The sequence below is a fragment of the Stenotrophomonas sp. 22LJNL06-5-1 genome (genome assembly GCF_056861455.1).
Genome location: NZ_JBSPUE010000011.1, coordinates 51,481 through 109,151, shown reverse-complemented (window position 1 = coordinate 109,151; position 57,671 = coordinate 51,481). Strand labels below are relative to the sequence as shown.

The 57,671-nt window shown below is 66.2% G+C and carries 46 protein-coding genes and 1 tRNA gene (2 of these 47 only partly in view); 16 read left to right on the top strand and 31 right to left on the bottom strand.

Annotated elements, in window-relative coordinates; all coding sequences use genetic code 11:
* Nucleotides 1–510 carry the 3' portion of a pirin family protein gene (locus tag AC13GF_RS20030; protein ID WP_197591478.1) on the top strand. Its footprint begins 192 nt before the window's first position, so the window shows 510 of its 702 coding nt (coding positions 193–702); its start codon lies beyond the left edge, outside the window; its stop codon occupies nucleotides 508–510.
* A gap of 113 nt (nucleotides 511–623) precedes the next feature.
* Here AC13GF_RS20030 and AC13GF_RS20025 read toward each other — a convergent pair whose 3' ends face one another.
* Nucleotides 624–2,828, bottom strand: coding sequence for a TonB-dependent siderophore receptor (locus tag AC13GF_RS20025; protein ID WP_483005766.1), 2,205 nt, complete (start codon nucleotides 2,826–2,828; stop codon nucleotides 624–626).
* A gap of 131 nt (nucleotides 2,829–2,959) precedes the next feature.
* Entirely contained in the window at nucleotides 2,960–3,655 is a 696-nt protein-coding gene (locus AC13GF_RS20020; protein ID WP_483005765.1) for an alpha/beta hydrolase, read from the bottom strand.
* Between the two features lie 184 nt (nucleotides 3,656–3,839).
* Here AC13GF_RS20020 and AC13GF_RS20015 point away from each other — a divergent pair, with 184 nt between their 5' ends.
* A complete protein-coding gene (locus tag AC13GF_RS20015; protein ID WP_099485100.1) occupies nucleotides 3,840–4,979 on the top strand; it encodes an MFS transporter in 1,140 nt (379 codons plus the stop codon).
* Between the two features lie 81 nt (nucleotides 4,980–5,060).
* Here the strand turns inward: AC13GF_RS20015 and AC13GF_RS20010 are convergent, their stop codons facing one another.
* The gene (locus AC13GF_RS20010) at nucleotides 5,061–6,179 is read right to left on the bottom strand and encodes an alpha/beta fold hydrolase (protein ID WP_049449596.1); all 1,119 of its coding nucleotides are present in this window, start codon (nucleotides 6,177–6,179) and stop codon (nucleotides 5,061–5,063) included.
* Nucleotides 6,180–6,362: 183 nt separating this feature from the next.
* On the opposite strand from AC13GF_RS20010, the gene AC13GF_RS20005 reads away from it, so the two are divergent.
* Both AC13GF_RS20005 and AC13GF_RS20000 read left to right on the top strand, forming a co-directional pair.
* Entirely contained in the window at nucleotides 6,363–7,709 is a 1,347-nt protein-coding gene (locus AC13GF_RS20005) for a c-type cytochrome (protein WP_483005764.1), read from the top strand.
* On the top strand, nucleotides 7,706–8,632 hold the full coding sequence (locus tag AC13GF_RS20000; protein ID WP_483005763.1) for a c-type cytochrome: 927 nt from the start codon (nucleotides 7,706–7,708) through the stop codon (nucleotides 8,630–8,632). Before AC13GF_RS20005 ends, AC13GF_RS20000 begins: the two co-directional genes overlap by 4 nt.
* 12 nt (nucleotides 8,633–8,644) lie before the next feature.
* On the opposite strand, the gene AC13GF_RS19995 is transcribed toward AC13GF_RS20000, so the two are convergent.
* Complete coding sequence (locus AC13GF_RS19995; protein WP_483005762.1) at nucleotides 8,645–10,174, bottom strand: OmpA family protein; 1,530 nt, start codon at nucleotides 10,172–10,174, stop codon at nucleotides 8,645–8,647.
* A gap of 150 nt (nucleotides 10,175–10,324) precedes the next feature.
* Here AC13GF_RS19995 and AC13GF_RS19990 point away from each other — a divergent pair, with 150 nt between their 5' ends.
* Together AC13GF_RS19990 and AC13GF_RS19985 are read left to right on the top strand one after the other, a co-directional pair.
* Nucleotides 10,325–12,703 carry a TonB-dependent receptor gene (locus AC13GF_RS19990; protein WP_483005761.1) on the top strand — a complete coding sequence of 793 codons (2,379 nt, stop codon included), beginning with the start codon at nucleotides 10,325–10,327 and terminating at the stop codon, nucleotides 12,701–12,703.
* Nucleotides 12,704–12,711: 8 nt separating this feature from the next.
* Nucleotides 12,712–14,820 carry a phosphocholine-specific phospholipase C gene (locus AC13GF_RS19985; RefSeq protein ID WP_483005760.1) on the top strand — a complete coding sequence of 703 codons (2,109 nt, stop codon included), beginning with the start codon at nucleotides 12,712–12,714 and terminating at the stop codon, nucleotides 14,818–14,820.
* 57 nt (nucleotides 14,821–14,877) lie between these two features.
* Here the strand turns inward: AC13GF_RS19985 and AC13GF_RS19980 are convergent, their stop codons facing one another.
* The 4 genes from AC13GF_RS19980 to AC13GF_RS19965 form a co-directional block, all read right to left on the bottom strand.
* Entirely contained in the window at nucleotides 14,878–16,473 is a 1,596-nt protein-coding gene (locus AC13GF_RS19980; RefSeq protein WP_483005759.1) for an alkaline phosphatase D family protein, read from the bottom strand.
* Nucleotides 16,474–16,483: 10 nt separating this feature from the next.
* Nucleotides 16,484–19,417 (bottom strand): TonB-dependent receptor, encoded by a 2,934-nt coding sequence (locus AC13GF_RS19975; protein ID WP_483005758.1) that lies wholly within the window; start codon nucleotides 19,415–19,417, stop codon nucleotides 16,484–16,486.
* Nucleotides 19,418–19,558: 141 nt separating this feature from the next.
* Nucleotides 19,559–20,581, bottom strand: a complete 1,023-nt coding sequence (locus AC13GF_RS19970; protein WP_483005757.1) for a FecR family protein — start codon at nucleotides 20,579–20,581, stop codon at nucleotides 19,559–19,561.
* On the bottom strand, nucleotides 20,578–21,093 hold the full coding sequence (locus AC13GF_RS19965; protein ID WP_483005756.1) for an RNA polymerase sigma factor: 516 nt from the start codon (nucleotides 21,091–21,093) through the stop codon (nucleotides 20,578–20,580). Before AC13GF_RS19965 ends, AC13GF_RS19970 begins: the two co-directional genes overlap by 4 nt.
* Nucleotides 21,094–21,131: 38 nt before the next feature.
* Between AC13GF_RS19965 and AC13GF_RS19960 the strand changes: the two genes are divergently transcribed.
* Together AC13GF_RS19960 and aceE are read left to right on the top strand one after the other, a co-directional pair.
* Nucleotides 21,132–21,530 carry a hypothetical protein gene (locus tag AC13GF_RS19960; protein WP_483005755.1) on the top strand — a complete coding sequence of 133 codons (399 nt, stop codon included), beginning with the start codon at nucleotides 21,132–21,134 and terminating at the stop codon, nucleotides 21,528–21,530.
* 245 nt (nucleotides 21,531–21,775) lie between these two features.
* Complete coding sequence (aceE, locus tag AC13GF_RS19955; protein ID WP_483005754.1) at nucleotides 21,776–24,448, top strand: pyruvate dehydrogenase (acetyl-transferring), homodimeric type; 2,673 nt, start codon at nucleotides 21,776–21,778, stop codon at nucleotides 24,446–24,448.
* 58 nt (nucleotides 24,449–24,506) lie between these two features.
* On the opposite strand, the gene AC13GF_RS19950 is transcribed toward aceE, so the two are convergent.
* Complete coding sequence (locus tag AC13GF_RS19950; RefSeq protein WP_483005753.1) at nucleotides 24,507–24,989, bottom strand: LuxR family transcriptional regulator; 483 nt, start codon at nucleotides 24,987–24,989, stop codon at nucleotides 24,507–24,509.
* A 190-nt stretch (nucleotides 24,990–25,179) separates the two neighbouring features.
* On the opposite strand from AC13GF_RS19950, the gene AC13GF_RS19945 reads away from it, so the two are divergent.
* The 4 genes from AC13GF_RS19945 (at nucleotide 25,180) to AC13GF_RS19930 (ending at nucleotide 31,251) form a co-directional block, all read left to right on the top strand.
* Nucleotides 25,180–26,409: an MFS transporter gene (locus tag AC13GF_RS19945; protein ID WP_483005752.1), complete on the top strand. Its 1,230-nt coding sequence runs from the start codon at nucleotides 25,180–25,182 to the stop codon at nucleotides 26,407–26,409.
* Complete coding sequence (locus AC13GF_RS19940) at nucleotides 26,406–27,563, top strand: ROK family protein (RefSeq protein ID WP_483005751.1); 1,158 nt, start codon at nucleotides 26,406–26,408, stop codon at nucleotides 27,561–27,563. The genes AC13GF_RS19945 and AC13GF_RS19940 overlap by 4 nt, the downstream gene beginning before the upstream one ends.
* Before the next feature lie 86 nt (nucleotides 27,564–27,649).
* On the top strand, nucleotides 27,650–30,145 hold the full coding sequence (locus AC13GF_RS19935) for a TonB-dependent receptor (RefSeq protein ID WP_483005750.1): 2,496 nt from the start codon (nucleotides 27,650–27,652) through the stop codon (nucleotides 30,143–30,145).
* Entirely contained in the window at nucleotides 30,145–31,251 is a 1,107-nt protein-coding gene (locus tag AC13GF_RS19930; RefSeq protein WP_483005749.1) for a YdcF family protein, read from the top strand. Before AC13GF_RS19935 ends, AC13GF_RS19930 begins: the two co-directional genes overlap by 1 nt.
* A gap of 17 nt (nucleotides 31,252–31,268) precedes the next feature.
* Here the strand turns inward: AC13GF_RS19930 and fauA are convergent, their stop codons facing one another.
* Together fauA and AC13GF_RS19920 are read right to left on the bottom strand one after the other, a co-directional pair.
* Nucleotides 31,269–33,440 (bottom strand): TonB-dependent alcaligin siderophore receptor FauA, encoded by a 2,172-nt coding sequence (gene fauA, locus AC13GF_RS19925; RefSeq protein ID WP_483005748.1) that lies wholly within the window; start codon nucleotides 33,438–33,440, stop codon nucleotides 31,269–31,271.
* A 111-nt stretch (nucleotides 33,441–33,551) separates the two neighbouring features.
* On the bottom strand, nucleotides 33,552–34,487 hold the full coding sequence (locus AC13GF_RS19920; protein ID WP_483005747.1) for a helix-turn-helix transcriptional regulator: 936 nt from the start codon (nucleotides 34,485–34,487) through the stop codon (nucleotides 33,552–33,554).
* 138 nt (nucleotides 34,488–34,625) lie between these two features.
* Between AC13GF_RS19920 and AC13GF_RS19915 the strand changes: the two genes are divergently transcribed.
* Nucleotides 34,626–36,956 (top strand): TonB-dependent receptor, encoded by a 2,331-nt coding sequence (locus tag AC13GF_RS19915; protein ID WP_483005746.1) that lies wholly within the window; start codon nucleotides 34,626–34,628, stop codon nucleotides 36,954–36,956.
* 120 nt (nucleotides 36,957–37,076) lie between these two features.
* Here AC13GF_RS19915 and AC13GF_RS19910 read toward each other — a convergent pair.
* The 15 genes from AC13GF_RS19910 to rlmE form a co-directional block, all read right to left on the bottom strand.
* Nucleotides 37,077–37,169 (bottom strand) — tRNA-Ser (locus AC13GF_RS19910).
* Between the two features lie 78 nt (nucleotides 37,170–37,247).
* Nucleotides 37,248–37,451: a carbon storage regulator CsrA gene (gene csrA / locus AC13GF_RS19905; protein ID WP_004152909.1), complete on the bottom strand. Its 204-nt coding sequence runs from the start codon at nucleotides 37,449–37,451 to the stop codon at nucleotides 37,248–37,250.
* A 147-nt stretch (nucleotides 37,452–37,598) separates the two neighbouring features.
* Nucleotides 37,599–40,247, bottom strand: coding sequence for an alanine--tRNA ligase (alaS, locus tag AC13GF_RS19900; protein WP_483005745.1), 2,649 nt, complete (start codon nucleotides 40,245–40,247; stop codon nucleotides 37,599–37,601).
* Between the two features lie 109 nt (nucleotides 40,248–40,356).
* On the bottom strand, nucleotides 40,357–40,848 hold the full coding sequence (gene recX, locus AC13GF_RS19895) for a recombination regulator RecX (RefSeq protein WP_049449562.1): 492 nt from the start codon (nucleotides 40,846–40,848) through the stop codon (nucleotides 40,357–40,359).
* 110 nt (nucleotides 40,849–40,958) lie between these two features.
* Nucleotides 40,959–41,996, bottom strand: coding sequence for a recombinase RecA (recA, locus tag AC13GF_RS19890; protein WP_126929772.1), 1,038 nt, complete (start codon nucleotides 41,994–41,996; stop codon nucleotides 40,959–40,961).
* Nucleotides 41,997–42,200: 204 nt separating this feature from the next.
* Nucleotides 42,201–42,836 (bottom strand): transcriptional repressor LexA, encoded by a 636-nt coding sequence (gene lexA, locus AC13GF_RS19885; protein ID WP_005412936.1) that lies wholly within the window; start codon nucleotides 42,834–42,836, stop codon nucleotides 42,201–42,203.
* A 187-nt stretch (nucleotides 42,837–43,023) separates the two neighbouring features.
* A complete protein-coding gene (gene ubiB, locus AC13GF_RS19880) occupies nucleotides 43,024–44,706 on the bottom strand; it encodes a 2-polyprenylphenol 6-hydroxylase (protein ID WP_094000307.1) in 1,683 nt (560 codons plus the stop codon).
* Nucleotides 44,707–44,740: 34 nt separating this feature from the next.
* Nucleotides 44,741–45,235 (bottom strand): CinA family protein, encoded by a 495-nt coding sequence (locus AC13GF_RS19875; protein WP_010484249.1) that lies wholly within the window; start codon nucleotides 45,233–45,235, stop codon nucleotides 44,741–44,743.
* Between the two features lie 122 nt (nucleotides 45,236–45,357).
* On the bottom strand, nucleotides 45,358–46,668 hold the full coding sequence (gene hflX, locus AC13GF_RS19870; protein WP_032128411.1) for a ribosome rescue GTPase HflX: 1,311 nt from the start codon (nucleotides 46,666–46,668) through the stop codon (nucleotides 45,358–45,360).
* Between the two features lie 14 nt (nucleotides 46,669–46,682).
* The gene (hfq, locus tag AC13GF_RS19865; RefSeq protein WP_004152891.1) at nucleotides 46,683–46,958 is read right to left on the bottom strand and encodes an RNA chaperone Hfq; all 276 of its coding nucleotides are present in this window, start codon (nucleotides 46,956–46,958) and stop codon (nucleotides 46,683–46,685) included.
* A gap of 96 nt (nucleotides 46,959–47,054) precedes the next feature.
* Nucleotides 47,055–48,008 (bottom strand): tRNA (adenosine(37)-N6)-dimethylallyltransferase MiaA, encoded by a 954-nt coding sequence (gene miaA / locus AC13GF_RS19860; protein WP_483005744.1) that lies wholly within the window; start codon nucleotides 48,006–48,008, stop codon nucleotides 47,055–47,057.
* The gene (gene folP, locus AC13GF_RS19855; RefSeq protein WP_483005743.1) at nucleotides 48,008–48,904 is read right to left on the bottom strand and encodes a dihydropteroate synthase; all 897 of its coding nucleotides are present in this window, start codon (nucleotides 48,902–48,904) and stop codon (nucleotides 48,008–48,010) included. Before folP ends, miaA begins: the two co-directional genes overlap by 1 nt.
* A 615-nt stretch (nucleotides 48,905–49,519) precedes the next feature.
* Complete coding sequence (locus AC13GF_RS19850) at nucleotides 49,520–49,705, bottom strand: hypothetical protein (protein WP_043034328.1); 186 nt, start codon at nucleotides 49,703–49,705, stop codon at nucleotides 49,520–49,522.
* Nucleotides 49,706–49,807: 102 nt separating this feature from the next.
* Nucleotides 49,808–51,742, bottom strand: coding sequence for an ATP-dependent zinc metalloprotease FtsH (gene ftsH, locus AC13GF_RS19845; RefSeq protein ID WP_010485966.1), 1,935 nt, complete (start codon nucleotides 51,740–51,742; stop codon nucleotides 49,808–49,810).
* Nucleotides 51,743–51,811: 69 nt separating this feature from the next.
* Nucleotides 51,812–52,444: a 23S rRNA (uridine(2552)-2'-O)-methyltransferase RlmE gene (gene rlmE, locus AC13GF_RS19840; protein WP_005409014.1), complete on the bottom strand. Its 633-nt coding sequence runs from the start codon at nucleotides 52,442–52,444 to the stop codon at nucleotides 51,812–51,814.
* Between the two features lie 65 nt (nucleotides 52,445–52,509).
* Here rlmE and yhbY point away from each other — a divergent pair, with 65 nt between their 5' ends.
* Nucleotides 52,510–52,815 (top strand): ribosome assembly RNA-binding protein YhbY, encoded by a 306-nt coding sequence (yhbY, locus tag AC13GF_RS19835; RefSeq protein ID WP_004152868.1) that lies wholly within the window; start codon nucleotides 52,510–52,512, stop codon nucleotides 52,813–52,815.
* A 13-nt stretch (nucleotides 52,816–52,828) separates the two neighbouring features.
* On the top strand, nucleotides 52,829–53,203 hold the full coding sequence (locus AC13GF_RS19830; protein WP_012510659.1) for an Mth938-like domain-containing protein: 375 nt from the start codon (nucleotides 52,829–52,831) through the stop codon (nucleotides 53,201–53,203).
* Between the two features lie 171 nt (nucleotides 53,204–53,374).
* Here AC13GF_RS19830 and AC13GF_RS19825 read toward each other — a convergent pair whose 3' ends face one another.
* Genes AC13GF_RS19825 through surE form a run of 4 tightly spaced genes read right to left on the bottom strand, consistent with a single transcriptional unit; the run spans nucleotide 53,375 to nucleotide 56,243 of the window.
* Nucleotides 53,375–54,160 (bottom strand): peptidoglycan DD-metalloendopeptidase family protein, encoded by a 786-nt coding sequence (locus AC13GF_RS19825; RefSeq protein ID WP_483005742.1) that lies wholly within the window; start codon nucleotides 54,158–54,160, stop codon nucleotides 53,375–53,377.
* Nucleotides 54,157–54,771, bottom strand: a complete 615-nt coding sequence (locus AC13GF_RS19820; RefSeq protein ID WP_014036746.1) for a YqaA family protein — start codon at nucleotides 54,769–54,771, stop codon at nucleotides 54,157–54,159. The genes AC13GF_RS19825 and AC13GF_RS19820 overlap by 4 nt, the downstream gene beginning before the upstream one ends.
* Before the next feature lie 18 nt (nucleotides 54,772–54,789).
* The gene (locus AC13GF_RS19815; protein WP_010485977.1) at nucleotides 54,790–55,467 is read right to left on the bottom strand and encodes a protein-L-isoaspartate(D-aspartate) O-methyltransferase; all 678 of its coding nucleotides are present in this window, start codon (nucleotides 55,465–55,467) and stop codon (nucleotides 54,790–54,792) included.
* Nucleotides 55,464–56,243 carry a 5'/3'-nucleotidase SurE gene (gene surE / locus AC13GF_RS19810; RefSeq protein ID WP_010485979.1) on the bottom strand — a complete coding sequence of 260 codons (780 nt, stop codon included), beginning with the start codon at nucleotides 56,241–56,243 and terminating at the stop codon, nucleotides 55,464–55,466. The genes AC13GF_RS19815 and surE overlap by 4 nt, the downstream gene beginning before the upstream one ends.
* A gap of 209 nt (nucleotides 56,244–56,452) precedes the next feature.
* Between surE and AC13GF_RS19805 the strand changes: the two genes are divergently transcribed.
* Nucleotides 56,453–56,992 carry a Smr/MutS family protein gene (locus AC13GF_RS19805; RefSeq protein ID WP_088025603.1) on the top strand — a complete coding sequence of 180 codons (540 nt, stop codon included), beginning with the start codon at nucleotides 56,453–56,455 and terminating at the stop codon, nucleotides 56,990–56,992.
* 69 nt (nucleotides 56,993–57,061) lie between these two features.
* Here AC13GF_RS19805 and truD read toward each other — a convergent pair whose 3' ends face one another.
* Nucleotides 57,062–57,671 carry the 3' portion of a tRNA pseudouridine(13) synthase TruD gene (gene truD / locus AC13GF_RS19800; protein WP_483005741.1) on the bottom strand. Its footprint extends 422 nt past the window's final position, so only the last 610 of its 1,032 coding nucleotides appear in the window; the start codon falls outside the window, past its right edge; it ends in the stop codon at nucleotides 57,062–57,064.

Genomic DNA, 57,671 nt, shown 5'->3' with positions numbered 1-57,671 from the left:
ATTTCCTACGTGCTGGGCGGTGCGCTGGAGCACAAGGACTCGATGGGCACCGGTTCGGTGCTGCGCTACGGCGACGTGCAGCGCATGAGCGCCGGCAGCGGCGTCACCCACAGCGAGTTCAATCACTCCGCCGACGAGACCGTGCACTTCCTGCAGATCTGGATCTTCCCGGACACCGAGAACATCGCGCCGTCGTACGAGGAGACCCACTTCGCACCGGAGACCAAGCGCGGCCAGCTGCGCCTGATCGCTTCGCCGGACGGTGCCGACGGTTCGCTGCGCATCCATCAGGATGCCCGCATCTTCGCCACCATCCTCGACGGCGGCCAGAAGCTGCACCATGCGCTCGGCAACGGTCGTGGCGCCTATGTGCAGGTGGCCCGCGGCCAACTGCAGGTCAACGGCATCACCCTGGAAGCCGGCGATGCGCTGCAGGTCAGCGACGAAGCGCAGCTGACCCTGGAAAACGGCAACGACGCCGAAGTGCTGGTGTTCGACCTGCCGCTGTAACCACAACGCCCGCGATGCTGTAGAGCATCGCGGGCGTATGTGTAGAGCCAAGCCCATGCTCTGCTGCGGTTTGACAGCCAGCCGAGCGTGGGCTCGGCTCTACAAGACCCGCGTCAGAACTTGTAGTTCAAGGTGAGCCGTACATTGCGCGGCTCACCCCAGGTGTAGGTGCTGTACCAGTTGAAGATCGTGTAGTAACGCTTGTCGAGCAGGTTGTTGACGTTGACCGTGGCCGACAGGCGATCGTTGAACTGGTAGCGCGCCATCGCATCGAGCAACCAGTACGGCTGCGTGCGATGCACCACCTTGGCCCGCGTGGCCGGGTTGGTGATCTCGCCGAAGGTCGAATCCTGCCAGCGTGCGCCACCACCCAGCGTCAGCCCCTGCCAGGCACCACGCAGGCGGTAGCTGGTGTGCAGGCTGAACTGGTTCTCCGGTTCCAGCGTGGTCACCTTGGTGCCCGCCTGGCGGGCGATCTTGTGGGAGAACCCACCCTGCACCTGCCAGCCCTCGGCCAGCTGACCCGACATTTCAAGCTCGTAACCCTTGGTGCGCACGCCCATCAAGGCGCGGTAGGCATCCTGGCCATTAGGTGTCTTGCCGCCGGTGGGCTGGGCGAAGTTGTCCTGATCAAGCTGGAACAGCGCCGCACTGGCATTGAGGCGTCCATCGAAGAACTCAGCCTTCAGGCCAACCTCGTAGCTGCGGCCCTCCAGTGGATCCAGTGCCTTGCCCTGCTCGTCACGCTCGCCCTGCGGCTTGAAGATGGTGCTGTAGCTGGCATACACCGAGTAATGCTCGCCGAGGTCGTAGACCACGCCGGCATAGGGCACATAAACGCCGGTCTCGCGCGTGTCCGGCGAGCGGTAACTGGCCAGGCGGCTGCCGACGATCAGCTTCAACGGATCGGCCACGTCGAAGCGGCCAACCACGTACAGCCCATTCTCGCGGGTCACTTCATTGTTGTCATAGGTGCGCTGCCACTGCGGCTCGGCAATGTCACCATTCCAGGTTCTGTAGTCCGGCACGGTATCCGGGAACCCCGCCTGCGGGCCATAGCCGGTATTGGTCCAGCGCTTGCGCGAAGCACTGCCACCGACCACCAGCTCATGCTCGCGGCCGAACAGGCCGAAATGCCCGCTCACATAGAAGTCGGCGGCATTGCTGACGGTCTTGCCGACGTACTTGCCGAGCCACAGGCTGACGCCCTCGCCGGTCAACGGATCGGGATTGCCAGCGGCGGCACCGGCCAGTGCGGCGTCATAGCCGTTGACCTGGTGGTTGAGCTGCAGCTTGGCAATCCAGTCGTTGGCGAACGTGTGCTCCAACGTGGCGAAACCGGTACGCACGTACTGCCGCCAGCCGGCCCATTGCGCACCATTGTTGAACGAGCGCGGCATGCGGTTGAAGTTGCCAGCGCTGTCCAGCAGCGGAATGCCGCCCCACGTCGAACCCTTCGGGTCGCTGTCCATCACGTCGCCACCGACCGACAGCAGCGTGCGTTCGCCCAGATCGGCTTCCACCACGGCATAACCGACCTTGCTGGTGCGCTGGTAGTTGTCCAGGTTGGAGCGCTTGTCTTCCCAGGCACCCACGGCACGGCCACGCACGCGGCCATCGGCAGTCAGCGGGCCACCCACATCAAGCTCGGCGCGGTAGTCGTCCCAGCGGCCGACACCCAGTGAGGCACTGCCGGCGAAGTCCTTGCCCGGCTTCTTGCGCACCAGGTTGATGGTCGCACCCGGATCGCCCATGCCGGTCAGCAGGCCGGTCGCGCCCTTGAGCACTTCGATGCGGTCGTAGATGGCGGTGTCGCTGAGCGTGTTGCCGGCGGAGTATGCCGAATTGCGCGACATCGGAATGCCGTCGTACTGGAAGTTCTGCACGGCGAAGCCACGCGCGTAGTACTCGGTGCGTTCGCTGTCGTAGGTGACGATGCTGATGCCGGGGGTCACCCGCATCACGTCGTCGATGCCGTGCAGGCCGAAGTCATCCATCTGTGCGCGGGTGATCACGCTGATGGTCTGCGGGGTCTGCCGTGGCGTCAGCACCAGGCGGGTGGCGGTGGCGATGGTGCCGGGCGTGTAGGCGCCGCTGCCCTCGGTGATGGTGCCGAGCAGGTTGGCCGTGACCTGCACGGTCTGCAGGGTCTGCGATGCAGGCGCCTGGGAATCCTTGGCTGGATCCGTACTGGATTGCGCAGCAGCAATACCGCTGCTGCCCAGAGCAGCGATCAGCAGGCCCCGGGCCAGCGCCTGCGGCAACGCGCGGCGACGCGGCAGGGGGGACGGAGTATGGACAACAGGCACAGACAGCACGGCGGGACCTCCACGATAGGGTGGGATCCTCTGGCGGCGGCTGGAGGGAAGAGAGGGACGCGGCCGGATGGCCGCGGCGCAGGAGTGTACTCCCCTGCGCCGCAGCTGTCGTGCGGTGTGCTGGCGCGGGATCAGCCGCCGATGGCGGCGCAGGCCTCCAGGATCAGCGCGGTCACTTCCTTCGGCTGCGAAGCCAGCGAGGCATGGCTGGCATCCAGCTCCAGCAGGCGCTTGGGCTGCATCCTTGCGGCCATGGCCTTCTGGTTTTCCGGCGCGATCATGCGGTCGTGGCGGGACAGCTGGTACCAGCTCGGCGCGTGCTTCCATGCCGGGTCGCTGACCGCATCACCGAAGGTGCTGGCCAGCGGCGCCTTCTGGGTCACCGCCATCACCCGGCCCTCGTCCTCGCTCAGATCCTGGCAGAAGCTCTCATGGAACTTGTCCGCACGCAGCCACAGGTAGCCATCGCTGTCCGGTGCCAGGTTCGGCGCCGCCTCCGGCAGGTGCTGCTGGGTGATGCCACCTGGGCTCTCGCCGGCATCAGGGGCGAACGCGGCGATGTAGACCAGGCCCTTCACGTTGGGCTCGTTACCGGCCTGGCTGATTACCGCGCCTCCATAGGAGTGGCCGACCAGCAGCACCGGCCCGTCGATCTGCCGGATCATTTTCTGGGTGCGGCCTGCATCGTCGGCCAGCGACGTGAGCGGTAGTTCCACCGCCTGCACACGGTCATGGCCGTTGCGATGCAGTTCCAGGATCACCTTGGCCCAGTGTGCGGCCCCGCCCCAGAATCCATGGACGAGGAGGATGGTCGGTGTCGTGCTCATGTACGGGTCTCCGGCAGCGGCCGGCGGGATGCCGACCGTGCAGCCACTGTCCGTGGGCGACGTTAATCGCCAGTGACGCGATCGGGTCACTGCAATCGTATGCGTCGCCCGATGTCACGCATGGCACTTGCCGAGCTGGCTTGAAAACGTTTTCATGATCATCCCCTGGAGCTTCGCATCGCGCATGACGCCTTCATCCCCACGTGCCCAGCAGCACGCCACCCGCGCCGCCTTCTTCATTCCCGGATTCGCCACCGCCGCATGGGCGCCGATGGTGCCCTACGCCAAGGCCAAGGCCGGGCTGTCCGACGCCAGCCTCGGCGCCGTGCTGCTGTGCCTTGGGCTCGGCTCGCTGCTGGCGATGCCGTTGGCAGGTGCACTGACCGGGCGGCTGGGCTGCCGCCGGGTGATGGTGATCACCTGCGCGATGATGCTGTGCGCCCTGCCCTTGCTGGTGCTGGCGCCCTCGCCGGTGGCACTGGGTGCGGCGCTGTTCGTGTTCGGCGCCGGCGTCGGTGCGCTGGACTGTGCGATGAACATGCAGGCGGTCGCGGTCGAGCGCGACGCCGGGCGCGCGATGATGTCCGGCTTCCACGCCTTCTACAGCATCGGTGGCTTCGTCGGCGCCGGCTGCATGACCGGCCTGCTGATCCTGGGTACACCGCTGTGGCTGGCCGCGCTGGTTTCTGTGGCGGCACTGCTGCTGGTCGCGGTGCTGTCGGCGCCGCACTGGCGACCGCAACGGATCCTGCATGAAGGCCCACTGCTGGCGCTGCCGCACGGCGTGGTGCTGTTCATCGGCGTGCTGGCCTTCGTGGTGTTCCTCGCCGAGGGCTCGATGCTGGACTGGAGCGCGGTGTTCCTGGCCGAAGTGCGGCAGGTGCCGCGTGATCAGGCCGGCGCCGGCTTCGCGCTGTTCACCCTGGCGATGACCGCGATGCGCCTGTTCGGCGACGGCATCGTCGAGCGCCTCGGCCGAACCCGCACCCTGGTCTTCGGCGGCATCACCGCCGCAGCCGGTTTCACCTTGGCCACGCTGGTACCGTCGTTCCCGGTGGCGCTGGCGGGCTATGTGCTGGTTGGGCTGGGCTGCGCCAATATCGTGCCGGCACTGTTCTCGATGGCCGGCCAGCAGCGGGTGATGCCGGAGAGCATCGCCATCACCGCAGTGACTACGCTGGGTTACGCCGGCATCCTCGCCGGCCCGGCAGCGATCGGTGCGCTGGCACACGGCACCAGCCTCGGCTTCGCCTTCCTGTGCGTGGCCGCATTGCTGCTGGGCGTAGCCGCATCCGCGCGCTCGCTGGCACGACGAGTGGCCTGACAGAAAAAGGGGACGGAGGGGATTAAGTCGTTTCCCACACATCTGGGCTAGAAACGACTTAATCCCCTCCGTCCCCTTTTCTCAGCTGCGCGTCAGCCACTCGGCCTGGGCCGGCAGTTGCGGTGCCGGGCAGGCGCTTTGCGGATGGTGCTCGTCGCGCGCCATCCAGTCGTCGACCACTCCGGCCAGCAGGTCCAGCCGCAGCGGCAGGGTGATGTGGTCCTCGCCGCGCATTTCGATGTAGTGCGCGCGCGGGTTGGCCTGGGCCAGTTCGCGGCCTTGGCTGACCGGAATGTGCTGGTCGCCCTGCCCGTGCAGCAGCAGCACGCAGGCGCGGGTATCGGCCAGCGCGCGCGCTACATCCACGCGGTCCAGATCGACGTCGATGCGGCGGCTGGCGGCGGCGATCACCTGGTTGATGTCCTGGCCGCCGTAGCGCCAGCGCGCGTACGACGCCACCGCCTGCGCCTTCAGGCCCTCCGGCTGCAGTCCCATCAGGTGCGGGATCATCGTGCGGATCGCTACACCGGCATTGGCGAACGATTCCATCGCCACCACGCCTTCCACCTGGTCGCCGAGCTTGTCGGCGGTGAATACCGCTGTGGCGGCACCATAGGACACGCCGAACAGGTACAGCGGGCCGGTCACTTCACCACGTGCGCGCAGCTCGCCGATTACATCCACCACATCGTCGGATTCATAGGTGCCATAGCCCGACGGCCCAGTACCGGACTGTCCATGGTTGCGCAGGTCGAGCGTGACCACGCGGTAGCCGGATTCGGCCAACTGCAACGACCATGGCAGCATCGAATCACCATTCATCATCCAGCCGTGCAGCAGCACCACGGTGCCGCGCGGTGCCTGCGCGCGGAACGGCTGCGGTACTGCCAGGCTCAGGCCTGTATCCAGCGGCAGGCCGTTCTCGTGGCGCTGCGGCAGGTAGTGGTAGCGCGCGCCGTAATCGCCAGGATCGAACACACGCCAGAAGATCGGCACGCCATCGCGGCCCGGCGCGAAGCCGTGGCGATTGGGCAGTTCGGCAATGGCCGCGGCAATGCGCGGACGATCGAGCAGGGTCGATACGCCACCCGGCGCGATCAGCCGATCGGCGAGCGAGGTGGACGAGGCATTGATCGAGGACGAGCATGCAGCCAGCCACAGGCCGGCGCACGCCAGCAACAACAGCAGCAGGCGCTTCATGGGCAATCGGGGAAAAGGTGCGACAGCGTGGCAGGTTAGCGACGCGCGCGTGGGCCATCTATCGCGCGTGGATGACGGCTTGATGACAACGCAGGAACGATTCAGCTTGGTGTACAAGCTGTATCCGTTCAGTCATTGATCCGGATCAATGAATACGCCGGCGTGTTTGTCCACAGTGCCGCCATGCGCACCTCGTTCAAGCTCGCCATTGCCTTGGCCGCCACGCTGGCCGCCGCCTACGGCATCGCCCGCACCACGCCCTACTGGTTCGCACCGCGACAGACGGCGCAGGTCGACATCCACGATCCGACGCTGATCACGCAGGGACAGTACCTGTCGCGCGCGGCCGACTGCGCGGCCTGCCACACCGCACCTGGCGGCAAGCCGTTCGCCGGTGGCCTCGGCATGCAGACGCCGATGGGCACGATCTACTCGACCAACATCACGCCCGATCCGGACACCGGCATTGGCGCCTACGACTACGCCGACTTTGAACGCGCGGTACGTCGCGGCATCCGTCACGATGGGCAGCCGTTGTATCCGGCAATGCCGTACGCCTCGTACGTGATCGCCAGCGACGCCGAAATCAAGGCGCTGTACGCCTACTTCATGGGCTCGGTGCAGCCGGTGAAGCAGGACAACGCCGACAGCACGATCCCGTGGCCGGCCAACATGCGCTGGCCACTGGCCTGGTGGCAGCTGCTGTTCGCACGCCCACGCACGTTCAACCCGGATCCGTCGCTGGATGCCAGCCAACAGCGCGGCGCCGAACTGGTGGAAGGCCTGGCCCACTGCGGCGCCTGCCACACGCCACGCGGGTTGGCGTTCCAGGAAAAGGCGATGGCCGATGATGGCAGCCGCCAGTTCCTGTCCGGCTCGGTGCTGGAAGGCTGGTATGCGAAGAACCTGCGCAATGAATCGACCGGCCTGGCCAGCTGGAGCGAGGACGAGATCGTCGACTTCCTGCGCACCGGCCGCACCGATCGATCGGCAGCCTTCGGTGGCATGGCCGACGTGGTCGAGCACAGCACGCAGTACCTGTCCGACACCGATCTGCTGGCCATGGCCCGCTACCTGAAACAGCTGCCGGCGCGTGAGGGCCGCAGTGCGCAGTGGTCGCCCGGTACCGACACCACCACCGCCGCACTGCGCAGCGGTGACTACCGCGTGGCCGGTTCGCTGGCCTATGCCGAGCACTGCCAGGCCTGCCACCGTGCCGACGGGCGCGGCATGCCGCGCGTCTATCCGGCCCTGGCCGGCAACTCGATCGTGTTCGCTGACGATCCCAGTTCGCTGGTGCAGGTGACCCTGATCGGCGGCCGCACGCCGCATACCCCGCATGACCGCATGGCCTTCACCATGCCGGGCTTCGAGCAGCTGCCGAACGCGCAACTGGCACAGATCCTGACCTTCATCCGCAGCAGCTGGGGCAACCAGGCCAGCGCGGTGAGCGAGGTCGACGTGGCGCGCATGCGCCGGGTGGTGCGCGACAAGCCGGTGCACTACGTTCCGCAGGAGGCCGCACAATGAAGCGTTCGCGCACGCGTTCCCGCCTGCTGATCGGCAGTGCGATCACCCTCGTGGTGCTGGCCGGCGCCGGTACCCTCGCCTACCGTCATCTGTACCCGGACCTGGATGCCGCCGTGGCCAGCACGATCGATATCCTCGATGCGCAGGGCAAGGTGGTCGGCCACTACCATGCGCCCAGCGCCGAAGAAATCGCCGGGCTCGGCAATGCCGAATCGGTGATGCTCGGCCGCCGCATCCTCAACGAGACCGCGCGCCTGCTTCCGGACAACGTCGGCAACGATCTGAACTGCAATTCGTGCCACATGGCCGAGGGCAAGCGACCGTTCGGCAACCACTACTTCAATACCGGCGGCGGCGCCTATCCGCGTTACATGCCGCGCCCGGGCAAGGTGATCGGGCTGACCGAGCGCATCAACGGCTGCCTGCAGCGTTCGATGAACGGCAAGCCTCTGCCGAAGGACTCGCCGCAGATGCGCGCCATGCTCGACTACATGGCGTGGCTGAGCAGTCCTGTGCCGGACGGTGCAAAGGTGGCCGCCCCCAGCGAGGGCCCCATCGACAGCACGCTGACCCCGGACCCGATCCGCGGCCAGGCGCTGTACGCCGTGCAGTGCGCCGCCTGCCATGGCGACAACGGCGAAGGCCGGCGCGACGCCAGCGGTGACATCGCCTTCCCGCCGCTATGGGGCGACCACAGCTTCAACATCGGCGCCGGCATGGCGCGCCTGTACAAGGCCGCCGGCTTCGTCAAGCACAACATGCCACCGGCGGTGACCCGCGAGCCGCCACTGGGGCAGCAGGTGATGCCCGACCAGGATGCGGTGGACATCGCCAGCTACTTCATCAACCAGCCCCGGCCGGACTTCGCCAACAAGGCCAAGGACTGGCCGCGCGACCCGAAACCCAAGGACGCGCGGTACTGAGCACCCCGTGGGTCAGCGCTTGACCAGCTCGACCCGCCGGTTGCGCGACTTGCCTTCTTCGCTGCCGTTGTCGGCCACCGGCTTGTCGGCGCCGAAGCCGGCCGCCTGCAGGCGGTCGGCGGCGATGCCCTTTGCGGTGAGCGCGGCCACCACCGAGGCCGCGCGATCCTCCGACAGGCTGCGGTTGCGTGCCGCCGCACCGCTGTTGTCGGTGTGGCCTTCGATCGACAGTTTCAGCGACGGGTCGGCACGCAGCAGGTCCAGCACCTGCGCCAGCTGTGGTTCGGACGTCGGCAGGATCTGCGCCTTGTCGGTGGCGAAGTTGACCTGGATCGCCACGCGGCCGTCGCTGTCCAGCTTTTTCTTCAACGCATCGGCCGGCAGCAGCGCCGCGGTCTGGGTAAAGCCCTTGCGCTCGGCCACGACCCAGCCTGCGCTGAGATATTCCAGGCGCGCATGCACCCACACCTGGCGACCATCAGCCAGATCGACGCGGTAGACCACGGTGTCGTAGTTGTCCCAGCTGTAGCTGGCCGCGTTGCCGTAGGACGACTGCACCTGCTTCGGCACGCCCTCGGCCGCCTCGTGCGGAATGCGCCCCTCGAACACCTTGGTGCCGTTGACCTGGGCCATCATCGCCTCAAGATTGCGACGGACTTCCTGCATCGAGTACTCGTGCTCGCCCTTGTCGAAATCGGCAGCGAAGGTGCGGCCCTCAACCTGTTCGAACTGATCGCCGGTCCAGAACGGGAAGGCATCGAAATCACGCTGCTCGGGCTTGTTCCGGTCACGATAACCGGCCGGCAGGGACAGGTGCGGGAAGCTGTCCGACCACTGCGCGGTGGCTTTGAACGGCACTTCATCCACGACCGCCAGTCCAGCGCCATTGCTGTCCACTGCCAGCTGCACCCACACGGTGCGGTTGGCCTGGCGCAGCACGTAGACCGTGGTGGGCGCGTCCTGTTCACCGTTCACCGCATCGATGAAGCCACCACCGATCTCGCCTTCCAGTTGCGGGCCGTAGTAGATGTCGCGCAGCAGCGTGCCTTCAAAGATCTTGCGGCCACCGGCGGCGGTGATCACACCGTCGAAGTTGCGCTGCACTTCCAGCGCGGAAAACGCCTTGTCGGGTGCCGCTTCGCTGTCGGTCACGATGCGTGCCGACCAGCTCGGGCCCTCCACCCAATGCACACCGTCACCCATGCGGAACGGGAAGCGCGCCCACGCGCGCGGATGCGGAGCGTTCTGCGGCGCATAGCCCTGCGGCAGGCTGAAGAACGGCAATTCGCCCAGCGGGGCGTCGCTCAGCGGCACGCTGGCTGGGTCGAAGGGCACCAGCGGCACAGCCTTGCCCTCACGGTCGGTGAGTGCGGCGCCATCGGCGGCGGCTGTTGAACCGGCTGGGGCGGCGGCCGCTGCTGCGGCCTCGTCTGCCGTGGCTGGCGCAGGCGGTGCCACTCCTCCATCCGAGGGCGTCCGGTTGCATCCTGCCAGCAGCACCAGGGCTGCACCACCCAGCCAGATCGTCGATCGCTTCTGCATCGCCACCACCTCAGGTCCATTGAAGCGCCGAGCATACCCGAAGGCCGTGACCGCCCCCACAGTGCCATCGTTCCTGCGCCGGCACGTCATGCCGATGTCATTGCCGCTGCCGACACTCCGGGGTTTCCTCCCTCTGAAGGTCCGGTTTCGATGCGAACGATTGCGCGTTTTCCCCGTGTCTCGCTGCTGGCTCTGCTGATCGCCCCCGCCCTGGACGCCCTCGCAGAAGCACCGCAGGGCGATACGGGCCAAGCGCGCAGCAGCGATGCACGTACCCTCGACCAGGTACAGGTGATTGGCCAGGCCACCAGCTACGCGAAGACTTCGGTGCGCGCGGAAACGCTGAATCGGCAGACGGTGATGAGCAGCGTCAACGACGCGCTCAACGAAGTGCCGGGCGTGGTGGTCAGCGAGGCCGATGCCACCGGCTCCTCGGTGTGGGGCACGCAGATCAGCATGCGCGGGTTCGTCACCAACCGCGATACCCAGCAGATCGGTACCACCATCGACGGTCTGCCCAATGGCGGCTCAGGTTACGGCGGTGGCTCGCTGGCCAACCGCTACATCGACACCCTGGATCTGGAAACGGTGGAAGTCAGTCAGGGCACCGCTGATATCTCCTCGCGCTCGAACGAGGCCCTCGGCGGCACCCTGAACTTCCTCACCAGCGATCCGCTGCAGGACAGCCGCCTGCGTTTCGTGGTCGGCGCCGGTGACAACGAGGCACGCAAGTACTACGTGCGCTACGACACCGGCCTGCTCGGCGGCCACACCCGCGCCTGGGTCAGCGCTTCTTCCGCACGCGTGCACGACTGGATCGATGGCAGCGGCAAGACCAGCAACGACCACATCGCCGGCAAGTTCATCACCGAACTGGATCGCTGGACCCTGACCGGCTACCTGTCCTACAACGACGCCGACGAGCCGGAATACACCAGCGTCTCACCGAAGGGCTTTGCCACCAATCCGGATCGCGACAACCTGGTCGGCACCCTCACCGGCATTCCGTATCTGGACCAGAACTACCGTTCCGGCTCGCGTGCGCTGCGCGAGAATACCTTCGGTTACCTGCGTGCGGCCTTCGACGGCGGCAACGGGTTCAAGGCCTCGGTGGCCGCCTACGGGCACCGCATGGAAGGCCGTGGCGACTGGCTGCCCCCCTACCTGGCGCAGGTCAGCGATGAGGGTGCGGGCCGCCCCGAATCGGAATATCTCGGTGGCAAGACCGTGTACGGCGGCAGCAACCGTGGCCAGATCTTCTTCGTCAATCCCGATGGCAGCGCCGCGCAGCGCCTGGCCAGCTGCACCCCGCGCCTGGGCTTCACCGCCGAATATGATCCGAACTGCTACGCGGGCAACGTGCTGGGCGCGCAGTCCTACCGCCACACCCACTACGACAACGACCGCATGGGCGTGACCGCCGACGTCGAATGGCGCCAGACCTTCGGTGCGATCGACAACACCATCCGCGGCGGCCTGTGGGTGGAGAAGCTGGACCGTTCGGCGCGCCGCGACTGGCACCGCCTGCTCAACGTCGGCCAGGACATCGCCTTCGATCATCAGCCGTACTGGGTGCAGTTCGAGGACAAGTACAAGGTTGACGAGCAGATGTACTACGTCGAGGACGTGGCCCGCTTCGGACCGTTCAGTGCACGCCTGGGCGTGAAGCAGTTCTTCGTCGACCAGTCGCGTCGCCGCGTGATCGGCGCCAGCGAACACGTGACGTCCGATTCCAAGTCCGATCCGCTGCTCTCCACCGGCTTCACCTGGGCGCCGGGCGTGGAAGGCATGGAGCTGTTCGCGGGCTTCTCGCAGAACTTCGCCGCCATTCCCTCCGGCGTACTTGGCGAGACCGATCCGCAGCGCTTCCGCAATGTCGAACCGGAGACCGCCGACAACATCGAAGTGGGCATGCGCATCAGCCGCTGGCCGCTGACCGCCTCGGTGACCCTGTACAACATCAAGTTCGACAACCGTATCGTCTACCTGCCGGCCGGTTTCGTCAGCGGCATCGACTACCTGGGCGAGACCGATGGTGTCTACGAGAACTTCGGTGGCGTGGAAAGCAACGGCCTGGAAGCCGCGTTTGGCTATGGCTGGGACAACGGCTGGCGCCTCAACGCCGCCTATACCTACAACCGTTCCAAGTACCTGGGCAGTGGCGATGCCGCGCGCGATACCCAGCTGGGCATCGTCGATGGCGCCAAGGTGATCGGCCAGCCCGAACAGACCCTGGTGCTGTCGGCCGACTGGCAGGGCGAGAACTGGAACTTCGGCCTATCCGGCCGCTACCTGGGCACCCGCTACCTCGACGCCGCCAATGTCAACAAGCTGCCCTCGGCCACCGTGTTCAACGCCAACATCGGCTTCGACCTGCAGGGGCTGTCGCCGCGCCTGAAGGGCATGGGCGCCAACCTGGTGGTGAGCAACCTCACCGACAAGCGGTATCTTGCAGGGGTGGACGGCCGCGACAACGCCTTCATCGGCGCCCCGCGCACCGTCGGCATCTCCTTCCGTGTGGACCTGTGAGTGAGCCCGTGACCGATATCGGCCGACGCCGGTTGTTGCAGGCCGGCGTTGCCGCCGGCCTTTCCCCGCTGCTGCCCAGCATCGCCCGGGCCGCAGCGATCGCCCCCGCCGCGCAGACGCGCAGCCTCGAAGACCTGCAGCACATCGTGGTGTTCATGCAGGAAAACCGCTCGTTCGACCACTACTTCGGAACGCTGCCCGGGGTACGTGGTTTCGGCGACCGCTTCGTGGCCCCAGCCCCCGCGCTGCAGGCCGGTGGCCGCGCGCGCAGCCTGTGGCTGCAGCCCGATGCCAGTGGCACGCGGGCGATCGCACCGTTCCCACTGGATACCGCCGCGCACTTTGGCTACATGCGGGTGGAAGGCACGCCGCATACCTGGCCGGACGCCCAGCGTGCCTGGGACCACGGGCGCATGGGGCACTGGCCGAAGGCCAAGCAGAACCACTCGATGGGTTACTTCCAGCGCAGCGACCTGCCCTTCCAGTTCGCGCTGGCCGATGCCTTCACCCTATGCGACGCCTACCACTGCGCGATGCAGGCAGGCACCAACCCGAACCGGGTGTTCCTGTGGACCGGCCACAATGATGCACACGCGCGTGCTGGTGGCCCGGTGATCGCCAACTCGCATGACAACTTCCCCGAACATGGCGGGCATCCGGCGTCGTACCGCTGGATCAGCCATGTCGAGCGCCTGCAGAAGGCCGGCGTGTCCTGGCAGATCTACCAGGACATGGCCGACAACTTCACCGACAACCCGCTGGCCGGTTTCGAGGCATTCCGTCGGGCGTACAGCGCTGCACCCGGGCATGATCCGCAACTGCGCGCACGCGGCGTCAGCACGCGTGGCCTGGCGCAGCTGCGCCAGGACGTGATCGATGGGCGCCTGCCGCAGGTCAGTTTCATCATCGCTGACGCAGCCGGCAGTGAGCATCCCGGCCCGTCGAGCCCGGCCCAGGGCGCGGCCTATACCGCGCGCGTGCTGGATGCGCTGACTGCCGATCCGGAAGTCTGGAGCCGCACCGCGCTGTTGCTGATGTTCGACGAGAACGACGGCTTCTTCGACCACATGCCACCGCCGGCTCCTCCTTCACCGGTGGGCACTGGCTGGGCGGGTGCGTCTTCGGTCAGCACCGAGGGCGAGTACCACCGCCATCCGGCACCGGGAGACGAGAAGTACGATGCCGCCGAGCTGCGCGGCCGCCCGTATGGGCTGGGTCCGCGCGTGCCGCTGTACGTGATCTCGCCGTGGAGCCGCGGTGGCTGGGTCGATTCGCAGGTGTACGACCACACCTCGGTGATACGGCTGATCGAACGACGCTTCGGTGTGGCGGCACCGGACATCTCGCCGTGGCGCCGCGCGGTCTGCGGTGACCTGAGCAACGCCTTCGACTTCGCCCAGCGCGATACCCGTCCATTCGTTCGCGGCCTGCCCGACGTCAGCGCAGTGGCCGCACGCGCCGCTGCTTTGCCGGGGCGCACCGTGCCCGCGCTGCCCGAAGGACTGAAGCCGGCGAGACAGGAAAGCGGCGCGCGCCCGGCGCGTGCCCTGCCCTATCGGCCGCAGGCGTCGATCGCTGCGGTGGACGCCTCGGGCGTGGATCTGGCGCTGGCCTGCGAAGGTGCAGCGGCGGTGCTGCATGTCTACGACCGGCTGCGGCTGGATGCGGTGCCACGCCGCTACACGCTGCTGCCGGGCATGCCGCTGCGCGAGCGCTGGCCACTGGATACCCAGGGCCGCTATGACCTGTGGTTGCTGGGCCCGAACGGCTTCCACCGCCACTTCCAGGGGGCGGCCAAGGATCCTGCCCTGCAGGCTTCAATTGATCGCGCAGGTGGCCAACTGCGGCTGCACCTGCGCAACCTGGATGACAGCGCACAGCAGGTGCGTGTGCAGGCTGGCGCCTATGCGGGGCACATGCCGGAGCAGACGCTGGCGCTCCCGGCACGCGCGGAGACCACGTTGGCGTGGGACGCAACGCCCACCGCAGGCTGGTACGACCTGCACATCGGTGCAGGCGACAGTACCCTGCGCCTGGCCGGCCGCGCCGAGGATGGGCGCCCTGGCACCAGTGACCCGGCGATGGGCAGCGAGCCATTGCAGTTCGAGCACGATTGAGCAACCCGGCCGCTGTAGAGTCGAGCCATGCTCGACTCCACAAGGGGGCTGGGCTGATCAGGCCTCCTGCAGCCCCGGCCGGCCGTGCTCCACCGCATAGCGCTTCCAGCTCTGCACCGCGCCATTCGGCTGCATCACGGTATCCAGCGTCTTCATGTCGCCAATCCACGCATCGGGGGTGACATCGCACAGCACGTAGCCACGCTTGTCAGTGGTCGCCTTCAGATAGGGGCTGTGCGCAAGCTGGTTCCTGGCATACGCGTCCACACCCTGGCCATCGGCGCCGGAAGTGATCGACGTGGCGAGGAACTCGCTGGAGACCACACCCGAGTCACGGTGGTCCTGCACCAGATCGCTGGCATAGTGGCGATGCGCGTCGCCGCAGGCGGTCACCACGTTGCCGAAGCCCACCTTCTGGATGTGGTCAAGCAGGCGCCGGCGGCTGTCCAGATAGCCCGACCACTGGTCGTCGGACGACTGCACCACGCCGTCCTTCTCGCGCATGTAGTTGCCCAGCGCTACCTGGTGGGCGATGGTATGCCAGCGCGGTGCGGCATCGGCCAGGCCGTCGAACAGCCAGCGCTCCTGCTTCGCCCCCACAATGCTGCGCTCCGGCGATTCCACCTCCTCACGCAGCGCCATGTTCACCTGCTTGCTGCGGTATTGGCGGGTGTCCAGCAGGTGCAGGTCCATCAGCGTGCCGTAGCGTGCGCGCCGGTACATCTGCATGTGGCCATCGCGCGGGAATGCCGAGCGGCGCAGCGGCATGTTCTCGTAGTAGGCCTGGAACGCCTGCGCGCGTCGCAGCAGGAACACTTCGCTGGGCGTATCGTCCTGGTCTTCGGCGCCGGCCCAGTTGTTGTCCACTTCATGGTCGTCAAAGGTGACGAACCACGGTGCCGCCGCATGCGCAGCCTGCAGGTCGGCATCGCTCTTGTACTGGGCATAGCGGCGGCGGTAATCATCCAGCGTGTAGATCTGCGGGCCGACGTGGTTGCGCAGGTTGGTGAACGGCTGGCCGTTCATCTTCCGCAGGCCCGGCTGGCTTTCGCCTTCGTAGATGTAATCGCCATAGTGGAAGACGAAATCGAGCGGTTCCTCGGCGATGCGCTGCCACGCGGTGTAGTGGCCTTCTTCGTAGTGCTGGCAACCTGCCACCGCAAAACGCACGCGATCCACTGCGGCCGTGGCTGCGGGCAGCGTGCGGGTGCAACCGACCGCACTGGCGTGCCCGCCTACGGTGAAGCGGTACCAGTAGGGCCGTCCGGGCGCCAACCCGTCCAGCTCCACGTGCACGGCGTGGCCGAGTTCGGGATGCGCCATCGCCGAACCCTGGCGTACCACCTTGCGCATGCCCTCGTCCGCGGCCAGCTGCCATTCGACCAGCATCGGCCGGGCCGGCATGCCACCGCCGAACACCAGCGGTTCGGTCGCCAGGCGCGTCCACAGCACCATGCCATCGGCCGAGGGATCGCCCGAGGCCACGCCCAGGGTGAAGGGTGTGCTGGCAAAGCGCGGCTTGGCCAGCAGGTTGCGCGGGTTCAGCGTAGTGGCATCGGTCGGCGCGGCCAACGCGTCCGCCATGCCCATCCAGGCACCGGCGGCAGAGAGACCGGCCAGGCCCAGGAATCGCCTGCGATTGATCGTATCCACGGCTGTGCCCTCAGTTGTAGATGATGTGGAAGTAGAAGAAGCGGCCGTAGTCGTCGATCTCGGTACGGAAGCGCCCGTTCGGGCCCGTGCTGTAGGTCGGCTGGGTGTTGAACAGGTTCTTGGCTTCGTACTTCAGCGTCACGTGCTTGCTGACCTTGTGGCTGAAGCCCATGTTGAAGGTCATGTACGGGTCGTAGTACGAATCCAGCCACTGGGTATCGCCGAAGTCGACCAGCATCCGGCTGCGGTAGGTGCCGGACAGGCGCAGCTGCGCGCTCTTCCACGGCATGCGCCAGATCACCGAACCGTTGAGCGACCAGTCCGGCTGGTACAGCAGCCGGTCCAGGCGGCGCTCGGTGCCATCACTGATGCGGTAGTTGGTCTGGCCTTCCAGCCGCGTGGCGTTGAAGTACATGTCGAAACGCTGGCGGCCCCACTGCAGGTTGCGGTTGGCCATCGCGAACTCGACACCGCGCAGCTTGGACTCATCGGTGTTCATCGGCTGGGTCACCCGGTAGCGGGTATCACCCACGTTCTCGAAGGTGGTCAGGGTGTAGATGTCGTCCTTGATCACCTTGTCGAACAGCGCCACCGAGACCAGGCCGTTGTTGCCGTTGAAATACAGGTCCCACGCCAGGTCGATGTTGGTGGAACGGCGTGGCTGCAGGTCGGCATTGCCCTGCTTGATGGTGCAGAAGCCCCTGCCCTCCTCGTCATCGCCACAGCTGGTGCTGGTGGCCTGGGCGATGTTGCTCGGCGTCGGCCGGCCCAGCGTGCGGCTGGCGGAGAAGCGCAGGCGCTGGTCCTCGCTCAGCTTGAACGTCGCATTCAACGAAGGCAGCAGGTTGTTGTAGCCACCACTCGTATTGCGGAAGGCGGAGGTATAGGTAGTGCCGCCATCATCGCTGAACGGGCTGTAGGCATCGAAGCGGGTGTGGTCGTAGCGCAGGCCGCCGATCAGCAGCAGCCGGTCCCAGGCGTAGTGCGCGGATACATAGGCATTGGTGATGTCCTCCACGTACTTGTAGTCACTGGTGAAGTTGGCATTCGGATAGGCCTTGTTGTTGCTGCCCAGCGTCGGCGCCAGCTCCTCGTTCCACTTGCGGTTGTCGATCAGCGGGAAGCCCGGCACGCTGCCCAGCAGCGTCGAACCCGGGTACAGGTAATCGTTGAGCGTGGCGCTGCTCTTGTAGTAGTCGAAGTCGATGTCCTGCCAGATCTTCAGGTGGCGGTACTCGGCACCGGCGGCCAGGCCGAAGCCGCGCGCATCGGCGTCGATGTTGTAGCTGAAGTCGGCGCGCAGGTTGTCGATGCTCTCCTTGGCATCGCGCGGCGAGACATAGGCCTGCGCGGGGTTGAGCTTGAACGCCGAGCTGGTCAGCAGACTGGAATCGGAAACCGCCACCGCGTTGGGGAACCCGTGGCTGTCGTTCTCGTAGTCGACGAACAGATTGCTTGGGTAGGCGCGCACGCCCCAGTAGACCTGGTTGTTGTGGAAGGTCTCTTCGGTATGGCCGCCACGCAGGGTCAGCCGCGAACGGTCGCCCATGTCCCAGTTGAAGCTGGCGATGGCGCCACGGTTGCTGCGGTCCCAGCGGTCGTGGCGGTTCTTGATGTAGATGCTGTTGATCTGGGTCGTGCCGCTGTCATCGGTCTGGTTGCGGATCGGAAACTTGGCGTTGCCGTACAGATCAGTCTTGTTCATCGTCGAGTTCTCGTAGAACCGGTACGAGTACAGCAGCAGCGATGCGTAGAACGGATCATCCGAGGGCTTCCACTCAAGCTTGGCGGAGCCACCGAAGTTGGTGATGAAGTTGGTATAGGTGCCGGTGCTGAAGTTGCCAGGCGCACGCAGCCCGTTCCAGCCCTTGGCCTCGTCCGGACCCGTGGTACCGTCGGTGAGGTATTTGCCGGCGTCGTTGTAGTAGTAGTTCGACTCCACCCAGCGCTTGACGCTGTTGCGCGAACGCTGCTCATAGCGTGCTACCGCAACGATGCCGAACTCCTGGTCGGCGCCGAACTGGTTGGAGAACACCATCTTGGCGCTCTTGCCGAAGTGGCCCAGGGTCTCGTGGTTGCCGCCTGCGCTGCGCTCGACGTTGGTCTCGGCGGTGGAATAGATGCCTGCCACATCGGCAAACACGTACTTGCCGGACCGGTCGAAGGCACTGCGGCTGATGATGTCGATCACGCCGCCGATCGCATCCGGTGCCTGCTCCGCACTGAAGCTCTTGTAGATGTCGGTGCGGGTGCCGATGTCGCTGGGAATCAGCTGCAGGTTGTTCATGCGCTCGCCGGAGCCACTGCCACCCACGCTGGCAATCGCGATGCCATCGATGGTGGTGTAGTTGAGGTTGGCCTGCACGCCGCGCACGGTCACGTAACGTGGCTCGCCGGCATCCTCCACCGCACTCAGGCCTGGAGCGGCCATCAGGCTCTCGGCCAGGGTCTCGTCGCCATAGCTGTCCATCTCGTCGTAGACCACCGAATCCTTGATCACCGGTGAGGTCTTCTTCTGATCGATCACCTCGTGCGCGGCAATCACATTCACCGTGCCCAGGGTCGGCGCCACCACCGCCTCGGCCTCACGCGGCTTCGGCGCGGCCGGCTTCGGTTCGTTGCGTGCAGGCGCCGGATCGATGGCGATGACGTTGCCATCGACCACGGTGTAGCCCAGGCCGGTCCCTGCCAGCAGCGCGTCCAGCGCCTGCTTGACGGTGGCACCGCGCGGCACCGCGCCGGCCATGTGCACGTCTCCACTGCCCGAATACAGGAACTGCACGCCGGAACTCCGCGACAACTGCTCCAGCGCACGCGCCAACGGCTGCGCCGCGATCGGCGCCGAAACGCGGGCCTCAAGGCCATCGGCAGTGGCGGCGAAGGCCAGTGGCACACTGCAGGGAGACAGGGCGAGGATGATCGACAGGTAGAGCGTGTTGCGCATCACGGGTCCTTGGAAGAGAGAAGGCAGCAGGCGCCGCTGCGTCGCTCGGCAGCGGCTTCTCCCAAGTAAGAGCCCGCATCCACCGAAGTGGAGAACGCGGATTCGATGAATTTTTTCTGACAGTCCACGGCCACGCCGGCCTCAGCGACTGCCAACCCGCACGGTGTCGCCTTCGCGCCTCACCACGAAACGCGGGTCGCGTTCGAGGAAGGCCTGCAGCGCACCGATGCGATGCGCATCGAGACTGCCCGACAACCGTGCCGATGCCGCGCCTTCGTCCAGCACGCGCACCTGCACCTGGTTGTGCCGGTTGAAGGCAGCGGCCACCTCGTCCAGCCGCTCATCCAGGAAGGACACCTTGCGCTGCTGCCAATCCAGCAGCATCGACAACGGTACATCCAGTGACTCGACCACATGGCTGCGCGCGTCGACCTGCACCACCCGGCCTTCGCCCAGCAGCGCAAGACGCCGGGCGTCCGCACCCTGGCTCCATACCTCCACCTCGCCGGAGACCACGCCGATGCGCGTGCTCTGCAGCCGTCGCGATACATCGAACACCGTGCCGATGTCTCGGATCTCCAGGCCGTTCACCTGCACCTCGAACGGACGGCGGTCGCGGGCGATGTCGAAGGTGGCCTCACCCTGCAGCAGCTCCACCTTGCGGCTGAACCAGCCCATGCGTACCCGCAGGCGGCTGTCCGCGTTCAGCCGCACCTGGGTCTGGTCGGGCAGCACCAGGTCGCGAAGTTCACCCTGTCCGGCACTGTAAAGCTGCTCGGTTGGCGCCACCTGCGGAACCAGGCCCACGCCGAGCAGGGCGATACAGGCTGCGGCAGCCGCCACCCACCGGCGCGCACGACCGCGACGCGGCACAGTGCGCGGCGGCGCGTGCACGCTACCGAACAGCGGCACCACCTTGGCAGCGACCTGCCGCGGTGGAACCGCCGCCTCGTCAGCCAACGGCGATTGCAGCGCCTCACCGACCTGCCGGTGCAACGCGAGGGCGCGCATGTAGGCGCGCACATGCTCCGGCGAGCGCTTCATCCAGTCCAGGAACGCGAGGCGCCCGGCCTCATCCAACGCCCCCTCGCGATTGCGCAGGAACCAGTCCATGGCCTCGCAGGCGATCGTGTCGTCGGCCACGGGCAATGAATTCCGGTTCATGTGAGCTCCCTGGCGCCCAGCGCCTTCCTGCAGGCCTCCAGACCCTTGCCGATATGCTTGCGCACCATGTGCACCGACACCTGCAGCTGCTGGCTGATTCCCGGGCAGTCCAGCCCGTCGCGGTAGTGCAGCTCCATCACCCGCCGCGTGGTCGCCGGCAGTCGTGCGATGGTGCTGCGGATATCATTCCAGCGCTGCGCACGCTCGAATTCACCTTCGATGTCTTCTTCGCTTTTCAGCACTTCGGCCAGCAGGTCGACGTCTTCCAGCGGCGGCAGCGACGACCGCGCGCGCGCATGCTCGCGCGCCAGGTTGGCCGCCACGGTGAACAGGTAGGCTTCCGGGTTCTCGACCGCATCGGCATCCTCGCCGGTGCTGCGCAGCAGGCGAAGGTAGACCTCCTGCGCCAGGTCTTCGGCATCCTCGCTGGCCGAACCGCGGCGCAGGAAGAAGCCGCGCAGCAGCCGACGCCGCAACGCGTAGCTCTTCTCCCAGATCCTCACGCTGTTCACGGCCGGCCAACCACCCCGAGGCTGGAAAGCCCCGCAGGGTGACCGCCATCGATGACAGTGGCGTTTCAACGACCGGCAGGCAGCCGCTAGAATGCGGCCCCTGCAATGTCCCGGCAGCCCGCACAAGGAGTGCTCCCATCAACGCACGCACCGCCATCAACACCCTCAGCAGCCTGCTGTTCCTGCTGCTGGTCGCCCACACCACCGCCTATCAGCAGCAGATGTGGCCGCCCAGCCGGGTCATCCATGTGCATCCGGTGATCGTCGTCCTCGCCCATGCGCTAGGTGTGCTCACGCTGCTGCTGTGGATCGGCGGCCGTCGTGCACCGGAACCCGCCCAACGCCTGGCGCGCTGGTTGCCCATCGTCGCCTGGTGCCTGCTGGGCGTCGGCGTGGCGATCATCCCGGTGTTCCTGCCTGGGCTGTCCCCGGCCTGATCAGCGGCCGCGCCCAGCGCATCGGCCCATGATACGGCGCGCGGCACCAACCCTTGCTTGCCAGAGACCCAAGCCCCGCCCGCCTACCGAAGCGTGGGGGGCAGGCCTACGCTTGTCTTCTCGGTGGCCGCCACGGTCGCCCTTCGCGTCACGGCCCCCGCCGTTGCGACCCCGCTCCAGTGCTGTGCGCCCTGCCGGTGTTGTCGCCCAGGCAGAAGTCCGACCGGCGCCCTCTGGAGACAGCCATGAACCAAGCCCTCATTCCCTTCGATACCGATCCACTGGAAACCCAGGAGTGGCGTGAATCGCTGGAGGCGGTGATGCAGGCCGGCGGCCGGCCACGCGCGCACTACCTGATCGACCAGCTGAGCGATCTGGACGCCCAGCAGCACGGCGACCTGCATACCCGTGCCTGGACCGCCTACGTCAACACCATCCCGCCCGAGCGCCAGCCGGCCTACCCGGGTGACCTGGCCATCGAGCGCCGCCTGAACGCGATGATCCGCTGGAACGCGATGGTGATGGTGCTGCGTGCCGGCAAGCATTCCAACGTCGGCGGCCACATTGCCACCTACCAGTCGGCAGCGGTGATGTACGACGTCGGCTTCGATCACTTCTTCCGTGGCCGCACCGACACCTTCGACGGCGACATGATCTACATCCAGGGCCATTCGGCGCCGGGCATCTACGGCCGCGCATACGTGGAAGGCCGCATCGATCCGGCACGGATGGACAACTTCCGCCGCGAAGCCGGCCGCGAAGGCCTGTCCTCGTATCCGCACCCGCGCCTGATGCCGGAGTTCTGGCAGTTCCCCACCGTGTCGATGGGGCTGGGCCCGCTGACGGCCGCCTACCAGGCGCGCTACATGCGTTACCTGGAATACCGCGGCCTGAAAGAACACCAGGGCCGCAAGGTCTGGGCCTTCCTCGGTGATGGCGAAATGGACCAGCCCGAATCGCTGGCGGCAATTTCCCTGGCCGGCCGCGAGCGGCTGGACAACATCGTGTTCGTGGTCAACTGCAACCTGCAGCGCCTGGACGGTCCGGTGCGCGGCAACGCCAAGGTCATCCAGGAACTGGAAGGCACCTTCCGCGCGGCCGGCTGGAACGTGATCAAGCTGATCTGGGGCAGTGGCTGGGACGACCTGCTGGCCCGCGACCACAGCGGCCTGCTGCGCCAGCGCATGATGGAATGCGTGGACGGCGACTACCAGACCTTCAAGTCGCAGAGCGGCGCCTACGTGCGCGAGCATTTCTTCGGCCGCTACCCGGAGCTGCTGGAGCTGGTCGCGCACATGAGCGACGACGACATCTGGGCGCTGGCACGTGGTGGCCATGATCCGCAGAAGGTGTATGCCGCCTACCAGCAGGCGGTGAACACCAGCGGCCGGCCGACGGTGATCCTGGCCAAGACGGTCAAGGGTTTCGGCATGGGCGAAGCCGGCGAAGGCCAGAACATCAACCACCAGCTGAAAAAGATGAGCGCCGATGCGGTGCGCGCCTTCCGCGACCGCTTCAACCTGCCGGTCAGCGACGACCAGCTGGAGGAAATGCCCTATCTGCGCCCGGAACCGGGCAGCGCCGAGGCCGCCTACTTCGCCGAACGCCGCCGCATCCAGGGTGGGCAGCTGCCGGCGCGCCTGGCCAAGGTCGATCCGCTGCCGCTGCCGCCGCTGTCCATCTTCAACACCCAGCTGCAGGGCAGTGGCGATCGCGGCCAGTCCACCACCATGGGCTTCGTGCGCATCCTCACCAGCCTGCTGAAAGACCCGGAACTGGGCAAGCTGGTGATTCCGATCGTGCCCGATGAATCGCGCACCTTCGGCATGGAAGGCCTGTTCCGCCAGATCGGCATCCACTCCTACCTGGGCCAGCTGTACACCCCGCAGGATGCCGGCCAGCTGAGCTATTACAAGGAAGCCAAGGACGGCCAGATCCTGCAGGAAGGCATCAACGAATCCGGTGCGATCTGTTCATGGATCGCCGCCGGCACCGCCTACAGCAACCACGGCCTGGCGACGATTCCGTTCTACATCTTCTATTCGATGTTCGGCCTGCAGCGCGTCGGTGACCTGGCCTGGGCCGCTGCCGATGCGCGTACCCGCGGCTTCCTGCTCGGTGCCACGTCGGGCCGCACCACGCTGATGGGCGAAGGCCTGCAGCACGATGATGGCCACAGCCACGTGCTGTCGTCGGTGATTCCGAGCTGCGTGTCCTACGACCCGACCTACAACTACGAGCTGGCGGTGATCATCCATGACGGCCTGCGCCGCATGTATGTCGACCAGGAAGACATCTACTACTACATCACCGTGCTCAACGAAAACTACCCGCAGCCGGCACTGCCAGAGGGCGTGGAAGCGGGCATCCTGAAGGGTCTGTATCTGCTGCATCCAGCAGCCGCCGATGCTGCCTCGCAGCCACGCGTGCAGCTGATGGGCAGCGGCTCGATCCTGCGCGAAGTGGAAGCCGCGGCAGAACTGCTGCAGCAGGACTTCGGCGTCGCCAGCGATGTGTGGAGCGCCACCAGCCTGACCGAACTGCGCCGCGACGGCCTGGCCGCCGAACGCTGGAATCTGCTGCACCCGGCCGAGGAACCGCGCGTACCCTACGTGCAGCAGTGCCTGCAGGGCCATGAAGGTCCGGTGGTGGTGGCCACCGACTACATGAAGATCGTCGGCGACCAGATCCGTCCCTTCATCAACGACCGTCGCTTCACCGCACTCGGCACCGATGGCTTCGGCCGTTCCGACACGCGTGAGTCGCTGCGCACGTTCTTCGAAGTGGATCGCCACTTCATCGTGCTGGCAGCCCTGAAGTCGCTGGCCGACGAAGGCCGCATCGAGCGCGCGCGGATGCAGGAGGCCATCGACAAGTACGGCATCGACACCGGCAAGCGCGACCCGGCCGCGGTGTAAGGCTGCCGGTGCCATGCCCGCGGATTCCCTTCCCGTGGGCATGGCGCAGGCGGCGCCGCTACGGTATCCGCTTGAACAGGTTGGTCTGCAGGATCGGCGTACCGTCGTGACCGTAGAACGCCTTGGTCTCGGTCATCGTCGTACGGTCGGCCGCCACGGTATAGATGCGGGTGGAGGCCGGCGTACCGTGGTCCACCAGCTGCATCACCAGGGTGTTTGGCGCCGGCAGTTTCAAATTGGCCTTGTCTGCGCCATAGGTGCCGGACAAGGCCCCCGGCGTACCGTCCAGCGCCAGCGTGCCGTCGGACTTCATGGTCTTGCCGTCGTGCAGGACGATGTCCACGTGTGAACTCCAACGCCCCGCACCGGCGTCCTTGAACTCCAGCACCACGTGCTTCGGGCGCTGCGCTTCGGGAAGCGCAGACGTGGCGATATCCAGCGACCAGCGCCCCAGCAGCGGTGAGGGCGAAGCTTCCACTGCCAGCGCCGGAACGGCGGAGAGCGAAAGCGCAGACAACAACACAGCGGACAACAGTTTCATACGTTGCTCCGTTCCAGTGAAGAAAGCGCTGCGTAACGCGTGGTGGGGGCAGCAGGGCGAATGCTGCACGCCTGCGGCAGGGGGTGCAAGCCACTCGCTGAATGCCTGACCACCCGTCATGTCAGGACGATGTCACACAGGGGTAGTAGAACGATCCAGCATCTCCGGCTCTTCCCCCCAATACACGGCGTTGAACGCGCAGCCCTCGCCACGGCACCTCTATGCCGCCGGCCACTTTGCCCGCACCCTGGTCTGGTCGTTCGTGGATCTGGTGCTGGGCTACTACCTGCACGCCCGGCTGGGGCTGCCGGCGGCCCACACCGGCCAGCTGCTGGCCATTTCACTGGCCTACAGCAGCCTGCTCGATCTGCTGCTGGCCGCCGTATTCAGCCGCCTGCGCAACCAGCAGCGCCTGGCCCTGCGCCTGCAGCTCATCGGCGGGCTCGGCACGGCCGCCAGCGCCTGCCTGTTGTTCAGCCCGGGCAACGCGGCCGAACCTGCCTTTCTGCCATTACTGGTCGCATCGTTGCTGTTCCGTAGCTGCTATGCGGTCTACGACGTGGCGCAGAACGCGTTGACTTCGTTGCTGCCCCGTGACGAGGACGAGGCCATGCGCTATGTCTCCACGCGCGCCGTGGTGGTACCCATTTCCAAGCTGTGCATTGCCGCGGCGCTGTTCGGCGTGGTCGGTGCGCCTGCGTCCCAGGGTAGTGGCGACGCGTTGCTGATCTGCATGATCATCGGCGTGCTGATCGCGGCCGCTGCGCTTCCCCTGGCCTGCGTGGCAACGCCCCCACGACCCTCCGCAACCAGGACGTCCGCTGCTGTTGCCCTGCCCCTGCCGGCGCTGCTGCCTGTTCTGCTGGCCGCAGCGGCGGAGACGACGCTGGTTGGCCTGGCCGGGCGTCTTTTCCCCTTCGCCGAACACGGGGCAGCACTGACCTTCGCGATGGTGGCGGGCATGGTGGTTGCCCCCTGGCTCTGCCTGCGCCTGCGTTCAACGCTGCACAGCGAGACCGGGATGCTCGCGCTGATGTCGGTGCTGGCCGTCGCCACCGTTGGCGTGTACCTGGCCATCCCCTCCACCCCCATAGCGATTGCATGTGCCGCCATCCACGGGACGGCAGTGGCCAGCGTCGGCCTGGTACTGTGGCGACGCACCGCGCTGATCGCCCGTCGCCATGCCATCCATAGCGGACGCGACGATGACCTCAGCTGTTTTGCACTGCTCACCGGAACCATGAAGCTATCCATCGCGGCCTCTTCGTTGCTGCTGGGCGAAGTGCTGCCCGGTATACAGGCGGGCGATCCGGGCACCGCGGCCACCCTGGTCTCGCTGGTCGCCATCGGCAGCCTGCTTTCGCTGGCCGCATTGGCCTGGCCCATCCCGGCAGCACGCACCGAGGGCCTGCGCCCGTGAGTCTGGTCCCGACATCGCGGCTGCGCCGCAAGCCGCTGATCGCGCTGGATGCGGACCACAAGCGCATCATCTGGCTGTTGCGCACGATGGGCGCGGTTCCCCGCATCACCATCGCCCACCAGCTGGGCATGCACAACGGCGCGTTGACCCGCCTGGCGCGTGAGCTGCTGATGCTGGAAGTGATCGAGGAACAAGGACAACTGTGCGATGGCCAACGCGGCCGTCCCTCGGTGCCACTGGCGCTGTCCGGTCGGGGCGGCTATGCCGCCGGTGCCACGGTGCATCCCGGTTGGCTGGAGATCGCGCTGGTGGATTTCGCCGGCCAGGTCATCGCCCGTGATGCCACCGCGTTCGACAGCGCAGATCCCCACGATTTCGTCCATTGCGTGGACCAGCGCCTGCGCAGCCTCACCAGCCGCACCGGACTGATGCGCGCGCGTTTTCTGGGCCTGGGTGTGGCCGTTCCGGGGCCCGTGGTCAAAACCGGTCCGGCACGTCGGCACGCGGTGGACTGGCTGCATGGCTGGCGCGATATCGACAACGACCAGTTCTTCGAAGACTACTTTGGCTTTCCGGTCTGGGTGGAGAACGATGCAACCCTGGCGGCGCTGGCGGAGTACTACGACAGCGGGCTGATCCGCGACTGCGCTTCGGCGCTGCTGCTGTATGTCGGCCACGGCGTGGGCGGCGGCGTGATCCATCGGCGTGATGTGATGCGCGGTGAATTCGGCAATGCCGGCGACATCGGTCGCCTGTTCCGCATGGACGCACCGCGCCCTTCGGGCATCGACCTGCTGGCCACGTTGCGCGTGGCCGGCGCCGGAATTCCTTCGCTGTTCGAGCTGGAGGCCTGCCTGGACACCCATGCCGGCATCATCAGCGCCTGGGCCGAACGCGCGGGCAACCAGCTGGGCGCAGCGGCCAATACCGGCGTCGCCTGGCTCGATCCGGGCGCCGTGATCCTGTCCGGTTCACTGCCCCGCCAGGTACTGGAAGCGTTGGGGCAACACCTGAAGCAGCCTGCACGCTGGAGCAGTGCGCTGGACAGCCTGCGCCTGCCGCAGGTGCATGTGTCTCGGCTGGGAGGATCCGCAGTATCGGTGGGCGCAGCGCTGCTGCCGATCCACCAGCTGGGCGCCGATGCCAGCGTTTAATTGTTTATTTCCGCCGAAGTAAACAATTCCGTCATCGCCCGGACCTACCGTGCAGCGGTCCCCCTTCCCTGCATGGCCGCCCTCCGATGAACAACAGCCCCCTGGTCCTGGGCATCTCCCTGGCCTTGATATCCCTGCATGGCAACGCTTCTGCGCAGGATGCCCCCATCCCGAACAAGGACAGCACCGACGCCGCAACGCTGGATGCGGTGGTGGTCACCGGTGCGGCACGCACCCAGCGTCGCTTTGATGCGTCCTTCGCGGTCAATTCACTCAGCCGCGAAGACGTGCAGAAGCTCGCACCGAAAAGCTATGCCGACCTGCTCGGCTCAGTGCCCGGTATCCATGTCGAGGCCACCGGTGGCGAAGTGCAGAACATCACCCGGCTGCGCGGCATTCCCACCGATCGTGGCTTCATCGCCTTCCAGCAGGACGGCCTGCCGCTCTACCAGGAGCTGGATGGTCACTTCTTCAACTCCGGCGACGGCATGAACCGGTTCGACGTGATGAACCAGCGGGTGGAGATCGTACGTGGTGGCCCAGCGCCGATCTATGCGAGCAGTGGCGGCGCCATCGTCAACAACATCCTGGCCGAGGGCTCCGAAGAGACCCACGGCAAGGCCCAGCTGACCGTCGGTGACACCGGGCTGTACCGCGGCGAGATGTACCAGTCCGGCGCCCTCGGCAAGGACACCTTCTATGCCGTCGGTGGGTTCCTGCGCCAGCACGATGGCTACCGCGACAACGGCTTCCCGAACGACAAGGGCGGGCAGATCAGGGGCAACATCAAGCACTACTTCGACGACACCAGCTGGTTCAAGGTCAGCGGTACCTTCGTCGATGACCACAATACGTTCTACCTGCCGATCCCGGTCGCCGATCCGCGTAATCCCAGCGTTCCGCTGGACCCGTACATCGACTACTTCGACGGTACGCTGAACTCGCCGTCGCTGCGCAGCGTGAACCTGAAGTACCTCGATGGCGGCGGCGTCCTGCAGGGCATGAACCGCGACCTGGCCGATGGCCGTCACATGCGCTTCGGCAACATCGGCTTCCAGTACGAGAATACCGCCAGCGACTGGACGATCTCGCTGAAAACCGGCTACACCAAGGGTCGCAACACCTTCGACGCACTGTACTCGACCACCAACCCGGTCGACGCACGCACCTTCGCCAACGGCTATCTGGGCGCGGCCCGTTCCGCCTTCGGTGCCGGCGTCGCGCGGATGGGCTACGCCCTGGCCGGCAGCAACGGAACGAGTGCCTACGATCCCTATGCCGACTCCGGTCTGGTGATCTCGGCCCAGTACCGTGCCGCAGATTCGGACTTCTACTCCGGCCAGGCCGATTTCAGTGCGACGCGGTTGTTTGAAACGGCCTGGGGCAGCCACGATCTGAACATCGGTGCGTACACCGCCTTCTTCGGCACCACGGCCTTCAGCCTGTACCAGGACATGCTGATGGAGATGCGCGGCAAGCCGCGTCTGCTGGATCTGGTGGCCTACGGCAACGATGGCACCGCGCTGGGCTATGTGACCGACAAGGGCACGCTGCGTTACACCACCACCTTGAATCGCGGCAAGGTCGATGCCCGCATGTTCGCGGTGTATGCCAATGACACGTGGGCACTGACGGACCGCTTCAAGCTCGACGCTGGTATCCGCCATGAACGCTATCGCTATGAAGGCTACGCAGAGCAGACCGCCCAGGTCGACCTCGGCGACCGCAACACACTGGCCGACAACACCACGCGCCGGTTCACCGGCGTGGTCCAGAACCATCGCCTGGATCCGTCCGCGACCAATTGGACCGTGGGTGCGAACTTCGATTTCACCCCTTCGGTGGGTGCTTACGCCCGCGTCTCGCACATGGAGATCGTTCCCAACTCGTCGGTGGCACGCTCGATCGATCCCACCATCGTGCAGACCCAGCTGGACCAGTACGAGCTTGGCCTGAAGGCCGGATTCGGCCGGTCCTACCTGTACCTGACGGCGTTCTACACGAAGTTCGATCCGCTCAACGCCTCGTTCGTGGCCTTCAACCCGACCACCGGCCGCAATGACCAGTCGGTGCCGTTCATCGGTACCGCCGTCTCCAAGGGCATCGAACTGGATGGGCTGTTCCGGCCGCTGGACTGGTTCAGCATTGCCGGCTCGATCACGGTCAGCGATCCGCAGTACGACAGCCTGCAGAACGATTCCGGCGCCGATCCGGCCGCCGTCAACGGCAAGCAGATCGTTCGCGAGCCCAAGCTCTACGGCAACCTCCGCCCGACCTTCAGCTTCCAACATGGCCAGGACCAGTTCGAGACCTGGCTGCGTTATGACGTGGTCGGCAAATCCTATGTTGATCTGTTCAACCAGACAGCGCTGCCTGCCTACCAGACCCTCGGCCTGGGCGTTTCATGGAAGCGCGGCAACTGGGGCGCACAGTTGGTAGGCGACAACCTGACCAATGAAAAGGGACTCACCGAAGGCAACACCCGCACCGATGCCCTGGCCGGACAGGGTTCGGCCGAGGCAATCTATGGACGGCCGCTGTTCGGCCGCAATGTCCGCCTGATGGTCAGCAGGAGCTGGTGATGCATCGACGACTTACCTTGTCCCTTGCCCTGCTTGCCACGGCAGCGCTGCCGCTTGCGGCGGCGGCCGACGACCGCGACAGCGCCGCGCTTGCCGCACGCTTGTTCCCGACCCTCATGCAGTTGAAGCCCGATACGCTGCCCGGTGATGCGCGTACCCTCCTGGCCGAACGCACGCAGCAGCTGGCCCGCTGCCGGACTGCCACCTGCACGCTCGCGTCCGCACGCTGGACGCCCGCGCAGGCAGGCCTGCTGACCGCCGCGGCTCCCGCGCACGCCGAGGCCATCGAACGGGAGCTGGCGGGCCTCAACAACATTCTCTCCGTCTATGGCCAGGGCCAGCCGCCCCGCTACGACGCCATCGACGGCCCGGTCGGCACAGCGGGCAGCACGCGACTGGCCGGCGACGTCGCCATTGCCATGCAGATGAGCGAGGTGGACGCCAGCGCGGCCTACACCGCCTTCGATCGCAGCATCGCGGTGGCGGTAGGCCTGCTCGATGCCAATGACCGCCTCGATGCGATCCGTTTCGAGCCCATCAGCGCGGGGATGAACGCCGCGCCGTTTGCGCGTGCGCGGCAGCTCGATTGGAATGCGCATCCGTACACCGCGATCATCGTGCTTGGCCAGGGACCGGAGGAACTGACCACCCCGCTCAGCGCCGGCAGCAAGCTGCGCCTGAAGATGGCCGCGCAGCGCTACGCGGCGGGTGATGCGCCCTTCCTCATCGTCTCCGGTGGTGCGATACATCCGCGCGGCACCCGCAGCGTCGAAGCGGTGCAGATGCGCGAAGCGCTGATGGCACGCTTCGGCATTCCCGCAGATGCGATCATCATCGAGCCGTATGCCCGCCACACCACCACCAACCTGCGCAATGCAGCCCGGTTGCTGGCGGCCCTGCAGGCACCGCCGCGGCAACCGGCACTGGTGGTCAGCAGTCCATCGCATATCGACTCGGTCGCCAGCAGCGCCTTCAGCGAGCGCAACCGCCATGAACTGGGTTACGTTCCGGGAAAGGTCGGTTCACGCGTTTCGCCCTACGCGATCCCGTTTGTGCCGGCTCCCGAATCGCTGCGCATCGACCCGATGGATCCGCTGGATCCCTGACCCGCGCGACGGCATCCTCAATAGCCAACCTTCAGCGTGAACATCACGTTTCGCGGTGCCCCGTACCAGCCCTGGTTGTAGAAGCCGATCTGCGAGTAGTAGTGGCGGTCAAACAGGTTGTTGATGTTGACCGCCGCCGACACATTGGAACTGAACTGGTAGCGCGCCATCAGGTTCACCAGTGCGTAGCTGGGCTGCTGCACCGGCACCCGGCGATTTCCGGGCGCGGTGGCGGTCTGGTACATGCGGTTCTGCCAGTCCACGCCACCGCCAATCGTCAGCCGGTCCCAGGTACCCGGCAGCCGCCAGGTGGTGAACAGCTTGAACAGGCTGCGCGGCTTGGCAGTGTTGATCGCACGGCCCTGTGCGTCCTGCGCGATGAAGGTGGTGAAGCTGGTGCCCAGGCTCCAGCCCGGCAGTGGTTCGCCGGCCAGTTCCAGTTCCAGGCCGTCCACGGTTGCGCCCTTCACCGCGCGGTAGGCCGCCTGCGTGCTGCCTTCGACCAGGCCACCGGTGGCCTCGGCGAGGTTGTCCTGCTGGGTGCGGAACAGCGCCGCCGACGCGTTCAAGCGTTCCTGCAGCCAGCTGCCCTTGAGGCCCAGCTCATAGCTGCGGCCGCTGACCGGGTCGAGGATCTGCCCGGACTCATTGCGGTTGTTCTGCGGCTTGAAGATACCGGTGTAGCTGGCGTAGACGCTGCTGTAGCCGTTGAGGTCCCAGACCACACCGGCATACGGCACGAACTCGTTGCGGTAGCGGTACTTGCGCTTGCTGCCGAAGTAGACCTGGTCGGTCTCCCAGTTGCTCAGGCGGCCACCGACGATCACATGCAGCGGATCCGCCAGCGACAGCCGCACCACCGCATAGGCACCGCCCTGCCGGTTGTCCAGATCATCGGCCTGGCTCTTGCTGCTGGCCCACACCGGCTCCGGCGTACCGGGCCCGTGCCAGTCCAGGTAGCTGGCCAACGGCGGCAGAGGCGCCAGCGCGCGGTACTGCCCCAGTGCGATCTCGTCGCGTGAGCGCGACCAGCCGACGGACGCCGTGTGCTGGCGGCCGAACAGCTGGAAGGGACCGGTCAAGCTGACACTGACCGCTTCGCGGCGCACCGGACCGTCGTAGCGGGTGAAGCTGTTGCCTGTAGGCATGGCGCCGGTCACCGGATCGGGATAGCCGCCCCGGTAGAGATGCTTCATCTCCATGTCGGTATGCGAGCGGCTGTAGGACACGCGCGCCTGCCAGTCGTTGCCGAAGCGATGGTTGAAATCGAAGAAGCCGTTGCGGGTGTCGGTCGTCATCCGTGCCCACGGCGCGGTGGCCGATACCGAGCGGTCGAAGCGGGTACGCGTGCCGTCGGCGTTGAACAGCGCGAATCCACTGCCGAAGCCACGATTGTCGTTGGCCTGGTAAGAGATACCGGCGATCAACCCGGTGTCCTCGCCCAGGTCCACGCTGACCACGCCGTAGAGCGTCTTCGCGGTGCTGTCCAGGCCAGCGGTATAGCTGTCGCCCTCTGCCTGCGCGGCGACCACACGACCACGCACACGCCCTTCCCGGCTCAGCGGGCTGGACACATCCACCCAGGCGCGGCGTGCGTCCCAGCTGCCGAGGCTGATGCCGCCACTGGCAGCAAAATCACGCAGCGGGCGCTTGCGCACATAGTTCACCGCAGCCGACGGGTTGCCGGCACCGGTCATCAGGCCATTGGCACCGCGCACGATCTCGATCCGGTCGTACACCACCATGTCCAGATTGTTCTCGCCGAAGTTCCATGGCGACAGCACCGGCATCACCACGCCATCGAACTGGTAGTTGTCGATATCGAAGCCGCGTGCCGAGAATGAGTACCGGTTGGCATCACTGCGCGTGACCGAAATGCCCGGAGCGGTGGCCAGCGCATCTGCGGTGCTGAGCAGGCCACGGTCCTCGATCTGCTGGCGGGTGATGACGCTGACCGACTGCGGCGTCTGCCGCGAGGTCAGCGACAGCCCCGTCGCCGTGCCCATGGAATCGGTGGTGTAGGAACGCGAGGTTTCGGTGCTGCCATCGAGGTCGGCCGTGACCTGCACGGTGGGCAACTGCGAGGTGTTCGCGGCGGGGGCGCGCTCGGCGCCGTGGGCAGTATTGAACAACGCCAGGGTCGTGCCGATGGCGGTTGCCAGGGCGCGCGGGCGGATACAGGCGGGCATGGGAGATCCAGCAGGAGGGAAAGGCTGGATGAGAATTATTGTCATTTGAGCGTGAGCACACGTATGCCCGAACGCAGCAGATGTATGCGCGCTGCCGACGCTGATCCGGGGTCAGCGCAGCTGGCTGGGCGCGATGCCGTAGCGCGCACGGAACGCGGTGGCGAAATTCGTGGCGTGCCGGTAGCCGACGAAATGCGCGGCCTGCTGCACGCTGCAGCCCTGCCGCAGCTGCTCGCAGGCCAGTTGCAGGCGATGCTCGCGCAACCAGCCGAACACCGAGCACTGATACACCTGCTGGAACTTCAGGCGCAGGCTGCTTGGGCTCATGCAGGCCAGGCGCGCCAGATCCTCCAGGCAATGGTCGGCGGCTGGAGCCGCCTGCAGGCAATCCATCACCCGCTGCAGCATGCGGCGGTCACGTGCTGAAACACGCAGGTCCAGCGATGCCTCCCGCGCAGGTGCGCCCAGCGCCAGAGCCAGCATCTGCAGGCCGATACCCTCGCACAGCAGTGCATGCATCGCGCCCTGCCAGGTGCCCGACAGCAGCTGGTCGGCGGCGTGCTCAAGGTGCCCGGGGACCTGCCAACCACGCAACCGCGGGTGGCCGGTGCGGTGCGCGGTGGACAGCAGCTCGCTGATCATCGGGTCGTCAATTCCGTCGGGTGCCTCCAACGAGACATTCAGGCTGCGCATCCGCTGCCCTGCGGGATGAATCGCGGTCATCGGTACTGCCTCGGCCAACACCATCGCGCCGGCACCTGGGTTCATGCCGATCACCGTCTGCCCGGCCAACCGCGCCCCTGCGCGTCCCTCCAGCATCACGATCGCCGAGAAGGCCGGCGGCGACTCCGAGGTTGCCTCGAACGGCTGATGGGCGATCACGTCCGACAGCGCCAGGGTCATGCCCGGGCGTAGGCGACGCTGCTCCACCCTGCCCTGCACCACGCACTGTTCACCGGACAGATCGGCGGCCGACGCAGGCAGGCGATAGCGGAAGCCGCTGCTGCGGCCCAGGCGATCGAGGTCGGCAAGGGTGAGGTTGAGCATGATGAGGCCAGGCGGGATCGTCCTGCATTTTCATATGAGAACCATTCTCATATCCAGCCCTGCCACAAGGCCCATTCCACCCTTGTCGATACAAATAGTTACGTTATAACATTTCACATTGTTTTCACGGATCGTGCCATGCGTCGCCACCTGCTTGCTGCTGCCATTCTGTTCGCCGTCCACACCGCCCAGGCCGCGGACGAACCCACCCTCCCCACCCTCCAGGTTCAGGCCTCCCAGCCCTCGCGCATCGACAGCCGGGTCACCGTCGACAACCCACAGGCGCAGAACCGCACCCTCGGCGGCCTGCTCGAACACGTCTCCGGCGTGCAGAGCAGCGCCTTCGGGCCGAACGCGGGCGCTCCGGTCATCCGCAGCCTCAGCGGCAACCGCGTGCAGATCCTGCAGGACGGCCAGTCCATCCTCGGAATGAACGCGATCAGCGGCGACATCAACATCCCGTTCGATCCGCTGTTCGTACGCAGTGTCACCGTCAACAAGTCTTCCGACACCGTGCGCTACGGCGGCAATGCGATCGGCGGCAGCGTGGAGATCGATTCGGGTCTGATCTCGCGCAGCATGGAAGACAAGGACCAGTCGATGGAACTGGTCCTGCGCAAGGGCTTCAATGCCGCCGACGCGCAGGGCTTCCGCATGAACTTCAACAACCAGCGCAACCTCTCGACCAACCTGCAGGTCTCGCGCCAGCGTATCTCGCACTACGACATCCCCGGCAACAGCAAGGCCAGTGTCTGCAACACCGGGCTGTTCCCGCCCACCGGCGGCGTCAACTCGGCGCTGGCCGACAGCTGCCAGAAGGAGGCGCGCGTCCAGCAGATCTACAACAAGGCCTCGCAGCCCTACATCGACCAGTTCATGACCGAGAACCCCGACTGGGCCGATGGTGACTTCTCGTTCTACACCAACAATCCGACCTCGGTCTGGCAGCGCCGCACCTATATCAACCCGGTCAACCCGGCCTATGTCGCCGGCACGCCGTCATATGTTCAGAAGCAGATCAACAATGACGTGACCCCCGACTATCACCACCGGCTGGGCAACAGCTACGCGCGCAATTCGCAGGTAGCGTTCGGGTCGACCCTGTTCTTCGACCGTGGTTACGTAGGTGTCAGCATCGATGCCAAGGACAGCGAATACGGCGTACCGGGGTTCTCGATGCAGAACCTGTCGTTCGGTTCCAACTACGCCAACGGGCTGCCGGTGGGGGTGGTGATCAAGCAGGAACGCTACGCACTGGAAGCCCTGCTGCGCGATCCGCTGCCGTGGTTCGAGCGCGCGGAACTGCGTGTTTCGAAGCTGGACAACACCTCGGGCGAGCGGCTGGGCGCTACCCGGGCCAACGACTACGATTTCGAGAGCACCCAGGCCGAGCTGCTGCTCAGCCATCAGCGCGTCGGTCCGCTCAGCGGCCTGCTCGGTTTCAGCCACCAGTCGCGTGATGTCACCGGCAGCGGCTCGCTGCGGTACCTGCCTGACGTCGACACCCGCGGCAAGGCGGTGTTCCTGAAGGAGACGCTGGACTTCGGCTGGGCCAGTTTCGACGCTGGCGTGCGCCACGAGCGCGTTGACCATGACCTGCAACCAAGCCGCTTCAAGACCGCACGCAATGCCGCCAACACGAAACTGCAGGACCGCGACTACCGGCTCAACAGCTACAGCCTGGGTTCGTATGTCGAGCTCGGTCCGTTGTTCGCCACCAAGGTGCGCTACTCGTCCTCGCAGCGCGCACCGGAGATCAACGAGCTGTATGCGAGCAATGCTCACTATTCGGTGATGACCCAGGAAGAAGGCAACCAGAACCTCGAGCCGGAACGCGCGAAGAACCTGGAACTGACCGGCCTGTTCCACCTCGGTGGTTTCGAACTGTCGGCCACCGCGTACCGGATGAAGTACGAGAACTATCTATACCTGGGTTACTCGGGGGTGCAGACCGCCAACCGCCTGCCGCTGAAGTACTGGAAGCAGACCGACACCACGGTGAAGGGCTTCGAGATCGATGCCTCGCAGGCATTGGATCTGGGCCGCTACGGCACGTTGAACGTGTCCGCCTTCGCCGACCTGGTGAAGAACAAGGCCGATCACCCCGATTCGTTGCGTGCCCACAATGACGGCGAGTATCTGCCGAACATGCCGACCAACCGCTACGGCGCCAACCTGCAGTGGCAACGCGAGGGCTGGAAGGCGCAGCTGTCCAGCACCTACTACGACACGCAGAAGTACCTCGGCCGCAATGTCAGCGAGGAAGTGCCACTGGATGCGTTCAACCTGGTCGACCTGCAGGTCAGCCGCGAACTGCCGGTGCGCAACAGCTACATCGCCGGCATGGAGGTGTTCGTCAACGGCAGCAATCTGCTCAATGAAGAAGCACGCCCGCACAACTCGCCGCTGAAGTACATCGCGCCGTTGCCGGGGCGTGGGTTCCAGGTGGGTGTGACGGTAAGGCTCTGAGCCGGGGGCGTCCGAAGCGCCATCCATTGATCGCTGATCAGTGGATGGCGCACCGGCAATAAGTGTCACCATAAAGAAAAACGCCTGCAGATCGAGGATCTGCAGGCGCTTCTTTGTATCTGGCGGAGTGAGAGGGATTCGAACCCTCGATAGAGCTTTTGACCCTATACTCCCTTAGCAGGGGAGCCCCTTCGGCCACTCGGGCATCACTCCGGGGTTTTCTCCGCGTCTGGTGCGTTGCACCTCAGCGGGGCGTGAATCATAACGTTAATCGAGTGCGAAGGTAAAGCGTTATTCGGCAGAATTTTCGCTACCGGTGCCACCGGCTTCGTCACCGCGCTGGATGCGCTGATAGATCTCTTCGCGATGCACAGCGACGTCCTTCGGCGCGGTGATGCCGATACGCACCTGGTTACCCTTGACGCCAAGCACGGTGACGCTCACCGAGTCTCCGATCATCAGGGTTTCGCCGACGCGGCGAGTCAGGATCAACATTTTTGTAAGTCTCCATGGAACCGTGTGGAAGGGTATCCCCCACCGGCTTGACGCTCCGTCAAGAAGCGCTACCACGACAAAGGGAAAAGATTCGCAATGGTACCGTCAGCCGTCCCGCTCCTACAAGGAGGGGGACGGCCAGGTTCATCACAGGCGGGGGCTGACCCATTCGACGACTGCAGCCAGCGCAGTGGCAAGGGCGGGCCCGTCCTCGCCACCACCCTGGGCGAGGTCCGGGCGTCCGCCGCCCTTGCCCCCGATCTGACCGGCGATATGGGACAACAGTTCCCCGGCCTTGACCTTGCCCATTGCGCTGCCGTTCACACCCGCGACCAGGGCCGCCTTTCCGTCCTGGGCACCGGCCAGCACGATCACCGCGTCGCCCAGCTGCTGCTTCAGGCGGTCCATGGCGTCACGCAGGGCCTTGGCGTCGAAGCCCTCCAGACGGGCAGCCAGCACCTTCACGCCAGCGACTTCGACAGCCTGGCCGGACAGGTCGGCGGTAGCACCCGCGGCAACCTTTGCCTTCACGGCCTCCAGCTCGCGCTCCAGCTGTTTCTGGCGCTGGCCAAGGGCACGGATCTTCTCGACCACGTCGGCGGCGCTGCCGCCGAGCAGTTCAGCGGCCTCGGCCAGGCGGGCCTCTTCGGCGTCCACGTAGTCCAGGGCGCCCTGGCCGGTGACCGCTTCGATACGGCGCACGCCGGCGGAGACACCGCCCTCGGAGGTGATCTTGAACAGGCCGATGTCGCCGGTACGGTTGACGTGGGTACCGCCGCACAGCTCGGTGGAGTAGTCACCCATCTTCAGCACGCGCACGTGCTCGCCGTACTTCTCGCCGAACAGGGCCATCGCGCCGAAGTCCAGCGCTTCCTGCATGCCCATGTTGTGCACTTCGGCGGCGTTGTTGGCGCGCACCTGCTGATTGACCTTGCGTTCGATCACGGCCAGCTCTTCCGCGCTGATCGGCTGGAAGTGCGAGAAGTCGAAACGCAGGCGGTCCGGAGCGACCAGCGAGCCCTTCTGCTGCACATGGGTGCCCAGCACTTCGCGCAGGGCGGCATGCAGCAGGTGGGTGGCGGAGTGGTTGAGGATGGTGGCGCCACGGCGCTCGCCATCGACCTGGCCGGACAGCACGTCGCCAACCTTCAGGCCGCCTTCGGACAGGGTGCCGACGTGGCCATGGAACTGGCCGGCGAACTTCTGCGTGTCGTCCACCACCAGGCGCACGCCGTTGCCGGTGAGCACGCCGGTGTCGCCGACCTGGCCGCCGGACTCGGCGTAGAACGGGGTCTGGTTGGTGATGACGATGACTGCGTCACCGGCATCGGCCGACTGCACCGGACGACCGTCCTTGAGCAGGGCCAGCACGGTCAGGCCGTCAGCCTGCAGGCGGTCGTAGCCGAGGAACCGGGTCGGGCTGAGGGTCGCCACCAGCTCGGCCGGCAGCGTCACGCCACCACCGAACTTGCCCGCCGCACGCGCGGTCTCACGCTGCTGCTCCATCGCGGCATCGAAGCCGGCAATGTCGACCGTCAGGTCGCGCTCGCGGGCGATGTCCTGGGTCAGGTCGAGCGGGAAGCCATAGGTGTCGTACAGGCGGAACGCGTCAACGCCCGGGATCACGCCATTGCTGGCCTTGCCGGCCACGTCCTCGAAGATCTTCATGCCGGCATCGAGGGTTTCGGCGAAACGCTCTTCCTCGGCCTGCAGCGCACGGGTGACGGTGTCCACCGCAGCCGGCAGTTCCGGATAGGCCTCGCCCATCTGCTCGACCAGGGTCGGCACCAGCTTGCTGAAGAACGGCTGGCGCACGCCCAGCATCCAGCCATGGCGCAGGGCTCGGCGGATGATACGGCGCAGCACGTAACCGCGGCCTTCGTTGGACGGCAGCACGCCGTCGACGATCAGGAACGAGCAGGCACGGATGTGGTCGGCGATCACGCGCAGCGACTTGTTTTCCAGGTCAGCGGTGCCGGTCAGCTCCGACGCCTTGCGGATCAGCGCCTGGAACAGGTCGATCTCGTAGTTGGTGTGCACGTGCTGCAGGATCGCCGCCAGGCGCTCCAGGCCCATGCCGGTATCCACGCACGGCGCCGGCAGCGGCACCAGGGTGCCGTCCGGCTGGCGGTCGAACTGCATGAACACCAGGTTCCAGATTTCGATGAAGCGGTCGCCGTCTTCATCCGGGGAACCCGGGGGGCCGCCGGCGATATGGTCACCGTGGTCGTAGAAGATTTCCGTGCACGGACCACACGGCCCGGTGTCGGCCATCTGCCAGAAGTTGTCCGAGGCGAACGGTGCGCCCTTGTTGTCGCCGATGCGCACGATGCGCGCTTCCGGAATGCCGACCATGTCGCGCCACAGTTCGTAGGCTTCGTCGTCGGTCTGGTAGACGGTGACCAGCAGGCGCTCGGGCGGCAGCTTCCAGACCTGGGTCAGCAGTTCCCAGGCCCAGGCGATCGCGTCCTTCTTGAAGTAGTCGCCGAACGACCAGTTGCCCAACATTTCGAAGAAGGTGTGGTGGCGCGCGGTGTAGCCGACCTGGTCGAGGTCGTTGTGCTTGCCGCCCGCGCGCAGGCAGCGTTGCACGTCGGCCGCGCGCACGTAGCTGCGCTTTTCCGCGCCAAGGAACACGTCCTTGAACTGCACCATGCCGGAGTTGGTGAACAGCAGGGTCGGATCATTGCCCGGCACCAGCGGCGCCGACGGCACGATGGTGTGGCCTTTGCCCTTGAAGAATTCAAGGAAGTCGCTGCGGATCTGGGAAGTCGTAAATTTGGCGGATGCGTTCATTGGGGGCTGGCAGTCTGCGGGCCGGCGGGCCCGGACCACCGGCCGCGTTGGCCAGGGTCGCGAGGGACCGCCGAAAACCTAAAGGGTATCAGGCCCGGCGCCGCCAGTCTCAGTCATCCGGGTCGTAGCGGGTCGCACGGCGGATGCTGTCGCCGTCGAAGCCGCGTCGGGCCAGTAAATCGGCGGCCTTGCGCCGCTGCGTCAGGTCCTGCGGGCCGGCCTCGCCAAAGCGCCTGCGGACCAGATCACGGGCGTTTTCCTGCCAGTCGCCTTCGTAGCTGTCCATCGCCGCGGCAATCGCGGCGCTGTCCAGGCCGTGGGTCCCCAGCTCGGCGCGGACATGGATCGGCCCATAGCCGGTGTTGGCGCGCATCCGCACCAGATTCTCGGCAAAACGGGTGTCGTCCTGCCAGCCGGCCTCGGTCAGCTTGGCGACAGCCGCCTGCGCAGCCTCGTCTTCGATGCCACGTGCGGTCAGCTTGCGGGTGAGTTCCTTGCGCGAGTGCTCGCGGCGGACCAGCAGGCCCAGCGCTCGTTGCACGGGCGTCTGCTCGCGCGACCGGCGTTTGCGGCCGGTGGGAATGTCGTCGGCGTCGGACATCGGTGCTCCAAGGGTGGCGCCATCCGTGGCGCCCAGCCCATCCCTGGGCGATTCGAACCTGCGGGACAGGGCGACGTCACTGACGGCGCCGCCCTGCCCCACAGCAAGCCTTACTCGTCGTCGCCTTCGTCGTCGCCTTCCTCACGGGTGGCTTCGGTCGGCTGGAACTTCTCGCGCAGTTCGGCTTCGAGCTTCGCAGCAACCGTCGGGTTGTCGCGCAGGTAACCGCGGGCGTTGTCCTTGCCCTGGCCGATGCGTTCTTCGCCGTAGCTGTACCAGGCGCCGGCCTTCTCGACCAGCTTGGCATCCACACCCATGTCGATCAGCTCGCCCTCGCGGCTGATGCCTTCGCCGTACAGGATCTCGGTGATGACCTGCTTGAACGGAGGCGCCAGCTTGTTCTTGACGACCTTGATCTTGGTCTGGTTGCCGATGATCTCGTCGCCCTTCTTGATCGCGCCGATACGACGGATATCCAGGCGGACCGAGGCGTAGAACTTCAGCGCGTTGCCTCCGGTGGTGGTTTCCGGGCTCTGGCCCGGCATCATCACACCGATCTTCATGCGCAGCTGGTTGATGAAGACCACCAGGGTGTTGGAGCGCTTGATGTTGCCGGTCAGCTTGCGCAGCGCCTGGCTCATCAGGCGGGCCTGCAGGCCCGGCAGCTGGTCGCCCATCTCGCCTTCGATTTCAGCCTTCGGGGTCAGCGCGGCGACCGAGTCGATCACCAGGATGTCGACCGAACCCGAACGGACCAGCATGTCGGCGATTTCCAGCGCCTGCTCACCGGTATCCGGCTGCGACAGCAGCAGGTCGTCCACGTTCACGCCCAGCTTGGCGGCGTAGATCGGGTCCAGCGCGTGCTCGGCGTCGATGAAGGCTGCGGTGCCGCCCAGCTTCTGGCATTCGGCGATGGCCTGCAGGGTCAGCGTGGTCTTGCCCGAGGATTCCGGCCCGTAGATTTCAACGACACGGCCCTTCGGCAGACCACCAATGCCCAGCGCGATGTCGAGCATCAGCGAACCGGTCGGGATGGCTTCGACGGGCTCGACCACGCGGTCGCCCATGCGCATCACCGAGCCCTTGCCGAACTGCTTTTCGATCTGGCCCAGAGCTGCAGCGAGGGCGCGCTTCTTGTTCTCGTCCATCGGATTGGTCCTTGCAGAGTTCGTGTCGTGGGAGGTGCTGTCTTTGGGGGTCTTCTTTGCCATGGGTTCACTTTAAGTCGGACGTATCGCACAGGCTGAGATTCTGCCCGGCGCTCTGAAAAGAATTATCGGACATCCGTACCAACCTCAGTGGAACCAGAGAATCGCCACAAAAGACCGCGGGGTAATGCGCTATGGAACGGGTCAACGGTTGGGCCGCAGCAGGCCGCAATAGAGGCCTTCGATCGCGAAGTCCTGATCCGGCAGCACCTCGATCGGCTTGTAATCGGGATTGCGCGGCAGCAGGCGAATGCGGTCCTTGGCGATCTTCAGCAGCTTGACGGTGATCTCGTCATCGATGCGGGCCACCACGATCTGCCCGGAATGGGCGTCGCGGGTGCGGTGCACGCCGATCAGGTCACCGTCGAAGATGCCCTCGTCGATCATCGAATCGCCCTGCACCTTCAACAGGTAGTCCGGCGCTGGCGAGAAGAACACCCGGTCCAGCACCACGAAATCGTCCGAGCCGATATCGGCGCCGATCGGCAGGCCGGCCGCAACCCGGCCGAGCACCGGCAGGCGCAGCACGCTGTCGGGCAGGCCTGGCTCGGCCAGCTTTTCCACTGGCGGTGCCTGCACCAGGCGGATGCCGCGGGCCTGGCCCGGGATGCGACGGATCGCACCGGCCTGCTCCAGGGCTTCCAGGTGGTACTGGGCCGCGCGCACGCCCTTGAAGCCGAACGCACGTGCGATTTCAGTCTGCGACGGCGGTGCGCCTTCGCTCTCGATACGCTCGGCGATCAACTGCAGGATCGCCTGCTGGGTGTCGGTCAGGTCCATGGTTAGTAGTATTACTACTAACGTGCGGGACTGCAAGTGCCGGGGGCGACACGGCAACATCTGTAGTGCCGAGCCAGGCTCGGCAGTCGGGCGAATGGCCGGGCGGCAAAGGCGAATGCAAAGGCGAAAGCAGCCGACCAGCGGTCGGCTCTACAGGAATCGCTGCGCGATTCCGCGGTAAACACACTCATGTGTGTTTACCGCTTCTCCATATCGAGAACAGGATCCACACGCCGCAGAAGCCGGCGCCGATGAAGCCGCACACCCCCAACGCCAGCAGCCAGCGGCTGGAGACGCCGCCGACGCTGTGCATCACGATTGACGAACCGATGATCAGCGCAGCAGTGACGATGCCCATCACCAGCCGGTTCGCGGCGCGGTTGACCTGCTCGCCGAAGCCCTGCAGCGCGCTGGTTTCCACCTTCAGCTGCAGCCTCCCACGGCGCGCGGCCTGGACCAGCTTGCGCAGATCGCGGGGCAGCTCACCGGCGAAGTCGACCAGGCCCAGCAGGCTGCGCCGGCCGCGCTTGAGCAGCGCCCTGGGCGCATAGCGCTGCAGCACCACCCGTTCCAGGAACGGGCGCGCGGCACTGGCCATGTCGAAATCCGGGTCCAGCTGCCGCCCCATCCCTTCCAGGGTCAGGAAGGCCTTGATCATCAGCGCCAGATCGGCCGGCAGGGTCAGGCTGTAGCTGCGCAGCAGCTGGGTGATGTCGCCCAGCATCAGGCCGATGCGCAGGTCCTTCAGCGGCACGCCACGGTACTGGTCGACGAACTGGCTGATGTCGTGCTGCAGCCGGTTCTCGTCCACTTCCACGCCACCCGCCCAGTCCAGCAGCACGTCGGCCACGCCCTGCGGATCCTGCTCGACCAGCCCGTGCAGCAGCTGCGCCACCTGGAAACGCCGGACTTCCGACAAGGCACCGACCATGCCGAAATCAATCACGCCGATGCGGCCATCACGTAGATAGATGATGTTGCCCGGGTGCGGATCGGCGTGGAAGCTGCCGTCCTCCAGCACCATCTTCAGCACGATGTCCGCACCGCGCCGTGCCAGTTCGCGCCGGTCCAGTCCTGCCGCATCGACGCCGGCCAGATCACGCCCGGGAATGCCGTCGACGAAGTCCTGCACGTTCAGGCTTTCGCAGGTCCACTGCCAGTGCACGCGGGGAATCAGGATGTCGTCACGACCGTTGAAGTTGCGCGCGATGCGCTCGGCATTGCGGCATTCGGCGGCGAAATCCAGCTCGCGGCGCAGCGACACGGTGAACTGTTGCACGACTTCGGCCGGGCGGTAGCGACGCAGGTCCGGCAGTCGCGCTTCAACGATCTCGGCCAGGCGGGCCAGCAGACGCAGGTCGGCTTCGACCACATCGCGGATACCGGGGCGCCGCACCTTCAGCACCACCTCGCGACCATCATGCAGGCGCGCACGATGGGCCTGCGCCAGCGAGGCGGCAGCCATCGGGGTTTCATCGAGGAAGGCGAACACCTCTGCAGGTGATGCACCAAGGTCGGCTTCGAGCTGCTCGCGGATATCCGCATATGGCAGCGCCGGCACCGCGTTCTGCAGCTCAGAGAGCTCGGCGATCCATTCCGGCGGCAACAGGTCGACACGCGTCGCCAGCACCTGGCCGAGCTTGACGAAGGTCGGGCCGAGATCCTGCATCGCGCTGCGCACACGCACCGGTGCGGTCATCCGCAGCAGCTCCTGCCGCTCCTCGTTCCAGTGCAGCAGGCGCCCTGCCCGCTCCAGCGTGCTGGCCAGGCCGATGCGCCGTACCACATCGCCGAAGCCATAGCGGATCAGGACGACGGCGATTTCCTGCAGTCGGCCCAGGTCACGGACCGTGCCCAGCGTTTCCCACATCATGCGTGCTCCGGACGATTACCGGAGCAGCATGTCACAGCTGGGCGTCGATACCGCGCAATGCCGCCGCCACGGTTTGCCGACGGATGGCTTCGCGGTCGCCGTCGAACTGGAAGAGTTCGGCGCGGGCATAGCCGCCACGGCGCTTCCAGCCGATCCAGACACTGCCGACCGGCTTGTCCGGGCTGCCGCCACCGGGGCCGGCGATGCCGGTTACCGCGACGGCGATGCCGGCGCCGGAATTGACCAGCGCACCGGACACCATTTCCAGCACGGTTTCGCGGCTGACCGCGCCGAACTGCTCCAGCGTCTGCGCACGCACGCCCAGCAGGCGCTGCTTGGCTTCGTAGCTGTAGACCACCATGCCGCAGTCGAAGAACGCCGAGGAACCGGCGATGTCGGTCATGCACTTGGCGATCCAGCCGCCACTGCAGCTTTCAGCGGTCACCAGCTGCAGCGAGGCCTGCTGCAGGCGCTGCCCGAGCGCGGCGGACTGGGCATTGAGTTCAGCGTCGGTGGGAATGGACATCGGCATGACGGTGGGGTGAAGAACCTGCACGTTGTACCGCAGATGACAGCCGGATGTCGCGCCCCTCCGGCGCGGCTGCGTTGCCGGCCAGCGGCCGGCGCTACCAGGCATCGGCCGCTAGCTCACCACTCCGGCAGTTTCTCCGGCAGCAGCGCCCGGATCGGCGCGCCGTCGGCACTGGCGGCCAGCTTTTCGGCTTCGGCGATCGGCAGGTCGACCTGCAGCAGCCAGCCATCTTCATCGGCCTGCTCGCTGCGGATCACTTCCAGCTGGTGCAGGCGCGCACGCAGGCGGCCGGCATCCGGCGGCAGTCGCAGTTCGCCGGTGACATGCTGCAGGCCCAGGCGCTTGCCCAGCACCGCCTGCAGCAGCTCCAGGCCCTGCCCGTCACGCGCGGAAATCCACACCCGCTCGCGACGCGACTCGTCCGGGATACCGTCCTGGCCATCGTGGCGGACGTCGGCACCCTCGATGCGGTCGATCTTGTTGAAAACCAGCAGCTGCGGCAGATCGCCGGCACCGACCGCGGTCAGCACTTCGTCGACCTGGGCGATGCGCTCCTCGCGGTGCGGATCGGCAGCGTCGACCACGTGCAGCAGGAAGTCAGCCTCGCGCGCCTCGGACAGGGTCGAGCGGAACGCGGCAACCAGGTCATGCGGCAGGTCACGGACGAAGCCGACGGTATCGGCCAGCACCACGTTGCCACCCGGGACCGCGATGCGGCGCACGGTCGGATCCAGCGTTGCGAACAGCTGGTCGGCGGCATAGGCCTCCGCGCCGGTCATGGCGTTGAACAGGGTCGACTTGCCGGCGTTGGTGTAGCCCACCAGGGCCACGCGCGGCAGCTCGCTGCGCACACGCGCACGGCGCATCTGGGTGCGCTGCACCTCGACCTTTTCCAGGCGCTTCTGCAGCTGCTCGACCCGCTTCTGCAGCAGGCGTCGGTCGGTTTCCAGCTGGGTTTCACCCGGGCCGCGCAGGCCGATCGAACCACCACGCTGGCGCTCCAGGTGGGTCCAGCCGCGCACCAGCCGTGTGGCCAGGTGACGCAGCTGCGCCAGCTCGACCTGCAGCTTGCCTTCGTGGCTGTGCGCACGCTGGGCAAAGATGTCCAGGATGAGGCCGGTACGGTCGATCACCCGGCGCTCGAGGAAGCGTTCCAGGTTGCGTTCCTGGCCCGGGCTCAACGCATGGTTGACCAGGATCAGGTCGGCACCGCTGGCGTCGGCCGCAGCCTTGATCTCGTCCAGCTTGCCGCTGCCGATCAGGGTCGACGGATTCGGACGGTCCAGGCGCGCTGTGATCGTCGCGGCGATGCTGGCCCCAGCCGAGCGGGCCAGATCACCGAATTCTTCCAGCACATCGTCTTCCAGCTTGCCGAAATGGGGCTGGATCAACAGGGCGTGTTCGCCCTTTTTCGAGCGGTCAAACATTCACCGCTCCGGTATTACTCGTCTGCTTCATCACCTGCCTGACCACCTTCACCCGACTGCACGTAACCACCGCCCGGGCCGACCTTCACGTTGCGTGCCGGAACGACCGTGGAAATGGCGTGCTTGTAGACCATCTGACTGACCGTATTGCGCAGCAGGACCACGAACTGGTCGAACGACTCGATCGTGCCCTGCAGCTTGATGCCGTTGACCAGGTACACCGAAACCGGCACGCGCTCGCGCCGCAGTGCGTTCAAGAAAGGATCCTGCAGCGATTGCCCCTTGGACATTGCACACTCCTGATTATTGTTCTTATTGGGTTGCCGACGGTCGCCACGGCCCCCGAGCCGCCCGCCGACCGATGATGTTACACGGCTGGCGGGGGTTCAGCGTGCGACGAAGGTCGACACCGCGCCGGCAAGGCGCTCGTGGTCGATATGGGGGTCGAACCAGCGCGCATCAAGTTCGCCGCGCAGCCAGGTCAGCTGACGCTTGGCCAGCTGCCGGGTGGCGAAGATCGCCTTGTCTCGGAAACGGGCGGCATCGCCCTCCCCGTCCAGGTACTCCCAGGCCTGGCGATAGCCGACCGCGCGCACTGCCGGCAGGTCCAGTGGCGCCTCCACGGCGGCCATTTCCGGCATCGCGCGCAACGCCCGCACTTCGTCGAGAAAGCCCTGCGCCAGCATGGCATCGAAGCGCGCCTCGATACGCTGGTGCAGCACCGCGCGATCATGCGGCGCCAGGATCAGCTTGAGGGTGCGCACCGGCAACGGCGCCAGACCCGGCCGGCGCTGCCATTCAGTGATGGGCGTGCCGGTCAGGCGATAGACCTCCAGCGCCCGCTGGATACGTTGCGGGTCGGTGGCATGGATGCGTGCCGCCGCGGCTGGATCGACCTTGGCCAGCTCTGCGTGCAGTGCCGCCCAGCCACACTCGGCTGCCTCGGCGCTGAGCGCTTCGCGCGTCGCCGGATCGGCCTCCGGCATCGGCGACAGGCCCTGCAGCAGCGCCCGGAAGTACAACCCGGTACCGCCGGCCAGGATCGGCGTCTTGCCGCGCGCCACGATGTCGGCCACGACCCGGCCGGCATCGGCGGCGAATTCGGCCGCCGAGTAGGTCTGCCAGGGATCGCGCAGGTCCAGCAGATGGTGCGGCGCCTGCGCACGTTCGGCCGCATCGGGCTTGGCCGAACCGATATCCAGGTGGCGGTATACCAGCGCCGAATCGACGCTGACGATTTCGCCATCCAGCTGCTGTGCCAGGGCGATCGCGGTGGCGGTCTTGCCACTGGCGGTCGGCCCCATCACGGCGATCGCCAGTGGCCGCCGGTCAATGCCCATCAGTCTTCGTCCGGCCAGCGGATCGTCGGCGTGGCGTCGGCACGCGGCGTCGGCACGGCTTCCACTGCCTGCAAGATCTTCAGCGCATCCACGGTGGCCGCCACGTCATGCACGCGCACGATGCGCGCACCGCGCTGCACCGCGATCAGATGCGCGGCCACGGACGCCGCCACGCGTTCAGACGGCGTGTCGCGCCCGGTCAGTTCGCCCAGGCTGCGTTTGCGCGACAGGCCAGCCAGCATCGGCACGCCCAGCTCCAGGAAGCGCTCCGAGCGGGCCAGCAGGGTCATGTTGTGGGCGGTGGTCTTGCCGAAGCCGAAACCGAGATCGATCAGCAGGTTCTTCTTCGCAATGCCCGCCATCTCGGCAGCGAACAGGCGCTGCACCAGGAAGCCGTGCACCTCGGCGACCACATCGTCGTAGTGTGGATCGGCCTGCATGTGGCCCGGTTCGCCCTGCATGTGCATCAGCACCACCGGCACGCCGGTTGCAGCGGCGGCGTCCAGCGCCCCCTCCTGACGCAGGCCGAAGATGTCGTTGATCATGCCGGCGCCAGCGGCCACGGCCGCGCGCATCACCTCCGGCTTGAAGGTATCGATGCTGATCGGCACCTGGGTACGGGCGGCCAGCTGCTCGATCACCGGAATCACCCGGCGCAGCTCCTCCTCCACCGATACCGGCGCAGCACCCGGGCGGGTGGATTCGCCGCCGATATCGAGCAGGTCCGCGCCCTCCTCGACCAGCCTCAGGCCATGGGCGACTGCGGCCTCGGTGGTGTCGTGCGCGCCGCCATCGGAGAACGAATCCGGGGTGACGTTGACGATGCCCATGACCCGGGCACGGTCGAGGCGCAGGATGCGGCCGGCGCAATCGAGCTGGGGCGAGGTATCGAACATGGGCAATCCTGCAGGGACAACGGCGGGTAGTTTAGTTCGGCAGGGCGGCGCCCTGCACCCGCAGAGGCCAGAGCGACAGCAACAGCCGGAGCAGCAGCGGGTTTACTGAAGAATGGCGGGGTGGGTCCGGTTGCGGGGGCCGCTGCAAGTACGTCCATGTAAGCTCGGTCGCCGCATCCATGCGGCTCACGCCCCCGCAACCGGACCCACCCCGCCTTCGACAGATTTCCGCGATCTGTCGGGCCTTGTTTTCTGTAGAGCCGAGCCATGCTCGGCTCAGATCTCACGGATATCGAGATATTCGAATTCGATGGAGATTGATCCACGCATGGCGTGGATCTACGTGTCGACCAGGGTCGACACCCACCAACAGCAGCAGAAATCTGTCAGAGGTGGGGCGGTGTGGGCAGGCAGGACCGTTGGCGCCATGGATGGCGCCATCGAGCCCCCAGGGATGGGTTTACGGCGTGTCCTGCCTGCCCACACCGCCCCGCCACCCTAAGGAACGCCCGCTGTTGCTGTTGCTGTTGCTGTTGCTGCTGAGGTTGCTGCTGAGGTTGCCGGCCAGCGGCCGGCACTACCACGGGTGCAGGGCGCAGCCCTGCCGACACCCCCTCAACGGCGGCGGCGCTTTCGGTCCACGTACAGGGTCTTGGCGATGCTCAGCACGATGCCAACCCCGATACCCACCACGCAGCCCAGCAGCAGGTTGTCGGCCCCCAGGCCCACACCCACGCCGACCACGGTGGCGATGACCATTTCGACGGTGTGGGAAATCGGTTCGGGCTTCGGGGCGGACATGCAGGCTCCAGCGTCAGATCGGTTCTTCGGGATGGGCCAGTGGCCCGGAAACGACGAAGCCGGGTTGCCCCGGCCTCGTCTGGTGTCACGTGCAGCGGGCCGTCAGTGCGATTCGGCCGGGCCCGCGATCGGCGGCAGCGGACGGGCGTCGCCGCCCTTGTCGTTGCCACCATCCTTGTTCGACTTGTTCCAGCCGGCCGGCGGCGGCGGATCGCGGCCTTCCATGATGGCGTCGATCTGCGGCGCGTCGATGGTCTCGTACTGCAGCAGCAGCTGGGACATCGCGTGCAGCTTGTCCAGGTTGGCCGTCATCAGCTCGGTGGTGCGTGCGTAAGCCTCGTCGAGGATGTTGCGCACTTCCTCGTCGATGCGGCGCGCGGTGTCGTTGGACACGCTCTTGTGCTGGGTGACCGAACGGCCCAGGAACACCTCGTCGTCCTCCTCGCCATAGGCGATCGGGCCGAGCTGGTCGGACAGGCCCCACTTGGTGACCATGTTGCGGGCCATCTTGGTGGCACGTTCGATGTCGTTGGAGGCGCCCGTGGTGACCTTGTCGGCACCGAAGATCAGCTCCTCGGCCACGCGGCCACCGTACAGCGAGCACAGCTGCGACTTGATCGCCACGCGGTTCATCGAGTACTTGTCGCCTTCCGGCAGGTACATGGTCACACCCAGCGCACGGCCGCGCGGAATGATGGTGACCTTGTAGACCGGGTCGTGCTCGGGCACCAGGCGGCCGACGATGGCGTGACCGGCTTCGTGGTAGGCGGTGAGGGTCTTCTCCTCCTCGCTCATGGCCATCGAGCGGCGCTCGGCACCCATCAGGATCTTGTCGCGGGCACGGTCGAAGTGGTCCATGCGGACTTCCTTCTCGTTGCCACGCGCGGCGAACAGGGCCGCCTCGTTGCAGAGGTTGGCCAGATCCGCACCGGAGAAGCCCGGGGTACCGCGCGCGATCACCATCGGCTCGACGTCGTCGGCCAGCGGCAGCTTGCGCATGTGGACCTTCAGGATGTGCTCGCGGCCCTTCACGTCCGGCAGGCCGACCACGACCTGGCGGTCGAAACGGCCCGGACGCAGCAGCGCCGGGTCCAGCACGTCCGGACGGTTGGTCGCGGCGATCACGATCACGCCCTCGCCGCCTTCAAAACCGTCCATCTCGACCAGCAGCTGGTTCAGGGTCTGCTCGCGCTCGTCGTGACCGCCGCCCAGGCCGGCGCCACGGTGGCGGCCGACGGCGTCGATTTCGTCGATGAAGATGATGCACGGCGCGTGCTTCTTGGCCTGCTCGAACATGTCACGCACGCGGCTGGCGCCGACGCCGACGAACATTTCAACGAAGTCCGAACCGGAGATCGAGAAGAACGGCACCTTGGCTTCGCCGGCGATGGCCTTGGCCAGCAGCGTCTTGCCGGTACCCGGCGGGCCCACCATCAGCACGCCGCGCGGAATCTTGCCGCCCAGCTTGGTGAACTTGGACGGGTCGCGCAGGAAGTCGACCAGTTCGCCCACTTCTTCCTTGGCCTCGTCGCAGCCGGCGACGTCGGCGAAGGTGACCTTGATCTGGTCTTCGCCCTGCAGCTTGGCGCGCGACTTGCCGAAGGACATCGCGCCCTTGGCACCGCCGCCACCGCCCTGCATCTGGCGCATGATGAACAACCAGAAGCCGATGATCAGGATGACCGGCAGGAAATTCATCAGGATCGCGCCGAGGGAAATGCCGCTGGACGGCTCCTCCTGCACGATCTCCACGTTCTTGGTACGCAGCACGTTGATCAGGTCACGATCGAACGGCGCGGTGATGGTGGACGACTGCCCACCGCGGGTGGTGTAGGTCAGCTGGCTGGTGCCGCCGCGCATGTCGCCGCCAAAGGCGACCTTCTGCACGTTGCCGCTGTCCACCTGGTCCAGGAACTGCGAGTACGACGCGCCCTGCGCGCCGGCCCCGGAGGACTTCGGCGAGAAGCTCTGGAAGACCACCATCAGCACGACGGCGACGACCACCCATAGCAGGAGGTTCTTGGTCAAGTCGTTCATCCTCATTGGCTCCGGTGTTCCTCTCAGTGCTGGCGTTGCGTTGGGGTCGAACTTGCGTACGTTGCGAGCTTACTTCATGTGGGCGCGTTTTCCCTGACCCAAGGCATACACCTCGGGAGAGCGCTTGCGCGACGCTTCCGGCTTGCGGATGGAGACCTTGTCGTACCGGCGGCGCATGTCGCGCACGTAGTCGTCAAAGCCTTCGCCCTGGAACAGCTTGATCAGGAACGCCCCACCGGTCTTCAGGTGATTGTCGGCAAAATCCAGGGCCAGCTCCGCCAGGTGCATCATCCGCGGCTGGTCGACCGCGCCTACACCACTCTTATTGGGGGCCATGTCCGACAGCACAAGGTCTACCGGCTGATCCCCGAGCATGGCTTCAAACTGCGATAGAACGGCTTCTTCCCTGAAGTCACCATGAAGGAACTCCACGCCGGCCAGTGGCGGCATGTCCAGGATGTCCAGGGCCAGCACGCGGCCGGTGTCGCCGATCTGTCTCCGCACCTGCTGAGACCAGCCACCCGGGGCCGCGCCAAGGTCGACCACCACCATGTGCGGCTTCAGCAACCGGTCACGTTCCAGCAGCTCTTCGAGCTTGTAGGCGGCGCGCGAGCGCATGCCTTCGGCCTGGGCCTTCTTCACGAAGGGGTCGGAGAAGTGTTCCTTGAGCCAGCGCTGGCTGCTTTTGCTGCGGGTAGCCATTGAAAATAGGGGCTGATGGGGTCCTCATGATACCCTGATCGCCCCATTCAACCGTGTTTTCCTGCATGTCCATCGCCCTGACCGCCTCCCAGACCCGTTTCCTGCGCGGCCAAGCCCACGACCTGAAGGCCCTGCTGCAGACCGGCGGCAAGGGTGTGACCCCGGCCTTCATCGCTGAGCTGAACGAAGTGCTGGAGCGCCACGAGCTGGTCAAGGTGAAGGTCGCCGCCGAAGACCGCGACGCCCGTGACGTGATGATCGGCGAGATCGTCGAAGCCACCGAAAGCGCGCTGGTGCAGCGCATCGGCCACGTCGCCGTGCTGTATCGCCCGAGCAAGGAACAGCGCCAGATCGTGCTGCCGCGCGGCTGATCGCCCTACTGCCATGCAGCTGAACCACGAACCGCCGGATTACGCCTACAGCCTGCGTGCCGCCGATGGCCGCTCGGCCAAGGTGAATGACCAGGTGCTGGGCAGCAGTTTCTTCCTGACCCCGGACCAGCTGGTCACGCAATGGCCGGTGGTGAGCGCCACTGCACTGCAGCTGGCTGACCTGGAGCCGATCCTGGCGCTGAACCCGGCGCTGATCGTGCTCGGCACCGGTGACCGCCAGGTGTTCCCGCCGGCGGTGGTGATGGCCGCCTGCCTGTCGCGCGGCATCGGCCTGGAAGTGATGAACAATCCGGCCGCCGCACGCACCTTCAACATCCTGGCGGGCGAAGGCCGCAAGGTCGCGGCTGCTTTCATTCTGGAAGGCTGAGGTCGAGTCGCCGGGCATGGTCCGGCGCTCCTCTGGATCTCACGTAGCCTGTAGCGCCCGAGCCCATGCTCGGGCGTCGTCGTTTACCGGCGAGAGCAGCCGAGCATGGCCCGGCTCCACAGGTGAAGCACGCCGGGCCTGGCCCGGCGCTACCTACTCGATCACACGCAATCAGCGTGCCGGCAGATACTGCTGCGGGTCGACCGGCTTGCCGTTGTAGCGAATCTCGAAGTGGACCATGTCGCGGTTCGCACCGGTACGGCCCATTTCGGCGATCTGCTCACCGGCCTTCACGCTCTGCCCTTCATTCACCAGGCGCTTGCGGTTGTGGCCATAGGCCGACAGCCACTGGTCGCTGTGCTTGATGATGATCAGCTCACCGTAGCCGACCAGACCGGCACCGGAATACACCACCACGCCATTGGCGGTGGCCTTGACCGCCTGGCCGCTGGTGCCGGCGATGTCCACGCCCTGCTTGGTCGCGTCACCGGCCACGTAGCGGCCAACGATGGCGCCGTCAGCCGGCCAGCGCCAGGCGATGTTGCTCTTTACCGGACCGACCGGCGCCGGGGCCGGTGTGGTGCTGCCGCCACTGCTGCCACCGGAACGCGGCGGAGTGACTACCGTGGTGGGCGCGCGGCCGCCGCTGGCACCGGCCGGATACAGCCGGATCACCTGTCCCGGATGGATGGTCGAGGGGTTGTCCAGGCTGTTCCAGGCAATCAGGTCGGCCGGGGTGATGTCATGGATGCGGGCCAGCGCATAGATGGTGTCGCCCTTGCGCACCACCACGGTCTGCCCGGGCTTGGGCACCGAGGTCTTCGGCGTGGTCACGCCACCACCGGTGCTGCCACCACCAGGACGAACCACAGTGGCGGTGCCGCAGGCGGCCAGGGTGGAAACCAGCAACGCCAGCGCGCCGATGCGCACTCCCTTGCTCAGACGATCATGACTCATGCGAACTTCGACCTCCATACAAGCCAGGCGATCAGCACCACCACCAACGCGGTGGCGATCCAGCCCAGCGGTTCAATCCAGCGACGCAGTGCCGCTTCAGCACGCGCACCACCGATACGGATGACCGCAGCCAGCACGAACACGCGCTTGCCGCGACCGATCAGCATGCTCAACAGGTATTGCGGCATCGGTACGCCGACGATACCCGATGCCCACGTGAAGACCTTCATCGGGATGGGCATGAAGCCGCCCAGCACCAGGAAGGTGAACACCGCCCATGGCGACTCGGCCATCTTCGCCTGCACGGTGGTGATGCCCTGCTCGATGGCCGGCAGCATGCCCAGCGCTTCGAACAGCGGCTTGATCGCCTCGAAGGCGTAATGACCCAGTGCATAGCCAACCAGCGCGCCGACCATCGAGCCGGCCAGGCTGAGGGTGGCGAACCACCAGCCGCGCTTGGGCTGGGCCACGCACATCGGCGCCAGCATCACCTCCGGCATCACCGGGAAGATGATCGCCTCGAAGAAGCTCAACACCGTCAGGTAGGTCGGCGCGCGTTCGTGCGCCGCCCACTTCATCGCCCGCTCGTACAGCGGCCCGAAAATCTTCATGCAACCCTGCTCCGTGGATTAGTCGAGCATGCCAGACAGCAGCGGCACGAACGTGACCGGCGCCAGCACGTGTTGTTCGATGCTGCCGTCGGCCTTGCGGTCCAGCTGTACCAGCGACTGCGCCCCGGGGCCACCGACCGGCGCCACCAGGCGGCCGCCCTCGGCCAGCTGCTCGATCAGGGCGTCGACCAGTGCCGGCGCCGCCGCAGTTACCACGATGGCATCAAACGGACCGTGCTCGGCCCAGCCGACGCGGCCGTCGTCATGCTTGGTGCGGATGTTCATGCCCAGCGCACGGAAGCGCTTGCGGGCCTGGCGCAGCAGATCACCAATGCGCTCCACGGTGTAGACCTCCAGGCCCAGCGCACCGAGGATGGCGGCCTGGTAACCGGAACCGGTACCGACTTCCAGCACCCGCTTCGGCGCGACCTGGAGCACTGCCTCGGTCATCCGCGCGACCACCCAGGGCTGCGAGATGGTCTGGCCGTGGCCGATCGGCAGCGCGGTGTCTTCATACGCGCGCGAGGCCAGTGCCTCGTCGATGAACAGATGGCGCGGCACCACCCGGATCGCGTTCAAGGTCGGCTCGTCGACGATGCCGGCTTCGCGCAGGCGGTCGACCAGGCGGTCACGCACGCGCTGCGAGGTCATGCCGATACCGACGGCTTCCGGTTGCAGGCGCAGGCGTGGGCTCATGCCGGCTGGTCCAGCGCGGCACTGAGGCCGCCGACCCAGCTGGCCACTTTCTCCAGTGCCTGGTAGCGGGTCAGGTCCACCTGGATCGGGGTGATCGAGATATGCCCGGTGCGCACCGCGTGGAAGTCGGTGCCGGGGCCGGAGTCCTGCTCACGACCGGCCGGGCCGATCCAGTACACCTCGTTGCCGCGCGGATCCTTCTGCGCGATGCAGCCTTCGGCGCGATGGCGGTTGCCGAGGCGGGTGACCTCGAAGCCCTTGACCTCGCTCCACGGCAGGTCAGGCACGTTGACGTTGAGGATGGTGTCAGCCGGCAACGGATCGGCCTTGAGCCGGGCGACGATTTCCACCGCAGCGCGCGCGGCGGTCTCGAAATGTTTCGGATCGTGGTTGCGGGTGACCAGCGAGACCGCCACCGCCGGCAGGCCGAGGAAGCGACCTTCCATCGCCGCCGAGACGGTGCCGGAATAGATCACGTCATCGCCGAGGTTGGCGGCGTTGTTGATGCCGGACACGACAATGTCGGGTTCGAACTCGAGCAGCCCGGTCAGCGCCAGGTGCACGCAGTCGGTCGGGGTACCGGCCACCGAGACGGTGTAATGGTCGATGCGCTTGAGGCGGATCGGCAGGTCCAGGGTCAGCGAGTTGCTGGCGCCTGAGCGATCGCGGTCGGGCGCGACCACCGTGACTTCGTGTCCGGCCTCACGCAGCACCGAAGCAAGCATCCGGATGCCTGCGGCGTCGACGCCATCGTCGTTACTGACCAGGATTCGCATCTTCGATTTAACCGCTTGATTTTCCAAGAATTCGATTCCATCACCGTGCAGTGTGGGCGGGACCGTCGTACTCCCCTGCGGAAGCCGTCGACCCTGCAAGGGCATCGTCTATTGTGCCGCATGCGAGCCGCCGGTCCTACCCTGCCGGCGGTCACGGCCGACATCGAACCGTCATAGGCAGACCTGCGCCGGCGGTTTACCCTGTGCGCATGTCGCACCCTGAAGACGAAGATCCGGCCGCATTGTTCCGTGCGGCCATCGGCGAAGTGACGCCGCTGCGCAAGGATGCCGAGCCGGCACCGGCTGCGCCCCGGCCGAAGCCGCGCGCGCGCATGGCCGAACGTGACGAGGCCGAAGCCGCCGGCGAGTTCGCCCGGCTGCTGCGCGACAGCACGCCACTGGAAGCCGGCGACGTGGCCAGCTATCGCCGCGACAACCTGCCACCACGCCTGTTCCAGCGCCTCAAGCGTGGCCAGTACTCGGTGCAGGACGAGCTGGACCTGCACGGCGCCACTGCGTCGCAGGCGGAGACGCTGCTGCGCCAGTTCCTGCTGGAAGCGCATGCACACGACTATGGCTGCGTGCGCATCATCCATGGCAAGGGCCTGCAGTCCGATGGCGGTGCACCGGTGCTGAAGAACCTGGTCGATCGCCTGCTGCGGCTGCGCAACGACGTGCTGGCGTTCCATTCGGCGCCGACCGGGCAAGGCGGCACCGGCGCGATGCTGGTGCTGCTGGCGCGTAGATGAAAAAGGGGACGGAGGGAATTAAGTCGTTTGTGGCACAAACGACTTAATTCCCTCCGTCCCCTTTTTCTGTCAGGCCTGCGAGGCGTCTTCGACCGGGCCGAGCTCGTGCAGCACGGCGGTCGCGTAGCAGCCCGGCGGCAGCGCGAAGGACAGCTCCAGCACGTCATCGGCCAACCATTGGTGCTGCAGCAGCGCCGGGCGCAGGCGCAGCGCGCGGCGCTCCTGCTTCAGGCGTGCGTCTTCCAGGCCGGTCCGCAGTGCCTTCGACTCTTCGTCGTCCAGCGCGGCCAGCTCCAGCTCGCGTGCCGCATCGGCGCTGCGCAGCTCGCCTTCGCCCCACAGCGGCGCGCTGGGATGGATGTCGAAACGCGCCAGGCGCTTGGCCAGCACGTCGGTGTACGGCTCGGGTCCGAACACGCTGCGGCTGCCATCGAGCATCCACACTTCGCCCCCCAGCGGCTGATCCCAGTTGCCCTGCTCCACACGCGCAGCCAGCACGCGGTTGAACAGCGCCGAACGAGCAGCTGACAGCAGCAGCGAACGCTGATCCTTGCGCATGCGGCGGCCACCGAACATCGCCAGTGCCGCCGGCACATTGCCGCCGTCGCGCCCAAAGCGCTGCTCGCCGAACCAGTTCGGCAGGCCGCGCTCGGCAATCTGCTGCAGGCGTTCGCTGATC

Coding starts and splice junctions, on each gene's coding strand:
- AC13GF_RS20020 (WP_483005765.1), bottom strand. CDS start 3,655: ATGAGCACGACACCGACCATCCTCCTCGTCCATGGATTCTGGGGCGGG.
- AC13GF_RS20015 (WP_099485100.1), top strand. CDS start 3,840: ATGACGCCTTCATCCCCACGTGCCCAGCAGCACGCCACCCGCGCCGCC.
- AC13GF_RS20010 (WP_049449596.1), bottom strand. CDS start 6,179: ATGAAGCGCCTGCTGCTGTTGTTGCTGGCGTGCGCCGGCCTGTGGCTG.
- AC13GF_RS20005 (WP_483005764.1), top strand. CDS start 6,363: ATGCGCACCTCGTTCAAGCTCGCCATTGCCTTGGCCGCCACGCTGGCC.
- AC13GF_RS20000 (WP_483005763.1), top strand. CDS start 7,706: ATGAAGCGTTCGCGCACGCGTTCCCGCCTGCTGATCGGCAGTGCGATC.
- AC13GF_RS19995 (WP_483005762.1), bottom strand. CDS start 10,174: ATGCAGAAGCGATCGACGATCTGGCTGGGTGGTGCAGCCCTGGTGCTG.
- AC13GF_RS19990 (WP_483005761.1), top strand. CDS start 10,325: ATGCGAACGATTGCGCGTTTTCCCCGTGTCTCGCTGCTGGCTCTGCTG.
- AC13GF_RS19975 (WP_483005758.1), bottom strand. CDS start 19,417: ATGCGCAACACGCTCTACCTGTCGATCATCCTCGCCCTGTCTCCCTGC.
- AC13GF_RS19970 (WP_483005757.1), bottom strand. CDS start 20,581: ATGAACCGGAATTCATTGCCCGTGGCCGACGACACGATCGCCTGCGAG.
- aceE (WP_483005754.1), top strand. CDS start 21,776: ATGAACCAAGCCCTCATTCCCTTCGATACCGATCCACTGGAAACCCAG.
- AC13GF_RS19950 (WP_483005753.1), bottom strand. CDS start 24,989: ATGAAACTGTTGTCCGCTGTGTTGTTGTCTGCGCTTTCGCTCTCCGCC.
- AC13GF_RS19935 (WP_483005750.1), top strand. CDS start 27,650: ATGAACAACAGCCCCCTGGTCCTGGGCATCTCCCTGGCCTTGATATCC.
- AC13GF_RS19930 (WP_483005749.1), top strand. CDS start 30,145: ATGCATCGACGACTTACCTTGTCCCTTGCCCTGCTTGCCACGGCAGCG.
- fauA (WP_483005748.1), bottom strand. CDS start 33,440: ATGCCCGCCTGTATCCGCCCGCGCGCCCTGGCAACCGCCATCGGCACG.
- AC13GF_RS19920 (WP_483005747.1), bottom strand. CDS start 34,487: ATGCTCAACCTCACCCTTGCCGACCTCGATCGCCTGGGCCGCAGCAGC.
- AC13GF_RS19915 (WP_483005746.1), top strand. CDS start 34,626: ATGCGTCGCCACCTGCTTGCTGCTGCCATTCTGTTCGCCGTCCACACC.
- csrA (WP_004152909.1), bottom strand. CDS start 37,451: ATGTTGATCCTGACTCGCCGCGTCGGCGAAACCCTGATGATCGGAGAC.
- alaS (WP_483005745.1), bottom strand. CDS start 40,247: ATGAACGCATCCGCCAAATTTACGACTTCCCAGATCCGCAGCGACTTC.
- recX (WP_049449562.1), bottom strand. CDS start 40,848: ATGTCCGACGCCGACGACATTCCCACCGGCCGCAAACGCCGGTCGCGC.
- recA (WP_126929772.1), bottom strand. CDS start 41,996: ATGGACGAGAACAAGAAGCGCGCCCTCGCTGCAGCTCTGGGCCAGATC.
- lexA (WP_005412936.1), bottom strand. CDS start 42,836: ATGGACCTGACCGACACCCAGCAGGCGATCCTGCAGTTGATCGCCGAG.
- ubiB (WP_094000307.1), bottom strand. CDS start 44,706: ATGTGGGAAACGCTGGGCACGGTCCGTGACCTGGGCCGACTGCAGGAA.
- AC13GF_RS19875 (WP_010484249.1), bottom strand. CDS start 45,235: ATGTCCATTCCCACCGACGCTGAACTCAATGCCCAGTCCGCCGCGCTC.
- hflX (WP_032128411.1), bottom strand. CDS start 46,668: ATGTTTGACCGCTCGAAAAAGGGCGAACACGCCCTGTTGATCCAGCCC.
- hfq (WP_004152891.1), bottom strand. CDS start 46,958: ATGTCCAAGGGGCAATCGCTGCAGGATCCTTTCTTGAACGCACTGCGG.
- miaA (WP_483005744.1), bottom strand. CDS start 48,008: ATGGGCATTGACCGGCGGCCACTGGCGATCGCCGTGATGGGGCCGACC.
- folP (WP_483005743.1), bottom strand. CDS start 48,904: ATGTTCGATACCTCGCCCCAGCTCGATTGCGCCGGCCGCATCCTGCGC.
- AC13GF_RS19850 (WP_043034328.1), bottom strand. CDS start 49,705: ATGTCCGCCCCGAAGCCCGAACCGATTTCCCACACCGTCGAAATGGTC.
- ftsH (WP_010485966.1), bottom strand. CDS start 51,742: ATGAACGACTTGACCAAGAACCTCCTGCTATGGGTGGTCGTCGCCGTC.
- rlmE (WP_005409014.1), bottom strand. CDS start 52,444: ATGGCTACCCGCAGCAAAAGCAGCCAGCGCTGGCTCAAGGAACACTTC.
- yhbY (WP_004152868.1), top strand. CDS start 52,510: ATGTCCATCGCCCTGACCGCCTCCCAGACCCGTTTCCTGCGCGGCCAA.
- AC13GF_RS19830 (WP_012510659.1), top strand. CDS start 52,829: ATGCAGCTGAACCACGAACCGCCGGATTACGCCTACAGCCTGCGTGCC.
- AC13GF_RS19825 (WP_483005742.1), bottom strand. CDS start 54,160: ATGAGTCATGATCGTCTGAGCAAGGGAGTGCGCATCGGCGCGCTGGCG.
- AC13GF_RS19820 (WP_014036746.1), bottom strand. CDS start 54,771: ATGAAGATTTTCGGGCCGCTGTACGAGCGGGCGATGAAGTGGGCGGCG.
- AC13GF_RS19815 (WP_010485977.1), bottom strand. CDS start 55,467: ATGAGCCCACGCCTGCGCCTGCAACCGGAAGCCGTCGGTATCGGCATG.
- surE (WP_010485979.1), bottom strand. CDS start 56,243: ATGCGAATCCTGGTCAGTAACGACGATGGCGTCGACGCCGCAGGCATC.
- AC13GF_RS19805 (WP_088025603.1), top strand. CDS start 56,453: ATGTCGCACCCTGAAGACGAAGATCCGGCCGCATTGTTCCGTGCGGCC.